Here is a 57,671-nt window from a genome sequence, read left to right as displayed (position 1 = left end):
GCCCTATGGTCCACAAGAGCAAGCGCTGCGCGGCAATATCGATCTCATGGTCGCTACCCCGGGTCGTTTGCTGGACTACATGGATAAAGGGCTATTCAGTGCTACCGAAGTGGAAATACTGATCATCGATGAAGCTGACCGTATGCTCGACATGGGCTTTGCTCAGGTAGTGAAATCGATTGTCATTGAAGCGCAGAAACGCCAGCAAACCATGCTGTTTTCAGCCACGCTGGAAGGGAATGGCGTGCGTAATTTTGCCAAGGAATTGCTACACGATCCGGCCGTTGTCGAAGCCGAGCCACCTCGCAGTGAGAAAGCTAAAATCCATCAGTGGGTGCATCTGGCGGATGACACAACACATAAATTTGCCCTGTTGTGCCATATTCTTAAACAGGAAGAGGTCACCCGTGCCATCGTCTTTGCGAAAACCCGCGAAGTAGTCGCCAGTCTGGAAGGACAGCTGCTGCAAGCCGGTATTCCTGCCGCATTTATGCGGGGGGATATGGAGCAGAAAAAACGCTTTCAGGCGCTGGGCCGGTTTACTAAGGGTGAAGTTAATGTGCTGCTTGCCACCGATGTGGCCGCCCGAGGCATTGATGTGGATGACATTACCCATGTGATCAACTATGACATGCCACGGACCGCTGACATCTATGTGCATCGTATCGGTCGAACCGGCCGCGCTGGTAAGAAAGGCACGGCTATTTCGCTAGTGGAAGCGCACGATATGCTGATCCTCAGCAAAATCGAACGCTATACTGAGCAAAAGCTGAAACGCCGGGTGATTGAAGCACTACGGCCGAAACATAAAGAAGCGCGGGTGCCGGTGAAAAAGAAACCGAGCAAGGCTACTACGAAAAAAATGAGCAAAAACAAAGCTAAAAATTAGTAATAAATGATATATCGGTAAACAAGGAACCTCAGGGTTCCTTTTTTCCAGGATGGCGATTGCCCCGCCACCACACCGTTAGTTTTTGATACATTTGTTTTACAAAAACTCGTTTATCGGTAGTGGTGTCTCTGGTAATTTAGGCCGCAGATTTCGCTGCCAGTATGGACAGAAAAAAGCGTATGAATATCTTTTTGAGACGAGTACTTCCTCCCGTTGCAATCATTCTAGTTGCTATTGTCGTGGTCGGTGTGTTGTTCGCCACCAAGAAAACGCCGCCGCAGAAACCAGAAGAGGTTCCGGTACCAGTAGTCGATGTACTAACAGTGAAGCCGCAAACGATATCGCTGGCGCTGCCCTCCTATGGCACCGTCAATCCTAAATACAAAACCCAACTGGTAAGCGAAGTGAAAGGCCGTATTGTCACCATCGCCCCAAGTTTTGTTGCTGGCGGAATGGTCAAAGCCGGTGATGAACTAGCCGTTATCGAACCATTTGATTATCAAGCCGACTTGCGCCAAGCAGAAGCGACCTTGGCACAAAATAAAGCCGCATTGGATGAAGAGATCGCCCGCGGCAAAGTCGCCAAAGTGGATTTTTCTGGCTTTAAAGGTGTCCCGCCAGAACTTGGTCTACGTGTGCCGCAGTTAAAAGAAGCACAGGCAAATGTCAAATACGCCGAAGCAGCGCTGGATCGTGCCAAACGTAATCTGGAACGCACGGTTATCCGTGCGCCTTTTGATGGCCTGGTTCGCAGCCGTAGCGTCGATTTAGGCCAATACGTCAGTGTGGGCAATCAGTTGGGCGAACTGTATGACACTGCCATTGCCGAAGTGCGTTTACCGTTAGCCAACAAAGATTTGGCTTATCTGGAATCCATCGACCATCCCTTTACTGAAGTGACCCTGAGCACCCAGCTCGGCGGTAAAACCATTAACTGGCGCGCCACAGTAGTACGCAGTGAAGGTGTCATCGACCCTGATAACCGCATGGTGTATCTGGTTGCCGAAGTAAAAGACCCATACCTGCGACAATACCGCGAGCCTGGTCAGCTGCCGCTGAAGTTTGGCAGCTTCGTGGATGCCTCTATTCAAGGGCGTTCAGTGGATGACGTCGTTAAACTGCCTAGTCATCTGGTACGTAACAATCAAGTCGCAGTGATTGGTACAGATAGCAAGGTGGAGATGCGCAAGGTCAATGTGGTGCGCACCGATCTGGATTCGGTATACATCAAAGACAGCCTCAAAGACGGCGAGCGGGTGTCGCTGACATCACTTAACCATATGAGTACCGGCCAGTTGGTAAAAGTTGCGGGTCAGGATAAAGGCTCATCTCATACACCACAGGACGCACAAGACGACCAGCGTCTGGCTAATGCCGGAGATCGCTGATGGAAAAGGAAACCGGAATTATTGCCTGGTTTGCGCGTAATAATGTTGCGGCAAACCTGCTGATGTGGATCTTGATTATTGGTGGGGTGGTGTCGGCATTTACCATCAATAAAGAGATATTTCCGACATTTGATCTCAACTATCTGCGGATCTCGGTGGCCTACCCAGGTGCTGCCCCGCAGGAGATCGAAGAAGGGATCACCATCAAGATTGAAGAAGCCTTACGAGATGTCCCTGGGATCAAGAAAATCACTTCAGTTGCCGGTGACGGCGTAGGCAATGTCACCATCGAAGTGCAGGATGGTTATGATCCTAAAGATGTTCTTGACGAGGCCAAGTTGCGGGTGGACGCTATCGCCACCTTCCCTGCGGCCATTGAAAAGCCCAACATCTACCGCATTCGGCCGGAAAACAACGTTATCTGGGTGTCGGTGTATGGCGATTTAGCACCCCATGAGATGAAAGAGCTGGCCAAGACCATTCGCGACGAACTCACCAGTTTGCCTGCGGTAACTCAGGCCAAAGTCTCCGGCGTACTCGATTACGAAATCGGCATCGAAGTTTCTGAAGACAAGATGCGCGAATACGGGCTGACATTCACGGAAGTGGCGCAAGCCGTACAGAACTCCTCACTGGACTTACCTGGCGGTGCTATCCGCGCAGAAGATGGTGATATTCTGCTGCGTACCAAGGGCCAAGCTTATACCGCCGATGATTTTGCTAAAATCGTGGTAAAAACCCAACCTGATGGTAGCCGTATCATGCTGCCGATGGTGGCAGATATTAAAGATGGTTTTGAAGAACGGATGGACTATACCCGTTTTGATCAAAAACCCGCAGCCATTATTGAAGTGACCAGCATTGACGACCAAAACGCGTTGGACATTGCCGATCAAGTCAAAGCCTATATCGCCAAACGCAAGGCAACGCTGCCGCCAGGCGCGCAGTTGGATTACTGGGGCGATCTGACCCATTACCTCAAAGGCCGTCTCAGTATGATGTTATCCAACATGGCCTATGGTGCGCTGTTGGTATTTATCATTTTGGCGTTGTTCTTGGATATCAAACTGGCCTTCTGGGTGATGATGGGGCTGCCGGTCTGTTTCCTCGGTTCACTGGCGCTGATGCCATTGGAACCGTTTAATCTGTCGATTAATATGCTGACGCTATTCGCCTTTATTCTAGTGCTAGGGATAGTGGTAGACGACGCCATTGTTATTGGTGAAAGCGCCCATACAGAAGTGGAAGAGAAAGGTTTCTCCGTTGACAACGTTATCCGTGGTGCCAAAAAAGTCGCCATGCCAGCAACTTTCGGGGTACTGACCACCATCGCGGCATTTATTCCGATGTTGATGGTGCCAGGGCCGATGGGCATTATCTGGATCTCTATCGGGTTGATTGTCACCTTGTGTCTTAGCTTCTCGCTGATTGAATCCAAGTTTATTCTGCCAGCGCATCTGGCGCACATGAAACAAAGCCACAGCAAACCCGGCTGGATAGGACGCTTCCGTCAAGCCTTCAACGCCCGGGTGCAGTACTTTATCAATCATAGCTACCGTAACTTCATGGAGCGAATGATCCCGCATCGCTACAGTGTCGTTGCAGTATTCATTGGCGTTTTGCTGATTTCCATTGCATTGGTGCAAACCGGACATGTGCGTTGGGTCTTTTTCCCAGATATTCCATCGGACTTTATCCAGGTGCAGCTAGAGATGGATGAAGGCAGCTCGGAAAGCAACACCCTGAAAGTCACTCAGCAGGTGGAAGATGCGCTGTATGCCATGAATGACAAAATGGAAAAAGAGCTCGGCTATCCTGTGGTCAAGCACAGTTTTATCAACATGGATAGCCGCACGTCTGCCTTTATCTTTGCCGAGCTCACTAAGGCTGAAGACCGGGCGGTAGACGGTGTGGCAATTGCAGATGCCTGGCGCGCCCAGTTACCGGAAATGGTGGCGGTGAAGAACCTCAATATCAATGCCAGCACTAACGGTGCCGGCGGCGATATCTCCTTCCGACTGATTTCAGCCAACCTGGAAGAACTGTCAGCCGCGGCGGCTGATCTGAAGCAGAAACTGGCAACCTACGATGGTGTTTATGATATTACTGACAACTTCTCTTCTGGTAGTCATGAAATCCGCCTGAAAATCCGCCCAGAAGCAGAAGCACTGGGGCTGACCTTGTCGGATCTAGCCCGCCAGGTGCGTTATGGTTTCTACGGTTATGAGGCGCAACGTATTCTGCGCAACAAGGAAGAAGTGAAAGTGATGGTGCGCTATCCACAGGATCAGCGCCGTACCATAGGTTATCTGGAAAATATGCTGATCCGCACAGCCGATGGTAAATCAGTGCCTTTCAGTAGCGTTGCGGCCATTGAAATCGGCGATTCCTATAACTCTATTACCCGTGTTAATGGGCGTCGTGCCATTACAATTACAGCCAATGCCAATAAGCAGAAAGCCGAACCTGCTAAGGTGGTCAGTGAGATCCAGGAAAAATTTATTCCTGAATTACAGAAAAAGTACCCAGATATCGCCACGACTCTCGATGGTGCCAGTCAGGATGAACAGGATGCCGTAGTTGGCCTAGTCAAAGGCTTTATCTTCGCCATCTTTACCATTTATGCACTGATGGCAGTACCACTGCGCTCTTACAGTCAGCCGTTGATCATCATGTCGGTGATCCCATTTGGTATGATTGGTGCGCTGTTTGGTCACCTGCTACTGGGGCTGTCAATGAGCGTCTTGAGTCTATGTGGTATCGTGGCGCTGGCCGGGGTGGTGGTGAACGATTCACTTATTCTGGTGGACTTCGTTAACCGCGCCAGAGAAGAAGGCCACTCAACGCTTAAAGCCGCGATTAATTCAGGTTGCGAGCGTTTCCGGGCAATTATCCTGACCTCACTGACCACCTTTGTCGGACTAGTTCCCATTATTATGGAAAAGAGTCTACAGGCCAAAATTGTCATCCCCATGGCGGTATCCTTAGCCTTTGGTATTCTGTTTTCCACCGTGGTGACACTGATCCTGGTGCCCATGCTCTATATTATCTTAGAGGACTTTAAACGCGTGTTCCGGCGCTTTTTTATGTGGTGGTGGAAACCTGCGGCCAATGTCAGTCCCACAGTGACTGAAGACAAATCCTAGTGATAATGCCGGTCCTTTGACCGGCATTTTTATTCCTATCTGGAGGTAACTGATGCCTGCGCACGAAAAACTTAACTATCTGGAATTTCCTGCAGTTGCGCCAGAGGCTACCAAAGCATTCTTTGCCGCAGTCTTTGGCTGGCGTTTCGTCGATTATGGGCCAGACTATAGCGCCTTTGATGGTGCAGGTATTGATGGCGGTATCTATCGCGCGCCGATAGCGACTACCACCAGTAATGGCAGTATGCTGTTGGTGTTCTATAGCCGGGATATTCTGGCCACCCAGGCGAAAATTGAACAACATGGTGGTCACATCATCAAACCACTATTCAGTTTTCCTGGTGGCTGTCGCTTTCATTTTCTGGAGCCCAGCGGCAATGAGTTTGCCGTATGGTCGGAAAAGGCTGGAGAGAATTCAGAGTACTGATTTTCTGATCCGGGTGACATTTACTCAGGAGCAAAAACGCTATGCTGCTTTCATGCATTTTTGTTGCCTGAAACTATGAACACTGCCGCACCCAGTACCTTGGTTTACGACATTCGCCAAAGCCGCTATCTGAATATCACAGGCCGCTGCACTCTAGCTTGCAGCTTCTGCCCGAAAAACAACGGCAGCAAGCAGTTACATCAGTACCAATTAGCGTTAGATCACCAGCCACAAGCAACCGAAATTATCCCGCTGCTGGGTGATATCGGCCAATTCAGTGAATATGTTTTCTGTGGCTATGGCGAACCAACGCTCAATTTGCCAACCTTGTTGGCGGTCGCCAAGGAGATCAAACAACGCGGCGGTAGAGTGCGCGTCAACACCGATGGTTTGGGCAATCTGTTCCATCGTCGCAATATTCTGCCGGAACTGAGCGAATGTGTGGATGCGCTATCGGTATCGCTCAATGCCCAGAATGAGACCTTGTATCAACAGCATTGCCGACCAAAACTGAAAGGCAGTTGGCAAGCAGTGAATGCTTTCATACAAGACGCGCCACATTATATTGCCGAGGTTCAGGTGTCAGCGATTGATGGATTGGACGGGGTGGATATTCACGCTTGTCAGGCATTGGTGGAAGCGGCGGGTTGCCAATTTAAATACCGCAAGTTAGGTGCGCTCGGTTGAGAATATAAGCAGCGCTGGCTGTTCGCCTTTTTCGTGTTAACATAACTGCCATCACTGGTCGCCGTCCAAGCAGTTTGATGTTGAAAAAGAATCCCGCTTCAGCGGACACGCGGTTATTGCACCACCTTCGCGGTGTTCACTGGTCCCGTCAACGGTTACTGGCAATCGCCAGCCAACTGAGCATGCTAGTAATCACGATTTTTCTGATCACTAACGTGCTTATTACGCTGGGTGAGCGGCGACTGCAGGAAGAATGGGCGGTCCAGCGTTATAGTGAACTGCAGACCATTGGCACACTGCTGGCTGACAAAATCTCCTTCCAACAGTTTCGCACCCAGATGTTCTCCCGGGCGGAACCGCTCAGGCACTATCTTGATACCCCCGGTCATCAGGAAGAACAACGACTGCAACAAAGCTGGCAAAGTCTCAAAAACAATATTCCAGAATTAATGGACATTGCCGTTTACGATGCCAGCGGGAAATTTCGACTGGCCAGTAGTGGTAATTTCGGTAACACGCCGCTATCAAAAACGCTTCTAGACAGCATCCGCAGTATAGGTGGCACCGACATTTACACCTCAAATGTGGAATTTGCCCCGGTTGAAGACCGGCTGGAACCCTATCAGTTACAAATGACAGCACTGGAAAACGCCGACCAGAGCATCCGCGGTTACTTGGTGACCTATAACTCTGTCAGCCAGATGCTGCAATCTATCAAACCCGCATTTTCCAGCAACGACTCACCACTGTTACTGCTGGATGACCAAGGGCAACTTTATGCTGGCGCAACCAATCTCGATCCGTTGGCGGGGATCCCAGATACCTTAGGCAGCAGTCTGCGTCAAAGCTATCCCGAGTTGTGGCGTGATTTGGCTACCAACAATTTTGGTGAATTCCACGGCGAGCAAGCTACTTTTGTCTATCTGAAAATTCCACTAGCCTCGGCAAGTCAAAAAGACAGTGAGTATATGCTGCTGTCTTATATTCGTAACGAAGACATCAGTGTCCGCTTTGCCCAGTGGCGCAATATTTTGCTGGTGACGGCGGTGATAGTGACGCTGCTGGCGGCGCTGGCAATGATCTTTGCGCACTTGTTTCGGCTAGAACAACGGGCACGTCTTAGCAGCATTTTGCTGGCTGATGGGCTGTTCCGTGCTGATTTCGGCTGCCTGTTGGTCAATGAAAGTGGCCGGATTATCTGCGCTAACGACCGAGCGGCGGACATCCTCAAACAACGACAGCATGAGATCGAAAATCGCAGCTTGCAGAAATTACTGGAGCAGGATCAGCAGTGGTACGAATCGGTGCGGCAGCAGTTGCAGCAAAACAAAGTCTGGCATGGCGAAGTACAACTACAGGCGCTGGATAACATAGTGCTGCGCTTTAATATTCGGGTGGTAGGTGAAGGTCGTGATGGCTATGCGTTGATCTCTTTTGAAGATATCAGTGAACTCAAACAAGTACGTCAAGACGCTTTTCTTAATCAACTGCTCAGTGATTCGGCCGTCGCCACCGCCCTACTCGCCCCCAATGGTAAACTGGTGCGTGTTAATGAAACCTTTGATCAGCTGCTGCAACTGGATGGCAGCCTGGATCATACCCTCAGTGAATTACTGCAGAATGATCTTGATAATCAATGGCCACGCATCATGCAACTGGTGTCAACTCATGGCGTGTGGCAAGGGCAGATCCTCTGCCAGGACAAGCGTCCAGGTTGTATCCAGGCCACGCTGAAAAGTTATCAGGACAGCGAAGGTGAGCTCAGTTATCTGGTGTGTACCCTAGAGCGCGCCGCGAATGTACGGGAACTACCGGGGCCGAGGGTTCCACACCGCACCAAGGTGATGCCGGAACTGGAAGATCTGGAAAATTTCTTCAATGCCATGTCACCCGATGAGCAGCAACGTAGCTGTCTGATGTTATTGGATATCAGTCCTGAAGCACTGCTGAGCCATATGAGTGAAATAGAATCACTAGAAAGTCGTCAGCAGCAGGTAGAAACTCAGGTGCTCAACGATTTACCACGAGGCTATCAGATGGCTACCTGGCAGCTAGGCAAAATTGCGATACTGGTGCCGAATAGCGATGCCATCAACTGCCATGACTTTGCCGCAAAAACTTTGGAAAATCTTGGACAGCACGGGTTGGCTGATGGCATCTGTATTGGTATTGCGGCCTATGCTACCGGGCAGACAATAGAGCAATTTCTCAACAACGCCGAAGTGGCGCTAAAACGGGCCAAACAAAGTGGTGAACGTAATATCTGCCAGGCGTTTACCCGCCAACAATCCTCTTAACCCGGCGTCCTAGCCTTGAAGCAGGAACGCCTTCAGCAATGTTCACTCTTCAAGGTGATGGCGACGCCGTGTCAGCTGTTTTTTTGATAAGTTGTCCAAATACACCTGCAGTCCCAACAACAGGAAACCACCAGCAAAACAAACACCTCCGAAATCCAGATAACGGAAATTATGGTGCAGTTCATATTGTTGGTTAAAATCCGCCCCTTTCAAGGTCGGGATCAGAATATCGACAATCCAGAGTCCGAAAAATATGCTGGCCGCAATAAACGCCACCAACCAAGCATACTTGCAGATAAGGCTGAAAGTCAGCACTTCGATTGGCTGGGCGACTTGCAAGTCATCAGGGCTGATCTGATAAACGGCCGCCAAGGCTCGCGTGGTTTCCAATGATGCCTGACCGGTTTTTTCAATCCGTTGAATAGTTCTGACACTGATGCCACAGGCGACTGCCAGTTGCTCCTGACTCCAGCACCTCATCGTTCGCAATTGTTGTAGTTTGCGCTTGTTTAATTTCATGACCGTACTCATGTTGTGACCTCTTCGCTGAAAAACGACGCTGGTCATCATAAAACATCACACAACCGGATCCCTGACAACAGGGCGACAGTCACCCGCCAATCCCATGACATTAACATTACACATGGACGCCAACCCGCGGCGATAGCCCATAATGAACCAGCTATAGTGTTTTCGGCGTTGCCTCTGGGCTGGCGCGGGTATCATCCAATACCGGCGTTGTATTGCGATCCAAACGGGTGGTCGCTGCTGGCAAAGTAGTCTCATCCACCAACTCATCAATCAGTGGCAATGTGTCCGGGATATCACTGAGGCTTAAATCCACAATCTGCGACCAATTCATGGTAATTTTGAAACGGGCATATTGTGGCGGCTGTTTCTCTTTATGGCAGACAACCACCAAATTCACTTGGTAACGCCGCTCTACCGCCTCAGAGCTAATAACCCCGTTTTCTTCCGAATAAATTTTATCTTTTCCCCGCTCCAGATAGCGCGCAAACGGCACTAGACTGAATACCACCTGTTCTTGGATAGTGTTATATCCCGAGAGAAAGTCAGTATCTTCTACCTTAGTGCTGATACCATAATGCAGGATTTCGGCTTCAACCTTGTTCTGACTGTGACGCCGCCGCAGAATCTCTTGTACCGCTTCAGGCAGATCCTTTTGCCGCATAAACTCGAGCCACACCAGTTGTTTAGCGATAAGATTCTGCGTAGTAGTATCGCGCAGCATTCGACTCCAGCGCGGACGCCCGCGTTGCACATAACGCCACATGGCGTTGCGCACATCGTCCTTAAAGATTTCGCGGGCACCGTAAATCAGCGCCAATACCAGCACCATCACCATGGTGACGCCATTAAAAACCCCCTGCGCTTTGATGATCAGTGACGACACCACTAGCATCACCAATGCCGTTGCCAGCCCGGTGGTCAGTTTTTTAAGGCCAACGCCGAGGGGTTTCAGTTCTTCTTTAAGCACAACCCCTTGTTGGATTAACCGCCGGAGCAGCAACATCTTGTTGGCAATGCGGTTAGGCTCGGTCATTGTTTGGGAAGAGTTGTATTGGTGATGTTCCCGATGATGATGCTCCATATGACACAGCGACAAGACTTTGTCATACACATGCTGGTATTGCTCAACCTGTGATGCCCCTGCTAGCAGTTTCAGCAGTTGTTGCTCACAAAACCAAGAAAGGTAGTTATCGGCGTTCTCAAAGTAATGCTTCCACTTAGCATCGGCAGGCGCATTGCGGCGAAAACGACGTAATAACGTGGCACAGTGTACTGTCAGCTCATTGAGATCCTGATAAAACTGTTGCGGGTCACTCTGCCGTGCCAGCTCCTTGGCGTCATTTTCCATTGCTACCACAAACTGGTAGGCAAACAGATTCATATACAGGCGATATTCTTCCAGAGTACGTTTCTTCTGGCTGATGAACCGCGACTGCACCAGCGGCAGATGCAACCCTTCAGAATAATAAGAACGGCGTCCCATGACGGCACTGAAGTAATACTCTTCTTCATTCAGACTTTGCGGGCCGATCCCCATCTCTTTGGGTAACGAAAAGTACAGATCAAGCTTACGCCGCTCGCCAACCCCCAAAAGATGACTGAATTTAATGGAAAGCTGTTCTTCCTGCTTGATACGAAGTTTTGACACGCTGGCTGACGTCTCCCACAAAATACTTATGAATCATCAAAATAGTTTAATAATGATGGGAGAGAATAACGGGTTTACCAGAGTAGTTAAAGGCCTATTGCTGTAAGCGACAACCGTATACACCATTGCCAGGCTGCACCCGCACCACTGCGTACTGTTGCTTGTCGTCAGCATCCAGCACTTCCAGCGTCATGGGATGGACAGCATGGTTATTGAGGTTTAGATCGCTGATATATGACAGGTACTGCATATGCTCCGGTATCTGACCATCGCCCAGTTGCTCCTGCTTATCGCTGATGGCGATCTGATAGTTAACACCTGCTGCACCGCGGGTGATCTGACCGTGCATCATGACGCTGCCAGCCGGAGCACCATCGGTATGGAAATAACGGTAATTCACCAGCGCATCATGACCTGAGGCTTGCAAATCTAACAACAGAAAATACTGAGACTGCTGTTGATCATGGTGGTCATATAGTTCAGAGCTGCAATTAAGCAATAGCTGACGCGGTTGACGCTGACCGCCATAATAGATATTGACTACTGCCACTAATGCCAACAACGCCAGCAGCAGCCAAGGCCAGGCCTTAGTCACAGAGATGAACCCCCTGGAGCCATTGTTGATTGATGAAACCCATCTGCCGATCGCTATCGTCAGCTTTGATATTACGCAATGCCAAATGGCCATTACGCTCGCCTTTAAGGCTGATATTCAATATCTGTTTTTCATGGGAAATTGACAGATATACCTGTTGCCACGGGGATTTACTGCATTGCATCAAGGCAGCAGATACCGTGTCGGCAGTCGCTTGCAACAAGTGATTATTAACCCGAGAGTTAGCAAACAGCAGCAACTGTACCGATTGCCCAGATTGCAAGGTGACGGTCTGCTGTGCCAGTGGCAATATCGCATCGCTGACCGGAAATTTTTTGATGAAATAAACACTAACGCCGAGCATCAGCAGCAATAGCATAATCACCGCCACCATCCGAGGTGCGGGATTGATTTGCTCACCCAGCAAATACTTGGGTGGTTGAGGCTGAGATAATGAGTTAAGCATAAATTTCTGAATCATTTCCGTTATCAACACAAGGTTCTGGCAGCAGCCGTCAATACCACTTTCTGCCATTAGCGCTCAGTATAGGCAGCGAAAACTACTGGTACTGTGATCCTGGTAACCGGAAATCATGTCTTTCTTAGAGCAACTTACGAAATAGTGATCCACACCAAAGCTTGGCAATTTATGTTTGTGAGTTCTGGATTTAACTGAAGTTGTGAGCCCTATGGCATACACCGGCGGGTCTCAGAATAACATTAGCAACGGCACACAATGCGCATCACTACCATCAAACAATGGCAATATGTCGTCTTGTAATTCACCGGGTCTAAGCTCAACGCAGTAGGTTGATAAGGCCACAAATCGGGGAGTTCCACCGGTAAATGGTGCCACAGTAGCATCATCACCAGCAGCGTTGTCGCGATAATGGCACAATAATGCCGCCATGAGATCCGCAGGCCACCAAATCGCCCCACACTCAGGCGCCGCGGCACACGCTCATGCAGCATATATCCCTCAGTGGCTACTCGCTCTAGCAACTGTCCATGAGGATCGTCTAGTTTTTGCTGCAACCGAGTGATCCCCCGCGCCAGTAACCGCTCATTGGTTGACCCCAGGCTCTGCAACAGCTGATAGCGAGATACCACTTGTTCTCGATGTTGCAGCAATACATTCAATAAGCGTCGTTCAACCACCCGCAAACGCTGGCATTCATCTCCGTCCAGAGCGCGCAGTTCTCCTTGCTGTGCGGTATACCAATAGTTCCCGAGTTGCATAGTTCACCTGTCATCGTCAATGATGTGATTATAAAAACAAACGGCGCCGAAACTGAGCGATTCAGCACGGCGCCGTGATTTTTATCCGAGAAGCGTGATCCTCTTCTCAGGCTGTCGGCAACAGATAAAATGCCGACAACTTATTGAAACAACTACTTAACTAAAACAAACTATGATTCAGCAACAGGTGCACCAAAATACTGGCAATGTAACCAAGTGCAATCACTGGAGTCCAGCGCAAATGGGAACCAAAGGTGTAAATACCCCGCGCTTGCCCCATCAACGCTACTCCGGCGGCACTACCAATAGACAACAAGCTACCACCAACACCGGCGGTCATGGTCACCAGCAACCACTGGCCTGTAGACATATCAGGGTTCATCGTCAATACCGCGAACATCACCGGAATGTTGTCCACCACAGAAGACAACACCCCAATAGCAACGTTGGCATAGGTTGGGTTCCAATGACCATACATGGCCTCTGAAACGCTGGCCAGATAACCGATAAAACCTAGGCCACCGACACACATGATCACGCCATAGAAAAACAGCAGCGTGTCCCATTCAGCACGGGCAATACGGGAGAACACATCAAATGGCACCAGTTCGCCGACATTCGCCAGACGCTTCTCGTCGTGCTCATTTTCAGCTTCTTGGCGAATACGCGCTACTGCTTTGTTAAAGTTACGACGCAGATAGAAACCAAAGCACTGCAGCAGCCCCAGCCCGGTCATCATCCCCAGCACAGGAGGCATTCCCATAAATGAGTGAGCGCACACCGCTAAACAGATGGTGAACAGGAACAGCGCCACAATGCGGCGTGCACCGGGTTTCATATGGACTTTCTCAACCATGGCAGAGCTGCCGTGGTTGGAGATAAAGAAACTCATGATAGCCGCAGGCACCACGAAATTCACCAGCGCCGGAATAAACAGATCAAAGAACTGTGCGAACTGAACTACACCTTTTTGCCACACCATGAGCGTGGTGATATCACCAAAGGGGCTGAAGGCACCACCAGCGTTGGCACCGACCACGATATTGATACAGGCAACCGTAATAAAGCGTTTATCATCGCCCGCCATTTTCATAACGACAGCACACATCAACAACGCTGTGGTCAGGTTATCGGCGATAGGTGAAATAAAGAATGCCAGAAAACCGGTAATCCAAAACACCTGTCGCAGTGTAAAGCCTTTGCCTACCATCCAAGCACGCAAGGCATCAAACAATCTTCGCTCTTCCATTGCGTTGATATAGGTCATAGCCGCCAGCAGGAACAGGAATAACTCGGCATACTCCAGCAAATCGTCTTTGAATGCAGTTTCCGCGATATGCGGCATACCGTGCTGAGTATAAATAAAGCCAATAACACCCCAGATTAATCCGGCTGCCACAATCACTGGCTTGGATTTTCTGATGTGTAATTTTTCCTCCATCATGACCATCAGATAGGCCAGGACAAACATCGCGATTGCGAAATAGCCTACGCCGGAGTGGGTCAGTGACAACTGTGCCTCAGCTTCAGTACCTGCCATTACGGCGGGAGAAACCATGGCCAGCAAGCACGCCAGAACGACTGCAGGTCCTCGGTACATATGCTTCAACTTCATTTTTATCTCTCATTATGGGAAGGGATTTTTTATTAGAAACTACCATAGCCCCGGAGCAATCGTGATGGATGATCAGTAAACTTCTGGTGACTCGGCAAAGCAGATAATCAGTCATCCAGCGACGCGATCAACTGTTTTTTTACGTCATAATTCCATGCTGGGACAGAGATCACAAAGGCACCCTAAGGTGCCTTTTTGGTTGATCACAGAATAAGCGCCCAAAACTCAGAAAGAGTACAGCAACGTCATGTTGGTTTCTGTGTCAGTGCTTTTCTTGTCATCCAGTGGATCACTGTTATAACGAACAATCACTGCAAACTTCATCGCCAGTGCACCGATGATATTCGCCGTGACGGAAGTTTCGGAACGGGCGTCCAGTTTATCACCATAGTCAGCAACAAACATCTGCTTGAACTTGGAAGTTTCACTGATTTCCAATTCATAGTTCAACACACCATGTGCGACCCAGCTGGCTTCAGAGGTATAGCCCAGCTCCTGCTGCTGTTCGCTGTCTAGGCGCTGATACTGATAACCAGGACCAATTTCGCCATCTAGGAAACTGCTGTTCCCCTGATAGAGGCGGTAACCATAACCGGCCGCAGTATTGAATTTGTAGTCATAGCCTGTGAACGGGTCAACTTCATATCCGCCGGTGGCAAACATATAACTGCGGCCATCAAAGCGATAGTTGCCCTGAATACTGCCAAGATAGCGTTTGGCAGTCACTTCATCGGTGTCTTCCTTGTACAACCCTTCAATAAGATACTGATTTTCCCATTTGCCAAGTTCCTGCTTCATGGCCAGTCGTCCCTTAACTGAGGTAGTTTCAGTGTTACCTGTGGTCACTGTGGCACCTAACTCAGCTTCGCCGGCAAAGGTTGCATCGCCTTTCACAAAGTCGGACGCCGCGTGGGTACAGGGGGCAATGGCTAACAACGCGGCCATCCCGAGCAGTGATTTCATATCATTCTCCAATTGTAAAACAGATGTTTATCCCACTAAAAATCTGCTGGATCTTAACATTCAACGGCAAAAATTGTGAAATAAACCGCATTTATCCACAGCAAGCCATACAAAAACGTAACTTAACGCTAACGCTCTAGTCTTTTTTACCGCAGCCAGGTGGATTTCTTCGCCGAAGCGTTACAATAGTCGCGTCGTACCGCACGCCATCGACACCTGTGCCCACAGGCTGTCAGGAGCGGTATGAGCCAATTTTACTGCCGGGTTCCCGGTTATTCTGTGTTGGAATTTTTAATGCGCAACCCACATCGTCAAGGGCCAGGCTCACTGTTTATGCTGAGCTGGCCATTGTTTATTGATCTGTCATTGCACTTTCTCACTGGTGCCATCAACACCTTCATGGTCAGCCACATCTCTTACCGGGAAGTGGCGGCACTGGCTGTAGGCAACCAAGTGTTCAGTCTGGCAATTACCCTATTCAGCTTTGTCAGTATTGGTACCAGCGTGGTGATCACTCAGTATCTTGGGGCTGGTGACAACGCCAAAGCCCGCACGGTCATCCACACAGCAATCAGCTTCAATCTAGTAGTGGGACTGTTGGCCGCAGTGGGAGTTATCAGCAGTGCCACACCGATTCTGACGTTGATGAATCTACCGCAGGACCTACTGGCGGATGGTCAGCTATATCTGATGATTGTTGGTCTGTGTCTGTTACCAGAGGCCGCCGCACTCTGTCTGGCGGCCACCTTGCGCGCCCACGGATATACCCGCGAAGCGATGTATGCCACTGCAGTAGTGAACCTGATAACCTTTGGCAGCAATCTGTTGCTGCTTTACGGCTGGTTTGGACTGCCGCAGATGGGGGTTGCTGGGGTTGCTATCAGTACCGTTGCCGGACGCCTGTTTGGTCTGGTGTTATTAGTCTGGTTACTGCAACGCAATACCGGTATTCGTTTATTGCCCACAGAGCTGCTGCGCCCACAGCGCGAGATGCTTGCGAAGGTATTGAAAATCGGTTTGCCCGCCGCCGGAGAGAATCTTTCCTGGTTGCTGCAATTCATGGTGGTAACTTCATTTGTTGGGCTGATGGGTGATCAGGCACTGGCGACTCACGCTTACTATTTTCAGATCTGTACCTTTATTATGCTATTTGGGCTGTCCATCGGCATGGGCAATGAAATCATCATCGGCCATCTGGCCGGTGGCAGGCTGTTTGAACTGGCTTATACCCGGCTACTGAAAACCCTCAAGATAGGACTGTTGGCCACCATTATTATTGCTACAGGCTTTGCATTGAGCGGCCGCAGTATCGTCGGATTATTTACGGGTGATGAAGGAGTACTGTCACTGATCGCACCGCTGTTTTTTATCAGTGTCTTCATGGAGCCCGGTCGAACGTTTAACTTGATTGTGATCAACGCGCTTCGAGCAACCGGAGATGCCCGTTTTCCGTTGATGATGGCACTATTTTCCATGTGGGGTATTGCAGTGCCGCTGGCCTGGTTATTAGGGATCCACTTTGGCTATGGCTTGGTAGGCATTTGGTTGGCACTGGCGTGTGATGAATGGGTTCGCGGTTTAGCAATGTATTGGCGCTGGTGCAGTCGCCGCTGGCAAGGCAAAGTGTTGGTAGAGCCACTACAAGCGGCAACTCATTAACCAAAAATGAAGCCCCGAGGTATATCGCTGTCGGGGCTTCATCTCATCAGAGCTAACCTTCAGTATTAACCTGAGAATTAGTGAGTAATCACCATTTCATCCAACAGATTGTCGGCATGGTCAAGATACTTCATCACCCACAACATATAACGACTGTCGACATGGATTGAGCGATTGATGTCATCGTCATAGTTCCAGTCACCGATGATGCTCTCATACACCCCGTCAAACAGGAGTCCCACCAGTTCCGCACGGCCATTCAGCGTGGGTGAACCAGAGTTACCGCCAGTGGTATCAACTGTCGACAGGAAGTTAACTGGCACCGAATCTAGTGCTTTCACGTAATAGTCGCCATAGGCTTTATCTTTGATGAGCTTCAACTCAGCCTTAGGGGCATCGAACGGTTCAACGCCGGTATCTTTCTGGGCGATCCCCTGCAAACGCGTAAATGGCACAGCGTACAGGCCATCTTTAGGGGAGTAGCCTTTGACATTACCATAAGTGACACGCAAGCTGGAGTTAGCATCGGCATACACAGGTTTACCTAAACTGTGGTAATAGGCGATGATAGCAGCCATATATTGCGGCCGTACTTTCATCAGCTCACCATCCAGTTGTTTCTCAGCATCGCGCAGTTGTTTATTGGTGTCATACATGGCAACCGCAAAACGGATCATCGGATCTTTAGACTGTTCAAACTCCGCGACGGACTTATCCATCCAGCCCAGTCTGACACTTTTATCTGCCAATGTTGTTGCCGCGTACATTTTATCCAGTTGCTGCTGCAATTGTTGCAGATTGAGTTTGTCTTTAATACCAAAGAATTGGTCCAGCGCCGGTAAACGTTCGGTCTTAGGTAAGGCGGCATAGCGTTTCAACAACTCCAGTGTCATCGCCTTATCCACTGAAGCAGCATAGCGCCGATCAATGCGTTCCAGCCCAGAGGTAAAACGATTCATATCACGCTGCTGGAATCCCGGTTCCCGTTGCATATCGGGCAGTTGTTTCTCATGGGCTAAACGCAACAGACGTTCGGCAGTTGGCATCATGGTGGTGTAACCAAGATAACCGAGGATCAGATCTCGCTGCTGGTGTTGCTGCCCTTGCTGCACCAGTGTATCGAGCTGATGAAGCACCTTGCCATACTGTTGTTCACGCTGTTTATCTGCCGCTAACCATTGGTTCAGTTGCTGCTCCTGCGCCTTTTTGTCACTCAGCATCGACGACTTGCCATAAAACTCTATCATGGAGGTAAAGTTTTTAGCGTAGTTTGCCAATCCTGCCAGCATGCTTTCGTATTTGATCCGCGCTTCACTGCCTTCTGGCGCAGTATCACGGATGATGTTGATCAGTGTTTCTCGCAGTTCTTTTGCTGCTGGGTAGTAGTGCTCAAACTGGTTTTGCACTTCTTCAGCAGTGCGATAACGGTTGGTACGTCCTGGGTAACCGGCCACCATGACAAAGTCACCTTCAGCCACACCTTTAGCCGAAACTTTCAAGAAGCTCTTTGGCTGATACGGCACATTATCTTGGCTGTAATCTGCAGGCTTGCCATCTTTACCAACGTAGGCGCGGTAGAAAGAAAAATCGCCGGTGTGACGTGGCCACATCCAGTTATCGACATCTCCACCGTATTTACCCACGCTGAGCGCTGGGTTGTACACCAAACGCACATCGCGAATTTCCAGCTGTTTCACTAGATAGTATTCCAGCCCACCGTGAAAACTGTACACCTGACAGCGATAACCTGCCGCTTGTTCACAATCGGCCACCAGACTCTTTTCAGCCATCTCAACCGCGGTGTAAAAGTCAGCGCCAGTTAACTTGGCAGTATGCTGATTCACTTTATCAGTCACATTGGTGACGGCTTCCGTAACATACACACGGGAACCCGGGGCTGCTGGCAGTTCCTCTTTCAGCGAATGTGCCAGAAAACCGTTCTGCAACAAGTTGTTTTCTGGAGTGGAATTATATTGTACCGAGCCGTAGGCACAGTGATGGTTAGTCACAACCAGTCCCTTGGGTGATACAAAAGATGCCGTGCAACCACCGAGGCTAATCACCGCATTCATGGGAAATTCAGTCAACTTGGAGATGGATTTTGGGTCAATCTCCAGCCCTTTCGCTTTCAATTGCTGCGCCATAGCTGGCAACTGATCGGGCTGCCACATTCCCTCATCAGCAAGCGCAGCAAAACTGGCTATCATGGTGCCAGCGAGAATTAGTTTTCGCATTAGTTTCAGTTCCTCTGGATAAATTTAATCGCTGCCCTAACAATTTAGCAGACAATAAAAAAGTCGGGCTAGACCCGACTTTAACACAGATATAACAACGCAGAAGCTGTCTGAAAAACTCGCTTACAAGACAGTGGCTATGGACAAACTCGCTTACAAAGCGCTTTAAGTTGCGGCATACAACTGCGCCACAATAATCACGCTCCCCATCAGCATCAGCAGCCATAGGGCCGCATTGCCACCGCTAACCTGATAACCCACAGACGCCTGAGCACGCTGTTTCATGGCGATAATGGCTGGCAAAAATACGGTTATCACCACCAACGGGATCGCAGCAAATCCCAGCAAGGCGATAAAACCTTCCGGCACAAACAGCGCACAAGCCAGTGGTGGCAGAAACGTCAGCAACCAGGTTTGTGTACGCCCCCCCCAAGAATTCTGAGCACGGATTAGTTCGGCGTTAAAGTCAAACAGACTCATGGTGACACCGAGGAACGAGGTGATCAGCGCCAGATCGGCAAACAAGCCAATAAACTTACTGATCAACGGTTGAGCGGAGATTTCCTGCAACGTACTGATAAGTTTAGACAGCGAACCATTAAACCCGGCGATAGCCTCGCCACCGACAGTACCAAGCGTCACCAGCAGCCACAATACATAACAGAACAATGGGATAGTAGAACCAATGAGCAATACTTTGCGCAGCGAAGGTACATCACCATCCAGATAGCGCACGAGGGTGGCAATGCAGACATGGAAGCCAAAAGATGTCACCACCACCGGGATAGCACTGAGCCAAACCGCTGTTAGCGAATTGGTTGCCGCCCGCTGCGCCAGTGCGCTGTAGCTCACCTCTGGCAACAAAAACACCAATACCAGCGCTAACAAGACCACCATGGTAGAAAACAGTGCTCGCGACAGCTTATCAATCCAGTGCACGCCCAGCGCCGCGAAGCCACCCAGAATAAAGGTAAACAACAACACTGCGGTTTGATTGTCCAATACTATATCAAACCAAGTTTTGGCTTTTAGCATCAATAAATCCGCACCGCCGGTGAGATAAGCTGCGGTTAGCGCAAACAACAAACTCAGAAACGACAGACTCTGAACGATCTGCCCTTTACGCCCTAACGACTTACCGGTGATGACATGCAGATTATCACCGATTCCCGAGCGCAAATTCACTTCCAGCATCAGCAACGAGGTATAAGCGGAAATCGCCCAGACGACGATCATCAGCATCAACGCGGGCACCAAACCCATGGCGGCAGTAGCTAATGGCAAGGCCAACATGCCAGCACCAATAGCGGTACCAGCCACGATCGCAATCGATCCAACTATTTTAAGGTTCACGAACTAGATCCTGTTTGTCATTGTTATTTTTGGGGTGGCCGGGTTTTCCACAGTGGAAAGCAGTGACAATACGCGATTAGGCAGCAAATTGCGCTGATGCAGTTCCGAAAAATCGACACAGATTTGACATTATCAGAGCCATTTGCTGCGGGCAAGAATAGATTTATCTTTAAAATCGGAAAAAATATCGTTGATTATACGAACAATCTGCAATTGACGATTGCCGCAGATAAATATCTGGATATAATGAGCGCCTCTCTAGTTCTTGGGGGAGTAGCCGACCCGCAACGTGTGGGTGCATTCATCAACAAACTTGGCCACATGCCATGGTGAATGCAGCAAGTCTGACTTGCCTGGCAAGACCTGAGCACAGCGCACCATTTAACAGGGGTGAATGGCGTGTTGTGCCCGGTTAAAAGTCACCCCTGAGGATTGCATTTTGGAAGCGCTGTTCACTTCTGCTCTCTCTGTTGCGATTGCTGAAATCGGCGATAAGACCCAACTGCTGGCACTGTTATTGGCGGCCAGATTCAAAAATAAAACGGCAATTATTAGCGGGATCTTGCTATCGACCTTGGCCAACCATTTGTTGGCGGCTTGGTTTGGTCATTGGGCTATTACCTGGCTGACACCAGAACTTGCCCGTTATCTAATAGCCTTCAGCTTTTTTGCCATAGCACTGTGGATACTCGTACCAGACAAAGCGGATGATGAAGATAACCGCTTCTACCGCTATGGCCCGTTTCTGGCGACCTTTGTATTGTTCTTCCTGGCCGAAATGGGCGACAAAACCCAAGTTGCTACTGTGGTGTTGGCGGCTAAGTACCAATCCTTAGCTTGGGTGATTGCCGGAACAACCTTAGGCATATTGCTGGCCAATGTGCCAGTGGTGATAGCCGGCAGCATGGGCGCGGGTAAATTGCCAGTAACCCTTATTCATCGGATCTGTGCCGTACTGTTTTTCCTGTTGGGTGTAGCAACGCTGGTGTGGGCGTAAGTGAGCCTTACGGCCTGATTAGTTTTTCAAAAGGCTTTCGAGCCTAATGCCAGTCCGTGAAGAGCTGACTGGCATTAGGGACTGAGCTAGTGATCGACAAAGGTTTTTACTTGTAGTCATTGCATTGATTACTTGGGCTTTTTAAAGCTGATGGCTAGTGCCATTGCAACCTGCGGTTGCGAGAGTCGTGGAACTGCTCGTTCCACACCTGAGCCAAGGGGCGATGCTCGTCCCTCGCCCCTTGGAACCCCGACGACGCCCCACGGCGCAAAGCGCTACGGCACTCTGGTTTGCCATTTTCACAAATCGCCGCCAACTCGGAATCCATTCCTCGGCGCGGCTTCTTCGGCATCCATGCCTCGATTGCTCAATGGCTGCCCAACGCACCTGCGCTGCGCCGAAGGGGTTATCGGAGTTGCCTGATAACTCGCCACTCTTATCACTGGGACTGATTACTTCCAAGTGCTATTGAACGTATAACTAGTTTTAGAACCATCCACCAAGCGTAAATAGAGCCCACTGAGCGTGCGAAATTATCATCCAACAAGCCATGGGCAACTTCATTACGTAAATTAAAGCCAAGAGAATCTGTGAAAATACTTTTTAATCTAAAGGTTAAATCTTCACCAAACAACTCATGAGCTTCCGGTAACTCCATCAGAGTGCTTAAGCCGCACTCACTCTCTATTCCATCGTTATCTAGGTTACTTGTAATGGCTCCTACATCCTTTAGTTGTAAGCGCACCATATGTTCTAGTTGTGGGCAGAGTAAATGAATTGCAGCACCAAATTCATACTCAAAACCAAGCCATAAAGCATATCCCAATAGTTGTTCTCTACTTTGAGGTACTATCGGTGAGTAGTGACAAGCAGTAGCCATCAGGTCTTTGGTGAACCGATGTTCCACCAGCATTTGTCTCAGCGCTGGAAGTATTCGACCTTCAACTACAAGTTGTATTTCAATGGCAAATTGCTGCTGAATTTGCCGATGCAGAACAGCTTGATTGTTGGGATCATCTTCACCTCCATCAAAATTGATGGTTGGAGTTTTGGCAACATAAATCCCTTTTTCATCGTTCTAGCAATATTAATGCTCCAGAAATTTTTTCACTTTGTTAAATTGCAAAAATTTGGTCAATGTTGTTGAAAATGATACTCAAAGGTAACGCCAATTCCCCATCGACGCGGTCAAGGTGCCTTTGGCAGACATCGAGCGCTCAAGGCACAGATGTCTCAAGGTGGTGCAGAGCAAGGGAATATTAGTCGTCCTTGAGTTCCTGAATGTGAAGAGAAGGCTACCATTGGGTAGCCTTTCTCATACCTTTTAATCACTTAGATGATTTACTAGGTTTTAAATCCGGGGTGTTTCCTGGAGTGTTTTTATTATCGCGTCTTCTTTGATCTGGTTTACCAGTAGATTGGGCAATCGGTTTTGGGCCTGGTTTTAGTACCATGACTTTATCCTTATTTTTACTGAGGTTATTTCCTCATAATTCACATAAGGACTAAAAGGAATCTTTCAATGGCTGCATGAAAAATAAACTGAAACGCGTATCCATGGAGAACGTTAACAAGGATTAGGTTTAGAAAGTCATCAACGATTTGCACCAAGCTCATCAGGCAACACCAATTCCCCTTGGCGCGGCGAAGGTGCGTTGGGCAGCCATTGAGCAATCGAGTCAAGGACGACGAGAAGCGATGGTGAGTCATGGATGACAAATCAGCGCGATTTGCAAAAATGGCAAACCATAAGCCCGTAGCGTTTCGTGACATCGGGGCAGCAAGGGGATTTATAAGGGCAAATGCTCATCAATGATGAGTGTGCTCATGAGCGCGAGCCATGGATGGCGAGCTGGCCGTTTAACATAGATGTTATTCGAGGCTGATCAGCCCCCTTGTCTCGTAGTGTGAGCGCGAAAGCTCACGACTTTCGCAAACGCAGTTTGCAATCACTTAGTGATCGCTTCTGCCAAGCGCAGCTTGGTATGGCAAAGCCATCAAACTTTCACAACCGTAGGTTGCAATCGCGCAGCGATAACTCCCTTTGACGCCAGCCAAAAGAAGGCCGCGGATTCCCCCTCCACATCGGCAGATGCAAAAAAGCCCAACGTTACCATTGAGCTTTCTAATCCACCTTAGGCAGAGCTAAGTTACTTAGCTAATGCCGCCATCACACGAGCCCCATAGTCGGCATCAGCTTTAGTGAAATGCGCCACCATCTGCAATTGCACATCACGACTTGCTTGGCTCAAGGTGCCACAGATATTGCTGACCAACCGCGCTTTTTCCGCTTCACTGAACAAACGGTAGAGATTTCCTGCCTGGGTATAGTCATCCTGATCATAGCGGCTATAACGCGCCGCTTCCCCCTCTAGGCGTAATGGCGGTTCACGGAACTCGGTAGCATCCTGCAAACTGTTGGCGCTGGAGTTCGGGCCGTAGTTAGCGCTGCTATCTGCGCCAGTCTGACTGTGATGGTATGGGCACTGCGTTCCAGCCATTGCTCCGGCACGTTGATGATGATTAGCCGTGGTCGCATGTGGGCAGTTCACCGGCAGTTGGTTGTAATTAGCACCGACGCGATAACGCTGGGCATCGGCATAAGCAAACAGGCGTGCCTGCAGCATTTTATCCGGTGATGCGCCGACCCCGGGCACCATATTGCTCGGCGCGAAGGCGGCCTGCTCCACTTCAGCAAAATAGTTTTGCGGCAAACGGTTCAGCTCCATCACCCCCACTTCAATCAATGGATAATCTTGGTGCGGCCACACTTTGGTCAGGTCAAAGGGATTGATGTGGTAATGGTTGGCATCGGCTTCGGGCATGATCTGCACCTGCAATTTCCAGCGAGGGAAATGACCATCGGTAATGGCGGCAACCATGTCGCGCTGAGCATGATCGGGATCGATACCTTTCATTTTAGCGGCTTGTTCTTCGGTCAGATTGGCAATGCCCTGCTCGCTCTTAAAGTGAAATTTCACCCAGAAGCGCTCACCGTTGGCATTCCAGAAGGAGTAGGTATGCGAACCGTAGCCATGCATCTGCCGATAATTTGCCGGGATACCACGATCAGACATCAGTACGGTCACTTGATGCATCGCTTCTGGATTCAGCGCCCAGAAATCCCACATTGCCTGCGGATCTTTAAGATTGGTGTGCGGATTACGCTTTTGCGTATGAATAAAATCGGGAAATTTAATGCCATCCCGTAGAAAAAACGTAGGGGTGTTATTGCCGACAATATCGTGATTACCGCGGTTGGTGTAAAAGCGTACGGCAAAACCGCGGGGGTCACGCTCGGCATCAGCAGAGCCCATCTCACCACCCACAGTAGAAAAACGTACAAACACTTCCGTCTGCTTACCCACGCCGTTGAAATGGTCGGCAATGGTGTAACGGCTGATATCGTTGGTCAGGGTAAAAGTGCCGTAAACACCGGTGCCTTTGGCATGCACAACCCGCTCTGGGATCCGCTCACGGTTAAAGTGTGCTAATTTTTCAATCAGATGAAAATCTTGTAATAACAATGGGCCACGCTCACCGGCAGACAGGGAATTCTGATCATCGGCAACGGGGGCACCGTTCTGGCTGGTAATATAATGCTGGGTCATGTTGTGCTCCTTACGATTTTTTCTGGTTTAACCAAAGTTCGATCAAATCAACGATTGTGGCCATATGGCCTCCTGCAACAGCGAGCTAAGGCATCAGACGTTAAGAGCATGGTAGGTGATGCAAGAAAATCAATAAAACGATTAAAAGTGATTATCACAATCCAATAATTGAATTGATAATAAAACTGCTTCTGCACTAGACAGTGGATAGCAAGCGGGGTTAGCAGTACGCTCAGTGAACATGCCCGCAACAACAATAAAAGCAGCCGTAGCTGCTTTTATTGGACACAAATAGAGGCTGTCAGCCCGCGTGTTTACTGTCAGGACGGCGCACAACGGCGGCAGTCATACGTGACACACAAGTCAGTTCACCCGCACTATTGTAAATTTGGATATCCCATACCGAAGTGCGCTTTCCCAGATGAATGGGGCGAGCCACCGCTTTGAGTTCTCCATTGCGAGCCGCGCGGATATGGTTAGCGTTGATCTCCTGCCCGACACAGTAGTACTGTTCAAAATCCACCGCAAAGTTAGCCGCGTAGCTGGCAACGGTTTCAGCCAGAACCACATTAGCACCACCGTGTACCATACCGATGGGGTTGTGAATCGCCGGTGTGGCGGGCATGGTCGCCACCAGATAATCGTCACCTATCTCAGTAACTTTGATGCCTAAGGTCTGCATCAAGCTGCCTTTACCACCCTGCCCCAAATCTAGGCGGGCACAATCCTCAAGCGTGACTTCTCTGAACCAGATACTCATAGTGTGTCGTTTCCTTATAATAATATCCCACGCCAGTTTATCGCCGCCTCAGCGCTGCGGTATCACCAATTTCGCTAATTGACGGTCATGCGTCGCCGACAACGTCAATACCGCACAGATAGCCCCAATCAAGGCGAATAACATGTCAGATTGGGTATCCCAGACATAACCTTGGGTGCCAAGAAATGCTTCAGCACCATCGTTGGTCAGCACCGCAACCCACCATTCCACCAGTTCATAAAATGCCGAAAGCGCCAGAGCAAAACAGCAACAGAGAAAACTGCACCAAGCGCCGCGTTGCAGCACTTGTTTGCGCAGCAACACTTCTCGCGCAATCATGGCCGGGATAAATCCCTGAGCAAAATGCCCTAATTTGTCATAGTTATTGCGGCCCCAGCCGAACCAGTCTGACAACCAGTCAAACAGCGGTACCTGGGCATAGGTGTAATGGGCACCGACAAACAGTACGCAACAGTGCAACAGAATTAACAGCGACAGCAAAGGCGTTAATGGAAATACCCGCCGACACCATAACAATAACGGCACCGCGATTAATGCGGGTGTCGCTTCCATCCACCAAGTAAAACCATCATGCGGCTGCCATACTGACCACAGCAGTACCACACCATAAAATGCCAGCCAAATCAGCGGATTCTTCAATATCAGCCCCAATTTGCAGATTGTTCATGATCTAAAATAAACACTTTAGCCATCCAGACCTCCACAGCAGCAAAAAAAGGTGCTAACGTGAGCTGACAGCTTGGGGAAGCTTAACACACTACACTTTGTTCACTAGCAGATTCATAAATTGAGGGGTACCGATATCATGGCGAAACACTCGCTGGACAAGGATAAAATCAAGATCCTGTTGTTGGAAGGCGTTCATCAGTCAGCCCTAGATGTGCTGAAAAATTCCGGTTATAACAATATTGAGTACCACAAAGGCTCGTTATCCGGTGATGAATTGGCTGAAGCCATCAAGGATGCGCATTTTGTCGGTATCCGCTCTCGCACCCATCTCACCAAGGAAGTGCTGGAGCAGGCTGAAAAACTGGTGGGTATCGGTTGCTTTTGTATCGGCACTAACCAGGTGGATCTGAAAGCCGCTGAATTACTGGGTATCCCGGTGTTCAACGCTCCGTTTTCCAATACCCGCAGTGTTGCCGAACTGGTGATTGGCGAAATTATCATGCTGATGCGCGGCATTCCGCAACGTAACGCCTCCGCGCACAAAGGCGGTTGGATCAAGAGTGCGAAAGGCAGCTATGAAGTTCGCGGCAAAACCCTCGGCGTCATCGGCTATGGTCATATCGGTACTCAGCTTGGCATTCTGGCAGAAACCTTAGGGATGCGCGTAGTGTTCTACGACATTGAAGACAAACTGCCGCTGGGCAATGCCCACCAGTTGCGCTTTATGAACGAATTGCTGGCGCAGGCGGATGTGGTCAGTCTGCACGTACCGGAAACCCCACAAACCAAGCTGATGTTTGGTGCAGCGCAGATTGAAGCCATGCGGCCTGGCAGCTTCCTAATCAACGCCTCCCGTGGCACGGTGGTGGATATTGACGCACTCGCCGCGGCACTGGAATCCAAACATTTAGCAGGGGCAGCGATTGATGTGTTCCCAATTGAGCCCAAGTCTAACGACGACGAATTCCAGACTCCACTGCGCGGTTTTGATAATGTCATCCTGACACCACACGTGGGCGGTAGCACCGAAGAAGCTCAGGAAAATATTGGCATTGAAGTGGCCGGGAAACTCGCCAAATATTCCGACAACGGTTCAACAGTAACCGCCGTGAACTTCCCCGAAGTATCGCTGCCACAACAACACGGCACCTCACGCCTGTTGCATATCCATCGTAACCGTCCTGGCATACTGCTGAAGATCAACCAGGCGTTTTCCGAAAAAGGCATCAACATCGGCGGTCAATACCTGCAAACCACAGCAGACATCGGTTATGTGGTGATGGAAGTCCATACGGATCAGGCCACAGAAGCCTTGGAAGAACTGAAAAACATCGAAGGGACTATCCGCACCCGCTTACTGTACTAAGTTGTCGGTGAATGTTTTGACGGGGCGCCATTCGGCGCCCTGTTTATTTACGCCAGATCCGTTACAATCGAAGCACTTTTGCTGTTGTTAATATCAGGATGATCCTATGAGTCTCACCGCTCCTCAACTTTTCTGGGCACCCGATTCCCAGTTACCGGAACTGCTGATCTCTCCCCTGTCTCATCTCGGCCTGATCCAGGTGACCGGTGAACAGAATCGTAGTTTTATTCACGGACAAATTACCGCCGATGTTAATGCCCTCACAGCCAACGACTGGTGCTGGGGCGCGCATTGCGATCCCAAAGGTAAGATGCTTTCTGCCTTCCGCCTGTTCGCAGTCGCCGATAGCTTAATGCTGCTGATGCCTAAAGACACCGTTGTCAGCGACCTGCCAGAGTTCCGTAAATATGCGGTATTCAGCAAAGCTGAACTCAATGATGTCTCGGACGCGTGGACGGTACTTGGTGTTACCGGAAACGACGCCGAATCATGGATTAAAAACCATTTCCCAACCTTTAGCACAGACCACCCATTGTGTCCATTGCAACAGGGAGTTGTGCTGAATGATAACGGGCGTTTTCTGTTAGTGTTGCCGACAGCCATTGCAGCCGAGCTGGTGCAAGCGCAGTCACTATATCATCACAGTGCCTGGCAAGCGTTGGAGATGCTAGCGGGCTATCCGGGATTATCAGCCGTGCATCGAGCGCAATTTGTACCACAAATGTGCAACTTGCAGGCGCTCAATGGTATCAGTTTTAATAAAGGCTGCTACATGGGGCAGGAAACCGTGGCGCGCATGAAATACCGTGGTGGTAACAAACGGGCGCTGTATATTCTGCAAGGCCAAGCAACCGTTGCTGTCACCCCGGAGTCCACGCTGGAACTGGCGCTAGAAGAAAGTTTTCGGCCACAAGGCACTATTTTGGAAGCGGTACAGATTGACGGTCAGCTACTGCTAACAGCCGTGCTGCCAAATGATACTGCCGATGATGCCGTATTCAGAATTGCCGAAGATCCGCAAAGCCAACTAACACTGGTAGCAAGACCTTACTCGCTGGAAGAGTAACCAACGTAAAGGGCGTCACATGACGCCCTTGTTGTTTGCAAGATGTACACTTTGCAAGAACCACTCTGTATCAACCTTCGCTATGCAAAGCCGTCTCTGGATATTGCTCACGGACGTCGTTGATCTGCGGCAAAATCTGCAGAAACTGACGCACCAGCTCAGGATCGAAATGTTTGCCTGCCTGCTCTTCAATATAGGCCATAGCGTCGGCAGTGCTCCATGCCTGTTTGTAAGGTCGAACCGATGTCAGTGCATCAAATACATCCGCCACAGCCACAATCCGGCCTTCGATAGGGATAGCCTCGCCCGCCAGTCCCTTAGGATAACCACTGCCGTCCCATTTTTCGTGATGCGTCAGCGCGATACTGCGCGACAGTTGCAGTAAGGGATCTGGGTGTTCACCAATAATTTCCGCGCCAAATTCAGCGTGCCGCTGCATCAGCGCCCACTCCTCTGCATCCAGCTTTCCCGGTTTACGTAGCACCGCATCAGGGATGCCGATTTTACCAATGTCATGCATGGGCGCAGCATTGTAAACCAGTTCACAAAACCGTTCCGGCAACCCTAACTGCACGGCCAATAACCGGGCATAATTGCTCATGCGAATTACATGTAAGCCGGTTTCGTTATCCTTGTACTCGGCTGCACGGCCTAAACGGCGGATAATCTCCAGCCGGGTTTCACGCAACTCATGGGTACGTTCCCGCACTTGCTGTTCCAGTAAACGTTTTTGATCATAGAGTGCCAGATGATTTTTCACTCGCGCCTGCACAATCGGTGCGCTGACTGGCTTAGTGATGTAATCCACGGCACCAAGCTTAAACCCCTGGGTCTCGTCGGCAGCTTCCGATAGTGCCGTCACAAAAATCACTGGAATATGGGCGGTGAGCGGATCTTTTTTCAATTCGCTGCACACTTCATAGCCGTTCATACCTGGCATCATCACATCCAGCAAAATAAGATCTGGGGGATTACGTTTGGCCACAGTCAGCGCTTTAGGGCCATCGATGGCAACTCTGAGCTTGTATTCGCTGCCGAGTATTCCCACCAGAATATCGATGTTTTCCGGCGTGTCATCCACCACTAAGATGCTTGCCTGTTCCATTTCAATATCTCCCTTATGCGCTTGTCGGGCTCACCGGCAAAACTCAGGTTCAAAGTATAGTCCTACAGTTGCTGTAACAACGACTGCACCAGCGTCTGCGCCTCGTCAAAACGATAATTAGCCACCATAGTGTTGACTTGCTGTAACTGTTGCCAAAGTTGCGTTTCCACTCGTCCCCGAAGTTTTTGCAACTGCGGAACAGCGGCAGCGTCGGCATCTTCCAGCAGCAATAGCAACTGTTGTAATTCCTGTTTTAACACCTCTGGTGCGAGTAGTTCTGCTGCATCCGAGTCGGTAGTGCTGGCGAGCTGCTGCCAACGTCCGATAGCTTCAACCAGTTCATCTACCAGCACCTGAGTCTGTTGTAGTGTCTCCTCACAATCCTGTTGCTGCTGCAGTTGCGCTTCCAGGGTACGTGCCAGCGCAACTAGCGGCTCGCAGACCAGATTACCGGCAACGCCTTTAAGGGTATGAGCCAAACGCACGGCCGTTTCTTGGTCATCATGCGCTAGCGCTTTACGAATTTTATCAACGACCTGTGCCTGCCCCTGACTGAAACGTTCAAAGATTCGACGATAGAGTCGTTCCGAGTTCTGGACCAACTGTAGACCACGATCAACATCCAACAAGGGATGTTCCGGCCAAGCAATCACTACGGTTTCGCCAGCCGACACGGAAACACCTGACGGCGAACCATCGCCGAGATACTGCAACAGTACGTTGTACAGCAAATTCACTTCGATGGGTTTGGAGATATGGTCATTCATGCCTGCGGCCAAGCATTTTTCCCGGTCACCAGCCATGGCGTTGGCGGTCATGGCTACCACAGGAAGCTGCTGTAACCCATCAATTTTTCGCAGTTCACGGGTTGCCTGATAGCCATCCATAACGGGCATTTGACAATCCATCAGTACCAAATCAAAGGGCTGTTGCTGTAATTGCTGCAACGCTTGCTGACCGTTTTCTGCCAAGGTCAAGACTATCCCGACCTGTGCCAGAAACTCGCTGGCAACTTCTTGATTCATTTCATTATCTTCAACCAGCAATACCCGTTTACCACGCAATTGCTGTAATAATTGGCTATCAAGAGTGCTGGGGCGACGCTTCACTGGCAAACTGCCGCCCTTGCCCAATGCCAGCATGATGCTGTCCAGCAACCTCGAGGCGCTCACTGGTTTCGCCACATAACCACTGATGCCATAACTAGACAATTGGCCGATGAAATCACTGCTAGCATGAGCCGAAATCATAATGATCAACGTACTGTTATCCAGCTTGCTCAGCTGCTGCGAGGTTTCAATGCCATCCATTCCCGGCATTTTCCAATCCACCAGCGCTAGGCCATAGCGTTTCTCGGAAAATTTCTTTAAGGCTTCCGCCCCGCTACGTGCAGTGTCGACATGAAATCCCATGCTTTCTAGCGTGGTACGCATAATATCGCGGGCGGTAGCGTTATCATCCACCACCAGCAGTTGCATCCCTTCTAGCTCCTGCGCCACTTTAATACTGCAGTTATCAGCAACTTTCAGTCTCGCGGTAAAAAAGAAGGTGCTACCGTTGCCATACAGGCTCTCGACCCCAATTTCGCCGCCCATCAATTCCACCAACTGCCGACTTATCGCCAGTCCGAGGCCAGTTCCGCCATATTTACGGGTCGTGGAGCTGTCGGCCTGACTGAAAGAGCGGAACAGTTTCTGTTGCTGTTCACGGGTCAACCCTATCCCGGTATCACGCACAGCAAAACGCAGCACTACTTCATCGTCTTGCTGCTGCAACTGATTGATTGACAGTTCCACTTCGCCCTGTTCGGTGAATTTGATGGCGTTGCCGATGAGATTTATCAGGATCTGATTCAGTCGTAACGGGTCGCCCTCCAACTGTGTGGGCACATTAGGCGCGACTGAAAACAGCAATTCCAATTGTTTATCTAGCGCCCGCACTGCAAACATATCGGCCAGATCTTCGAGAATAGTATCCAATTGGAACGGCACCGATTCCATTTGCAGTTTCCCGGCTTCTATCTTGGAGAAATCGAGAATGTCGTTAATGATCCCCAGGAGCGACTGTGACGCCCGCTCAATTTTCTCAACATAGTCACGCTGCTTACTGTCCAGCGTGGTCTGCAGACACAGTTGTGACATGCCGATAATGGCGTTCATTGGGGTGCGGATCTCATGCGACATGTTTGCCAGAAAATCACTCTTGGCACGGCTGGCAGCATCTGCGGCATCTTTGGCAGTAAGTAGCTCTTCTGACAGCTGTTTCAAGTTAGTGATATTAGCCACTGCCAGCACCACCGAATTATTGCCATTCAGTTGTTTTTGCAACAAGGTGGCATTAACCGCCGCCCACATAGTGTTACCGTTGGCATCCAGCAATCGCCACTCAACTGCGATGCTCTGCTGCTGCCCATTGACCAGCGACTCGAATGCCGCGATTGCCTCCTGCCGCTGTTCCGGTAGCAGCAAATCCCCGATGAGTTTACGTTTTAGCACTTCTGGAGTGCTGGCCATGTAATGGCAGAAACAGTCATTACAATCAACAATCATGCCCTGTTCATCGAGATTGACGATACCGATGGCCGCGTTATCAAACAGCGCCCGGAAATGCGCTTCGCGCTGCGCCATCTCGCGTTCCATCTGTTTACGATCACTGATATCCATCAGATAACCGTTCCACAGAATACCTTCGGGTTGCGCCAAACCTCTGGCCCCGGCTTCTAACCAGCGCACGCCACCGGACGGATACTGATAACGGAAGGTGGCGCTCCATTGCAAACCGCGACTGCCACTTAGCAATTCCAGTAACTCGCGGCGTTCCTCGTCTGGAATACGCTCGGCAGCGATATTAAAGTTGTCCATCACTTCCTGCCGAGGCAACCCGAGCGTTATCACCGCCGCTGTAGACAAGAAGGTAAAGCGGCTGGTTTGACCATCACGCCACAGCAACTGATATACCGTGCTGGGCACCGATTCGGTAATGGTTTCCAGCTGTTCCTGTGATTGGCGCAGTCGCTCCTGAGCCAGTTTGCTGTCGGTGATGTCGTTGAGACTGCCATCAAACCATTTCGCTTCGCCTTGGTCGTCGTAAGCCGCTTTAGCTTTCTCGTGGATCCAGCGAATACTGCCATCTCGGTGACGGATCCGATATTCCACATCAATCGGACGTTGCTCAACCAAGGCGGCATTGATGGCATCGGCGCGCTTAGGCATGTCCTCGTCGAGAATAATGGTGCGATAGGCACGACGCTCGTTTTCAATAAAGGTCGCCGCCGGATAGCCACTGATATCGGCAATATGATCACTGATATATTCGAGGACCCAATCGTCCTCAATACGGATCCGATAAATCGCACCGGGAACATTGGATACCAGCCCACGGAAACGGCTTTCGCTGTCGCGAATTTTTTTCTCCACCGCCAGTTGCTCAGTCATATCACGAATAGATGCGGCCGTTTGATGCTTCCCATCCATGGCTAATGGCAGATGACTCAAAGCAACTTGTGCCGGAAATGTCTTACCGTCTGCCCGTAACGCCGGGAAGGTGTGTTCACTGCCCATAGTGCGGTTACTGTCGCCCACAACAAAGTTTTTACTGAAGCGTTGGTGCGCTTCTCGAAATTGCTCGGGGATGAGGTTTTCCACCGCCAGTTGCAACATTTCAGCGGCACTGTATCCAAACAGCTCCTGGCAGCGACTGTTGCTATAAATAATATGGCTGTCTTCATCGACGATAAGCATGGCCTCTGGCGCCGCTTCCAACACTGCTTTAGACCAGGCTGCCGCCGAAAACTGTTCGGTGACATCGTTGAACAGCATCTCCACTGACACAACCAACCCGTGTTCATCGATGAAAGGCTGCATAAATACGTCCAAGCGCCGCAATTGTCCGCTGGCAGACTGCATTTCCACCTGATGTGGCGGTACCGTTTGCCCCTGCAACGCCAGCTCCATGTAATGCCAGTTCTGCTCATTGATAGCACTGCTGGAAAACAAACGTTGGTATTTCCGCTTGAGCGTATCGGGGTTGATGCCCAGCACCTTTTCCACCCCATCGCTCACATGCACTAATTGGCCATCAGGTGCCATTGAACAGTAAAACGACTTGTCACTCATGCCATCAATAAGACTGGCAAATCGGTTGCCGCGGGAATCCAGCAATGCCTGTTCTCGCTGTTGCAGCGCGTCGGCGAGCTCATTGAATTTTCTGCTAAGGCTAGCAACCTCCAACACGGTTTTGGGTGTAGGCGGTGCCAATCGCAGCAACTTTCCTTGACTGAAAGCTTCAATGCCCTGTGCCAAATTCTCCAATGGTTGGGTCAGTCGTCTGGCGGTATACACGCTGTTTATCAGTAGCAGCAGGATCACCCCCAACAAAACAAATGTCAGGTAGGCGGAATCCCCCAGCACGGCGGTTAATAGATGCTGTTCCGGTGTCAGCACCACCACATGCCATCCCAGGGGTTCAACCGACACAATACTGGCAAGATAAACAACATTATCTTTGTCAGTCAGTTGTACTTCATGACTCTGTGCGCTTGTCAGTGCTTTTAGGTCGGTATTGCTGTTTGGGCTCAGCCAGTCTTTCAGAGATATCTGTTCCGTAAGACTGGCACCAGGGCGGTAGATCAACATACTGTTGTCGTCCACAACCAATAACTGATCTGCCGCAACGCCAAGACGCTCAGGTAAGGATGATAACGCCAAATCCGTCGTAACCACGCCAAACCAGTTAGCCTCACTGCCAAAGGGCTGTGAAAAGGTAATCATCAGCGTATTGCCAGCCCCGGTGTCAAAGTAAGGGGCGGTCCATACGCCTTTGGGATGCTTCAGCGCCTCGCTCCACCACGCCCAGTTGCCATCGGTGTAGTCATAGGCCTCCATACCAATATCCATGGTGACAATACTGTTGTCGCGGCGGTAGGCATAAGGCGCAAACCGTTTGCCATCGCCAAAAAAGCCCTGACGAAACGCAATGGCAGAGCCATAAAACTGCTGATACCGCTCCAACCGCTCTGTCAACATGGCATAGAGATAATTTGGCGGAAATGCACGGTCTTTATCATCAAAATTATCGAGACTGGATGCCAGCGTCTGGGTATCGGACTGCGCTAGCTTTAAGGAAAACTGCAATTTTTGGGCAGCATTGTGGGCAGTAGTCCGGAGCTCTGCAAAATAGGCTTGCTGTTTTTCCTGATAATTTATCCAGCCAGCGATGCCACATAACAGCGTCATCATCACAATAAGTGGCAACGCCAGATTGGAAATAATACGGTGACGAAAGGTTTGAAAGGTGGCTAACTCAGGCATATGGCAATTCCCTGTCCTGGCTGGGTCGCATTACCGCGGGATGATGTGTTTTTATGAATAGCAACAGACGGCACATCGCATCTGCGACAAACTGAATTTATTTAATCACTAGGTCAGCCCTTGCGCAAGCGACTTAACAGCTAATAAACTTAATAACTCAATGACAAAAAAGCGTTTTCTTATATTAGCCAAGATAACGAACATTGAGTAAACCTACCCTAAAGCGCCATTCGAACAGAAGGGTTTTCAGCAACAGCAGATAAACTCGCTACCGAGAGTGCTGCATCCACGGTTGCAGTGACAAGGAAAGAAAATGCCAGATTCCCAGCCAGCGCCGCTGGTGCAACTTTCACAGATCCGCAAGGGATTTAACGATGGTGATCAGTACCATCTGGTGCTTGACAGCCTGGAGCTGCTGATCCACCGAGCCGAGACGGTAGCCCTCACCGGCCCCAGCGGCAGTGGTAAAAGTACGCTGCTCAACATCATTGGCGGCTTTGAATATCCCGATAGTGGTCAATTATTATTACAAGGCGCCGATTGTCGCCAGTGGCATGATCCGCAGTGGAGCCGTTTTCGTCGTCAGCATTTGGGGGTGATATTTCAGCAATTCAATCTGCTGACGCCCCTGAACGTGCGAGACAATGTGCTGTTTCCGTTGTCACTGCTTGGGCAAAAATGGAACGACTGGTGTGATTATCTATTACAAAAACTGGCCATCAGTGAACTGGCACGGCGCCCAGTAGAACAGTTATCCGGCGGTCAGCAACAACGGGTTGCTATTGCTCGGGCGCTGGCGCATCGCCCGGCGCTGCTGCTGGCGGATGAACCCACAGGGAACCTGGATGCTGACGCCGCCGAAGAAGTGATGCAACTGTTGTGCAAGCTCGCCGCCGATGCCGGCAGCGCTATATTGATGGTAACCCACAGTGATGGTGCCGCCGCCCACATGCAACGGCGCTGGCATCTGCAGCAGGGGAAAGTCCATGAATGATTGGCACCTTGGCTGGCGAGCGTTACGGGTCTATCTGGCACACTATCGTCAGGCACCGCTACAGGCGGGTGCTATTCTGCTGGGGATCGTGCTGGCGGTAACCCTGCTGATAGGGGTTAAAGCGACCAACAATAATGCCATCAACAGTTATCAGCATGCCGGTGAAGCACTGGCGCAACAGGCGAGCCTATTTATCAGTGCCAGCGGACGCGACGCCACGCTGGACGAATCGCTGTACTTTGCCTTGAAACGCCACGGAATGACTGCATTACCCGTGGTCAGCGGCACCATGGAGGACACAGAGGGCCGTAAATGGCAGATTGATGGCAGTGATATCGTCGCGGCTTTACGTAGTTTTCAACACCAAAGGCCAGCAATTGATGCTGAACTACCGCTGGCGGCATTGCTCAGCGGCCACCCCTTAATACTGGTCAGTCGCAGCCAGTATCGAGCAATGGGCTTTACCGATAATGCCCCAGCGCAACTTTCCCTTGGGGGACTGTTATTGCAGGTAGAGTCACTCCCCGACAGCGTAAATTTGGGAAATCGCTTATATCTGGATATTTCAGTCGCGCAACCGCTGCTGCAGCTTTCCGGGCGTTTAAGTTATATCGCCCTGTTTGGTGATGCTGCCCAATTAAAGCAGCAGTTGGCCCAAAGCGAACTACCGCTGGCCGGATTGCAGATCACTGAACAAGATCAGGGCAAAGCGCTGACCGACCTTACCCACAGTTTTCACCTAAATCTGAATGCTATGGGGATGTTGGCGTTTTTAGTGGGGCTGTTCATTGCTTATAACGGCGTGCGCTACAGCCTGATGAAGCGCCAACGGTTGATGTTACAACTGCTGCAACAGGGGCTTAGTCGTCGGGCATTGATGCTGTCACTGTTACTGGAGCTGTTATTACTGGTTGGCATCGGCTCATTTATGGGCTTTTTGTTAGCATTGCAGCTCAGCCACTGGTTGCAACCCATGGTAGCGGTGACCCTGGAACAGCTTTACGGTGCCACCCTGTTACCCGGCAACTGGCAATGGTCCTGGCTGACGCAAGGTGCAGGACTAACATTGATTGCAGCCTTATTGGCCTGCGTACCGCTTTACTGGCAACTGTGTCAGCGTAGCATTGCCCAAGGCACTCAACGTTTTGCACAACAGCAACTGCATCGGCGCATTCATCAGCGTCTGTTTATAGCGGGCGTTATGTTGCTATTGCTGACTGCCGTACTGTATCCATTCAGCCGTGAACATGCGCAGAGCCTAGCATTGATGGGGCTGCTTACGGTTGCCATGCCACTGCTGCTACCACAGATATTGCAAACCAGTCTCAGTTTGTTGACGCCATTAGCCCCCGCAGGTCTGCCACGTTATGCGATTGCGGAAACCCGAGAGCTGACCGCGCCACTGGCGCTGGCAATGATGGCGTTACTACTGGCGCTATGTGCCAATATTGCCATGAATACGTTGGTGGGCAGTTTTGATCAAACGTTGCGCAACTGGCTGAATACTCGATTGCATGCCGACCTGTATATTCGGCCAGGTAGCGGCGAAATGAGCGCATTACAGCAATATCTTGATGCCAATGCGCCTGAGCTGCCGCGTTACTACCAGTGGCAGTCACCGTATTATGTGGCAAACGGTGATACGGTGCAGGCAGTTAATCTGCTAAGCCGCGATGAAACATCCATTGCCGAAACCACTGTGTTTAAACAGCCTGACGGGCAGACCAAACAACACCAAGCGGTGCAACAGGTATTAGCAGGGAATGGCATTTTTATCAGCGAGCCGTTGGCGCTGAAATTGGCGGTGCACGTTGGGGATAACCTCCGGCTGTGCCAAGACAGTCGTTGCCAACATCCTCACAACACCGTCATAGCAGGCGTGTATTTCGATTATGGTAATCCCAAGGGCGAAGCGCTGATTGCACAGCACTTATGGCAGCAACTATCACTGCCAGTGCCGCCTTACAGTCTGGCGCTGGGCGGCATTACGGGGGGACAAGCGGCCATCGATAACCTTGGTCAGCAAATTGCTCAAGCGTTAGGACTGAACCCGGCACAGATCTACAGCCAGCAGAAAATCCGCACCCAAGCCCTCAAGGTATTTAATAAAACCTTTAGCATCACCCTCGTACTGAACAGCCTGACACTGCTGGTGGCTGCCGTGGGGTTATTCAGTGCCGTATTAATGCTGACCCAATCAAGACAAGCGCCACTGGCAATCTTACGCAGTCTCGGTGTCCCGCAGCAGCAGCTGTGGCTGATGCTACTCGGGCAAATCCTGTTAGCAGTGCTAATCACTTGCCTATTGGCACTGCCGTTAGGTGCCGTTCTTGGCTATCTATTAATCCATAAGGTGACCTTGCAGGCGTTTGGCTGGACCATCATGCAGCATTGGGACTGGTTGGCTTACTGGCGGGTGGTCGGTCTGTCATTGGGCTGTTGCCTGCTGGCCGTTATCTTGCCGCTCTACTGGCAAAGCCGCCGTTCAATGGTGTCGGCGCTGCAGCAGGAGGTCCTATGAAGCTACACCCAAGGTTATGGCTGTTACCGCTGCTGTTATTGACCGGCTGTAGCCCAGCAGCAAAAACCACCTCGATGGGGCAGCTTTTAGGCCGCGCTGAGAACGGCTTCGCTCAGGTATTGCCGGGTAAGGCGCTTACCTTTCCAACCGATCACTTGGCGCACCCAAAGTTTCGTCAGGAATGGTGGTATCTCACCGCCAATCTGCACACTGATGACGGCACCCAGCTGGGACTGCAATGGACTCAGTTCCGCATTGCGCTGTCGGCAGATGCGCCTGAAAATCCATCGCCTTGGGCCGGTAATCAATTGTATATGGCCCATGCCGCGCTAACGTTTAAGGCACAGCATTTTACCGCCGAACGTTGGGGGCGAGGCATGCAAACTGATCAAGCCCCAGCACAGGTTTCGGGGCCGCCGTTGTTGGTACAACTGGATGACTGGCAATGGCAGACACAGACGGCCCCCAATAACCCTAATCACGGACTGCTGCCAGCCACCCTCACGGTAACAGACAGGCAATTTGCTTATAAACTGCGGCTTTCAGCCGACGCGCCATTAATTTTACAGGGCGATAATGGCTATAGCCGCAAAAGTGCCGATGGCAAGGTGGCATCCTACTATTACAGCCAGCCGTTTATTCAGGTGGACGGTGAAGTACAACATCAGGGACACAGTCAACATGTAAGTGGTGTTGCCTGGTTAGATCGGGAATGGAGTTCTGAATTTCTCAGTCGGCAACAGCAGGGCTGGGACTGGTTTGCGCTGCATCTTAACGATGGCTCATGCCTGATGCTGTTCCAGCTAAGAGGAAGTGACACAAACGATAAACCCTTTTATAGCGGCAAACGGATGTTCCCTGATGGCCGCAGTCACTCACTGAGTGCTAAGGATATTCACATGCGCCCCACTGACTGGCAGCAGACCGCAAGTGGCCGTTACCCGGTAAGCTGGCAGCTGTCACTGCCAACCGAACAACTGCAGCTTGATATTACCCCACTCAACCGCAACGCGGTCATGCCGTTGTCGGTGGCGTATTGGGAAGGCCCCATCAGTATCAGCGGTAGCCAGCAAGGCGTCGGCTACTTGGAACTTACCGGCTACTGATTCAGCCGCCGCGCCAATTATATTGGACGGCGGCTTTCGGTACATTCGCGCGGGTGATAGTAACATTGGGCTAGACTCATTATTGAGCCATTCCGAGTTAGCAACTTTAACGATTGAGAGAGTGTGCGAATAAGTCATAAGCTGAAAAGTAAAAATAGATTTTTAAATTTTTTCAATGGATTATATTTACCTGCACGGCTTGGCGAGGACTTAATCTGTATTAGTTCAGATCTAGTCTGAACTAATACATTTAAACCTATCATTATTCTAGAATGGATAATCTTTCCATAGCATTCGTACATCATGCTCGGGGTCATCAACTTGAGCTGATTCCGTATCAAATTTCATTGTCGCTCGGTGTGTTAACTCATATTCTGACCAAGAGACCGTTCCAGTTTTAGCAAATCTAACCCAGTTTTGATGCATCACTTGAGCGAGTTGCTGAGGAGGCTGCTTGCCAACAAAACTTTTCGCCTCATCACTGGCGATAGTATTAAAAGTAAAGGGAACATCAACGAAATGCGCCGCGCCTAACTTGCCGCCAAAAGCTGGGGAGTGCCAAGAAAAGTTATAGTGCCAGACCCTGTTTCCGTTTTTGACCAAGTTTTTGGCAATATGCAGCGCTGGCATGCGGAACGTGTAATCAGACTGAATATCGACAAAACTGTCTCCAATGGACTTTTTGCTTTTTGCGGGCGCATATACTTTCAGAGGGTTACCCTGCAAAGACAAATCCGCAAGTAACTGTGTCCGTTGCGCAGCAGAAATACGGTCAATTGCCCCTCCTGGGACATTATACAACCGAGCTTCTTGATCGGTACTTCCGACAATAACCGCGATAGATGGGTCGGCAAACTTGGCCAGATCCTTCATTGGTGATGCTTTGATAATATTGCCATCAACAACTGGTAAAAAAGCGGTGCCGCCCCAAGACAGCATGCCCCATTGTGATCTGTTTTTTAAGCTATCTCCCATGTCGATAACCGCAGATACCAGTTTTTCAAACGGCACCTGAGAGACATCATGAATGGTTGCTTTAATACCAAGCTTTTCAGCAAAAGTGTTAGCAATGCGTTGTGCTTGCTCTTGAGTAACATACTGCATCGGCGGGCTTTGCATAATCGCCTTTTGAAACAATCCTTTGGTTTTATCTGTTCCTAAAAGAATCGCGACACTTTCAGCCCCTGCCGATTGACCAAATAGAGTGACTTTGTGTGGATTGCCACCAAAATCAGCGATATTCTTTTGTACCCATTGGAGAGCAACAATCTGATCCATAATGCCGCGATTATCAGGTGCACCATCAAGATGCATAAATCCATCAACGCCAACGCGATAATTGACCGTGACGACAATCGTACCACTCTTGGCAAAACTGGTACCGTCATAAACCTGCTCGCCAGCATCTTCGCGAATAAATGCGCCTCCGGGTAGCCACACCATCACAGGCAATTTTTTATTCGATTTTAATGCATCATTGGGAGCCCATATGTTTAATGTCAGCTCACTAGGAGCTCCGACTAGCTCAACCGTTTTTCCTCTGCCCGGTTGAGGTACAGGCGGCTTCAAGGTTGTTGCATCCAACACACCTCGCCAATTTTCATAGGGCTTTGGCGCTTTAAATCTGAGTTCCGGCGTAAAAGGATTGTGAGCGTAAGGGACACCAAAAAAGGTGGCAATGTTATTCACAACCCTTCCTTTCATCTCTCCCTGATGAATCGTAATCGTCGTCGTTTCGGCTTGCACTTGAGCGATAGATGCCCCCAAAAATACCAATGACATTGCCAGTATTATAGTCTTTTTCATTTGTGCGACCTCTGGATATAAAGCGACACAATCATAACAAATTGTCCAATATCTATATATGCTATCAATAGACACATTGTTGCGTAAATCGGACATAAAATGGATCGACTTATTTCTATAAAAGTATTTGTTTACGTCGTTGAGTTAGGAAGCCTTGCCTCTGCAGCTAAGGCATTAGAGATATCTCGCTCAATGGCAACGCGACACATTATGGCTCTGGAAGAATCATTGCAAACTAGATTATTGCATAGAACAACCAGAAATTTAGGTATCACAAACGCAGGTCTAGAGCTGTTACCATGCTGTCGAAGTATCCTTGAACAGGAAGAAAAGCTGTACCATATGGCTCGGATTCAGCAATCAGAAATGGAAGGCACGATATCGATCGCTACGAGTATTTCTTTCGGGCAACTGTATTTGGCCGGTGCGATTGAACGTTTTATGGCGGAGTTTCCAAAGATTTCCGTTGATCTACGCCTATCAGATAACTTGATTGATTTGGTGAAAGAAAAAGTTGATATTGCTATAGAACTAAATAATCAGTTACCAGAACACCTAATAGGGAAAAAGTTGGGTAATTGTTCATCAGTAATATGTGCGACCCCCGATTATCTTGCAAAACATGGTTCACCACAGTCGATTGCAGAATTACAGAAACATAACTGCCTGATACATAAGAAACTTGGACATGTTTGGAACATGGTCGATAAAACTATGGAACAATCATTTCAAGTTGAAGTTGATAGTAATTATTCTGTGAATGACAGTTCCATTTTGCTCAATACCGTACTAGCAGGAAGGGGGATTGCTTGTTTACCACTCCCCTTTGTTAAAAATTACATTAATGACGGCATACTGGAGATCATCCTTCCCAAATATGAAGTCAATCTAATCGGAATTTGGGCGCTGTATGCCTCTCGTAATTACCAACCTAGACAACATCGTGTGTTGCTTGATTTTATTGAAACGGATTTGAAGTTAAATTGAATCAACACCGATTTCTTAGACACACTGTAGCATTACTAAAATCTGGTTTGTAATTAGTGGCAATGATATCGCTGATATCTGCCTGAGTGTATGAAACATTAATCCCCAACAAGAAGAGACTTCATTCCTCGCCCATAATAAATTTCCACTGCGTTGGCGTAGCTGCCTTGCTCAGTCACGGGTATGTTTTAACAGCAGCCAGATTTTCTTGCGGATATTGTTGACCCGTACGCCCCAACGCTGCCGTCCATCGTCCTTTTGTAGCGGATAACGTAATTTTAGTTCATTGATTTTAGTGCAAATTGATTCAAGCAATGCGGCAGTATCTTTGCCGGCCCAGTATTGTAAGTCGGTGCCGGTCAGCGAGGGATCCGCAATAATAATCTCTCTTTTCAGCTGATTAAAATCGAAGCCCTCTTTTGCCAGCCGCTGGAATTCCTTTAGCGACAGTTTGTCGATCACCGCTGCCAGAGGCACCCCATCGCGGCCCACCATCTCCAGATATATCAGATTGTCTTTGAGTTCACCCAGTAACGCACGGGTATCACCACGGGACTTTTTCCACCAATCGGTGATGGATTTGATGGCGTTACCAGCACTGGATAATGACGATAATAGCGATGGGATAGAGAACGTCATGGCAGTGAAATCCTTATTCTTTTGCCAGTTACGGCAATAGCTTACCGTTGCTGACAATAACACAACCGTCAAGGATTTCGATATCAACCAGAATTTTTATTACCGGGGAAATACGGTGCGCAACCATCGCCGGTAACCTGCTTGTCATAAATCTTGCCTACCATCGCCCGTTAGCAACATCCATTTGATAAAGGTGAACTCAGTGAAATACCCTCTGTTAACGGCATTATTACTGCCGATGCTGGCTGCTGCGGCCGACAACTCAGACTGGTTGAATCGTACCGCTAGCGGTGATTTAACCCAAACCGGTGGCGCTCGCCGTTTGCATCAGGATATTACTGCCAACCTTAAGGCATCGCTCAGTGACGGCAAGGTAAAAAATGTCATCTTGTTGATTGGCGATGGCATGGGCGATTCTGAAATCACCATCGCCCGTAATTATGCAGAAGGTGCTGGTGGTTTTTTCAAAGGCATTGATGCGCTGCCAATCACCGGTCAGTACACCCACTACTCGCTTGATCGTAAGACACATAAACCCAACTATGTGACAGACTCTGCCGCCTCCGCCAGTGCCTGGAGTACCGGCACTAAAACTTACAACGGCGCACTGAGCGTTGATGTAACAGGCGAAACCAAGGTCACTTTACTGGAACTCGCCAAAATGGCCGGGTTGGCAACCGGAGATGTGTCGACGGCGGAAATCCAAGATGCCACACCAGCAGCCCAGTATGCGCACATCTCCTATCGCAAATGTTATGGTCCACAAGAGACCGCTGAAAAATGTCCAGAAGCATTGGCAGCCAATGGTGGTCTGGGCTCTATCACCGAACAACTGCTAAATACGCGACCAGATGTCACGCTTGGCGGTGGTCGCACTAGCTTTGATGAGCAAGCCACCAGCGGTGACTGGCAGGGCAAAACGCTGCTGCAACAGGCAAATGCCCGCGGTTTTACGCTGGTCGAGAACCTCAATGCGTTACAACAGGTGACCCAAGCCAATCAGCAGCACCCGCTGCTGGGGCTCTTCAGCCCAGGCAACATGCCGGTACGTTGGCAAGGGCCGAAAGCCTCGTATCACGGAAATATTGAGCAACCACCTGTAACCTGCAAAGCGAATCCACAGCGCACCCCGCAAATCCCCACGTTGGCGCAGATGACGCAAAAAGCCATTGAACTGCTGCGAGTAAACCCCAAAGGGTTCTTGCTGCAAGTGGAAGGTGCCTCTATTGATAAACAGGATCATGCCGCCAATCCATGTGGGCAAATCGGTGAAACAGTTGATCTGGACGAAGCGGTACAACAGGCACTGGCGTTTGCCAAAGCCGATGGTCATACGTTGGTGATTGTAACAGCCGACCATGCACATTCGTCACAAATCATCTACCCGGATGCCAAGGCTCCTGGTCTTACCGAAGCTTTACTCACCAAAGATGGCGCAGTGATGAGTGTCAGTTATGGGAATTCAGAAGAAAAGACGATGGGCCACACCGGCACCCAACTGCGCATTGCCGCCTATGGGCCACAAGCGGCCAACGTCAGCGGGCTGACCGATCAAACTGACTTGCATTTCACCATTGCCAGGGCATTGGGACTCAGACCGTAATCATCGCTTTAGCATACAGCAACGGGGTCACAGACCCCGTTTTTGCCCGCGATAACCGCTTTTATGGCTAACAATGTTGCTGTAAGTAAGTCATGAACTGCGATGCCGACATCGGCCGTGCCAAATAGTATCCTTGTACCTCGTCACACTGATATTGCTGCAGCAACCCCATAATTTCAGCAGTTTCCACGCCTTCAGCAATGGTTTTCAGTCCCAAGCCTTTGGCAATCTGTACAATGGCTCGCACAATAGCTGCATCATCTTCATCATCGATAATATCGCGCACAAACGATTGATCTATTTTTAGTTTATCGACTTCGAATCGCTTCAAATACTGCAGACTGGAATAACCGGTACCAAAATCATCAATAGTAAATACAAAGCCTTTTTGCTTGAGCCGCTTCACCGTTGCCAACACCCGTTCGGTGTTGCGGATCATGATGGACTCCGTCAATTCAAGCTCTAGCATCTGCGGCAAAATGCCCGCATCCGCTACGGCATTACTCACCGTCTGTTCAATATTGCCGCGAGCAAACTGTAACGCTGACAGATTAACCGCTACCACTGGATTAGACATTCCGGCATCTCGCCAACGCGCGACCTCCCGGCAAGCTTCCTGTAGCACCCAGTCACCAATCGCCACGATCAAACCCGATGCTTCAGCCACCGGAATGAAATGCGCTGGTGACACCATGCCAAACTCTGGATGAAACCAGCGGATTAACGCTTCGGCACCCACAAGCTTGCCGCTTTTAATGTCTAACTGTGGCTGATAAAACAGTTGAAACTGGTTCAACTCCAAGGCTTTGCGCAGCCCTACTCGGATATTGAGCTGTTCGGTCGCTTCATAGCTCATCTCTGCGTTGAAAAACCGGTAAGTGTCACGCCCTTCCGATTTGGCGCGATACATTGCCATATCGGCTTTTTTCAGCAATATCTCAAATTCATCACCATCATCTGGGCTGAGGGCAATACCTACCGACACCGACAACCGCAACTCAGTATCTGCCACAAAATAAGGCTCGGCTAACTTCGCCATTAATCGACTAATAATTGGCAGACGCTCATCAGCCAGGGACTCGGCGGGTAACAACAGTAAGAACTCATCCCCGCCCTGCCGGCTCACAGTATCAACATCGCTGATTTCATTGAGAATACGTTCCGCCACTTGCACCAACACCTGATTACCGACACCATACCCGAGCGAATCATTGATGGTTTTAAAGCGATCGACATCTATCACCACCAATGCCACTTGCTTGCCACTGAGACTGGCGAGGGAAATGGCCTGCGATAGCCGATCTTTAAGCAACTGGTAATTAGGTAGCTTGGTCAGCGCATCATGATGGGAAAGAAACAAGGCTTTATCTTCTGCCAGTTTGAGTTCGTTGACATCATTAAACATCCAGATGCTGCCGAGCTCTGGATGTGAGGGATCGTTAAGCTGGCCGGTTATTTCACAGAGGAACTCGGAGTCATCAGCACGCCTTAACATCACTCTGGCGGTATATTTTTGGCCATGCTTCATACTGCGGTAGGCGGCATCGCCAAGTGCCGTATAGGTGTCATCCTCCTGATACATAATACGCGTGCTTTGCCCCTGCAACTTCCCCGGCGGATACCCCAGCATCTCCTCAAAACGGCGGTTACAGGACTCAAAAAACCGGTTGCGAACACTCGCGATTCCGACTAATGCGTTATCCAGCAGTGCCGCCTTTTCAGACAACAGTTTATTCATCAGCGCTTCATTACGCTTGCGTTCAGTGACATCGCGCCCAACCAACACGCCATAGCAGTGACGATCCACGCTGGCAATTTTAAAGCTCAGTTCCAGCCATTTCGGACGGCTATCATCCCCACTTTGCGAAATTAGCGAATGGTTGCGGTTGCTGAAATGTTTATGACTAACAACCATGTCGCGGTGCAGCAAATCAATCACTTGTTGGCAGTCTTTACAAAATGACTGGGCATTAAAAGGTTGGCCAATAATGTCATCGACGTTAATGCCCAATAACTGCGCAAATGCTGCATTAGCATCAGAAATCAGGCCATCTGGCATGCTAATAAGCACCACAAAATCAGAGGTATAGTCCAGTAAGGTATGAAATCGCTGTAAACGCTCCATGTTTTGTCGCAACTGCGGGTAGTAATTCTTGCGAACCGAGCGTTCACCGAGGCCGACAATACTGGCTTTGCGCAGTTCCCAATCCAATTCTTCTTCAGAGCGCTTCGCCATAAATCACCTTAAGATCGTCAACTGAGGCATAACGCGGATTGGTCACCAGACAAGCATCGCGCACGGCATGATATGCCAGATCTGCAATGTCACCATACTTTACGCCCTTATTACTCATCTTTTCGGTAAGGCCTAATACTCGGCGTTTCTCTGCCAGCGCGTCAGCGATTAGTGATGCGCGCTGCCGTTCATTAAGTCCTTTGGTATGCAAGCCCATAGCAACCGCAATACGTTGATAACGTTCGGGTGCGGCACTGATGTTAAAGCGGATAACATGATTGAGCAGCAAGGCATTACATTCACCGTGTGGCAGATCCAAATATCCCCCCAGCGAATGCGCCATTGCATGTACCGCCCCTAGGCTGGCATTGGAAAAGGCTAGCCCGGCTTGCAGACTGCCCAGCAGCATATTTTCCCGGGCGTTCAGATCGGTCGGCGACATTACCGCTGTGTCTATATTTCGCCACAGCAGCTCGATGGCTGCCAGGGCATGCACATCCACCACCGGGGAATTGGCAGTAGAAGCATATGCCTCTATCGCATGCGTCAGCGCGTCTATTCCGGTACAGGCCGTCAGGTAAGGCGCAAGCGTCAGCGTAGTTTCAGCATCAACCAGTGCCACATCTGGCACCACACTTTTGCTGATAATCGCCATTTTGTAGCGTTCAGCGGAATTCACAATAATGCTGAACTGCGAGATGTCCGCCGATGTACCGGCGGTCGTGGGAATGCAGATGAGTGGCGGGCCTGGAATATCTACATTATCAACCCCTTCAAAGACATGCACATCGCAGTTATTGGCGTAGACAATGCCAATGGCCTTGGCGCAATCAATAACACTGCCACCACCTAATGCCACAATGACATCGCAGGCTTGTTCGTCATAAAACCTCGCGCCCGCCATAACTTCAAAGTCTTTGGGATTTGCCGTCAGATGGCTGAATACCGCATACTCGATCCCAGCTTCCTGTAAGTCTTGCTCAACATCCTGCAACCACCCGGCCGCCATAACCCCGGCATCTGTGACAATAAGGACTCTGCGAGCCTGCATATTCCGTGCGTAAAAACCAACTCGGTGGCGCGCGCCCACACCAAAAATAAATTCAGGTGCTACAAACTTTCGCATCTCATACAACGGCATATCATCCTCACCTTTCAGCTACAGCACGCGCATACAATGAGTGTAGACTAGCGAACCCATGTCAAAATCAAAAAAGCACATGGACCATACTACATGAGCAAATTGTAAAAATAATGGAAAATAAGTAACTAAAATGAAAGAGTTGAACTCTAAACTTGAGATTCTCGTCCACGAAGACACCACAGGCGCGCGTTGCGCCAATGCCAGCAATAGTGGAGAGGGCCGTCAATACAAAAAACGGGGCAGTAAAGCCCCGTTTTTACTATTCTTTGAGCCGTTGTCGATCACGCACTTGTGGGAACATCAGCATCCAAGCCGCCACAACCACTAGCGTGCCAACGCCACCAATCACCGTGGCACTAACCGCGCCAACCATTGCCGCCAGTATACCGGACTCGAATTCGCCTAACTGATTAGAGGTATTGATAAATATTGAGTTAACAGCAGTCACCCGGCCACGCATGGCGTCCGGCGTTTCCAGTTGCACCAACGCGCCGCGGATCACCATACTCACCATATCAAACGCGCCTAATGCCGCCAATGCCGCCAGCGACAGCCATAGATTCGTTGACAAGGCAAACACCAAGGTTGCCACGCCAAACCCGGCGACTGCGCCAAACATTGTCATGCCGACCCGCCGTTGCAAGGTGTAACGTGCCAACCAGAACGACATGATGAGAGCGCCCACAGCAGGTGCCGCACGCAACAAGCCTAATCCCCAAGGGCCAGTATGCAGTATGTCGCGCGCAAATACCGGCAACAGCGCCGTTGCGCCCCCCAATAATACGGCAAACAGATCCAGCGAAATCACCCCTAGGATGACTGGCCGCGCCCGGATAAAACTCACGCCGGCAAATAGCGTGTTCAGCGTCATCGGCTGGCGCACGGCAGGCACATAGTGATATTGCAGTTTCAGCAACACTGACAGCGATGTCAGATACAGCAGTGCCGACAGCCCGTAGGTCAACACCGGACCGCCAATATACAACAATCCCCCCAAGGCGGGGCCAGCAATGCTCGCCATCTGCATACCAGAAGCATCCAGCGCCAGCGCTCTAGGCAGCAAACTCTCAGGCACCAATGATGGCACCATAGATTTCAGCGCTGGAAATTCGAATGCCTTAAAAGCACCAATGACAAACACTAACGTTAGGATCAGCCCCTCATTGAGGAATCCCTGCCAACTGCCCATCACCAGTATCAGCAGCGCTAGCCATTGACAACTTTGTGTCACCAGCACAATTTTACGCCGCGGAAATTGATCAGCGACATGGCCGGCAGGCAGTGCCAACAATACTGACGGCACAAACTGCGCTAGGCCAATCAGTCCAAGATCCAAAGGATCACGGGTGATGTCATATACCTGCCAGCCCACTGCGACCGACAGAACCTGAAAAGCAAAAGATGATGCCAGTCGCGCACACCAATAACGCATAAACGCCGGATACGCACGTAGCGACTGCAAGGCATCGGCCGTGGAGGGAACACTCATAATAGGAAGTTGATGAAAGTCTTATAGAAGCTTGATGCTACCACAAGCGGAATTTGCGGTGCCAGCAGCCAACACTGATTAATTTTTCGCTGATGATGGTTACGACCAACGCAAACTCGTGCAGCCACCAAGATGGTAAAGCCATATCTCCAGCTCCAAGCATCCATTAAAAATGGGAAGATTACCTTCGTAATTGCCCACAATAGAAACACTCTGTCACAAAGGCAGAAGTAATATCGTCACACTAACCCTTATAATGAGCGACGAACTTATACCGATTGGAGTTGCCATGCGTTTTCGTTTTTTATGCCTCTGTATGCTCGGGCTCAGCCTTAATGCCCATGCCACCTTTTCCATTCCCGGTTTTGAACTGGTGCAAACTGCGCCGGTGGAAACCTCACTGAATAATCCCGACTTGGCAGATCCCGTTACCGTCTGGTGTCAACAGTTCGATGCAGCTAAAGCCACTATCGACATTGCCCAGTTTTACGTGACTGGCGAACCCGGAGAACCATTAGAGCCAGTGCTTGAGCACTTGCGCAAAGCGGGTGAGCGTGGGGTGAAAATTCGTTTTCTGATGGATCAACACGGCCTGCGGATGTCCAATGAAGCAACCCTAACTGCCATCAAGAGCATCCCCAATCTGAGCTTTCAGATGATTGATTTTGGTAAAATTGGCGGCGGCATTATCCATGCGAAATATATCGTGGTTGATGGTAAAAGCGCTTTCGTCGGCAGCCAGAACTTCGACTGGCGCGCACTGAAGCATATTCACGAAACGGGACTGCTGATCAGCGACAGCAAAGTCGCGGCGCAAGTACAGGCCATCTTTGATGTGGATTGGCAAGCGCAGCAACTGCTGGCTGAAGGGAAACCCGTACCGGTGTTGAATCAGCAAGTGGTGGCTGCCGATGAGTCCCAGAGTGCCTATCTGGTGGCCAGCCCTAACGCCTACAATCCGGCGGGGGTCGGTGACTCTGAAACTGAGTTACCAAAACTATTGGCGAAGGCGCAACAGGAAGTCTATATCACCGTCATGACCTATGCGCCGCTATCCTATAGTGTTAAAAAGCCTGCGCCCTATTATGCGGTCATCGATGATGCACTACGCGCCGCCGCCCAACGTGGAGTGAAAATCCACCTGATGATCTCCGCTTGGAATACTGGCAAACCTTATATTGATTACCTGAAGAGTTTGCAGGTGCTGCCTAACATTGACGTGAAAGTGGTGACCATACCAGAAGCCAAACAAGGTTTTATTCCGTTTGCCCGCACCTTGCACAGCAAAACCATGGAGATTGACGGCAAGATAGCCTGGATTGGCACCAGCAACTGGGAAGGCGGTTACATGAACACCTCTCGGAATCTGGAATTAGTGATCCAAAATCCGGCAATGGCCAAACGTCTGGGAGAGTTGCAGCGGCAGTTGTGGAACAGCCCTTACGCCGCGGCATTGGATATCAACAAAGCGTATCCAAAGCCACATCCGGCAACTGCAAAATAGACAAGCAATGACAAAAAAGCCGCTGCAATCCAGCGGCTTTTTCTTTGTTACTCTACTTACTTGGCGATCGGTAGTTCAACGTTAGAGCTGTGAAATACGCTCATGGTTGCTTTCTTATAATCCGCTGGCTTAGCAAAGAAGATATTATCGACAAACGTCTGCGGGTTACGGTCATACAAGGGGAACAAGGTTGACTGCACCTGCACCATAATCTTATGCCCCGGCAGGAATACATGGTCCACATTCGGCAAACCGAAACGGTAGTGTTCCACTTTGCCTGGTGTCAATGCGGCGGGTTTATCAAAACCATGGACATAGCGACCACGGAAAATCTCAATGCCTATCGGCAGCTCAAAGCCAGTCATTTCTGGGCCGACAGCCCCTTGTGCGGCACCTTCAGTCGTGGTGTTGGGATACACATCCACCAGCTTCACCACCCAATCGGCATCGGTGCCAGAGGTAGCCGCAAACAGGTTAACCATCGGCGCGCCCATGATATGCACCGGCTTGTCTAACACATCACTGCTATACACCAGCACATCTGGACGGCTGGAGGCAAAACGCTGATCGTGCACCAACCAAGGCTTCCACTGGAATGGGTCTTCCATATTGATCGGCCGAGGAATAAAAGGCACAGGCTTTGCCGGGTCGGAAACATAATCATCGTGCGCGTTAGTATCAGCAGCGGGATTAAACGACAGTCCCATATTGCCTGTCATATAGAGTTTTTTAGGGGTTCCCATCGGCCATTTAGGTGACACATTCCAATGGTTTTCACCTGTGGCATAGGTTAGCACTGGTGGCGTTTGCGGATCTGGCGCCCCTTTCAGATAGTGATCAAAAAACGGCTTCATGTACTTCACCCGGAACTCGCGGGCGGTATCGCCAGTAAAGGTCAAAGCCCCAAGATTATAACCGTAATGATTCACGCCAGAGTGGCGCCATGGGCCAATCACCAGCGACACCATATTGTTGTGTTTATCTTTAGGCTCCATCGCCTGGTATACCGCTGGCGCACCATACGAATCTTCCTGATCCCACTGCCCCACCACTAACATGGTCGGTACTTTCAGCGGCTGTTTAGCCATGATTTTGTCAACCGCCTGCAACGACCAGAAATCGCTATACGCCGGGTTCTGCACCATTTTTTGAATAAAGGGATAGTGTTCAAATCCCCACTTTTTCAGATAGTCACCGGTGGATCCCGCTTCCAGGAAACGGCTGTAATCATCACCGGCACCGACCGCAATACCGCTACTTTCTGCTTTGGCAGTGCCCTGCTCTACGGTATAACCAATGTTAATGTTACGAAAAGCCCCGTTATGGAACCAATCATCGCCGATCCAACCATCCACCATCGGGCTCTGAGGGACGGCGGCTTTCAGTGCCGGATGCGGGTTAATTTCGGCCATCAGGGTCGTAAATCCCAGATAGGACGAACCGACAATGCCGACATTACCATTCGACTCAGGCACATGCTTTACCAACCAGTCGATGGTGTCATAGGCGTCGGTAGATTCATCAATGCCAGTGTTATTCAGCGGGCCAACCAGGGGGCGGTTAGTCACATAATCACCTTCGGAATTGTGCAGACCTCGGATGTCCTGATACACCCGAATATAGTTATCTTCCACAAACTCAACATCCATGACATCCACAACTTCACGCATAGACTGACTACCCGTACGCTCAAAAGCGTCTTTGGCATCATACGGCGTACGGCTCAGTAAAATAGGCGCGTTCTTGGTGCCTTTTTTCATCAGGATCACGGTATACAACTTGGTGCCGTCACGCATCGGTACCATTTCTACCCGCTTGATAAAATCGGCTTGCGGACGGATTTTGTCATAACTGGCAACGCCGTCTGGCGTCATCGGTGTGACTGTTGCGGCAGCATAAGTGACAGGCAGCACTGCGCTTGCGGCGAGTGCCAGCATCAGGGGATGTAGCTTCATTAATGACCTCATTATTTTTATTAGAGTAAGCGTAGGGAATAACGCATGTGTCTACAGTAGCGCGATAATTTAACAGTCGCAAAAGCCAAAAATGTTACATGACGTGAACTCAGGCACATCAATGCCCAGAGAGCCGCAGTTCTGGGCATCAGCCAAAGTCATCGTTAACTTGCGATTACGCCTCACAGCACCCAGGCGCGGAAGGACTTACCTTTAAGTTTACCTTTTGACAATTTTGTTGCCGCAGCGTTGCCCAACTTACGAGTCACCGCCACATAGGACCAGATATCATGCACCTGGATTTTTCCCACATCATTGCCACTAATGTCGTTACCAGCAGTCAGCGCGCCAAGAATATCGCCGGGTCGCAATTTGTGTTTCTTGCCGCCTTCGATACGGATACAACTCATATTGGCCGTTAACGGTGTGCGATTGCTGACCTCAGGTAATTCGGCAAACGTCAGCTGACCGTATCGGTCTTCTAGTAATGCCAGACGCATATCGTCATTGGCAGCCACCAAACTCAGTGCGATACCTTTAGCTCCGGCGCGTCCTGTGCGACCAATACGGTGTACATGAGCTTCCGCTTCAAACGCCAGTTGATAATTGAGCACCAGATCCAAAGCATCGATATCCAACCCCCGCGCCGCCACATCGGTTGCCACCATTACCACCGCGCTTTTCAGCGCAAAGGCCACTAATGCCTGATCGCGCTGACGCTGATCCAAATCACCATGCAGCGCTACCGCATCAAAGCCTTTATCACGCAGCAGATCGGCAACTTCCTGAGTCTCCTGCTTGGTATTACAGAATACCACCGCGCTTTGGGGCCGATATTGCAACAGTAATTGATACACTGCCTGACGGCGGCTTTCGGCATTAGTAATGTGGTAAAAACGCTGCTGAATATGGCTATGTTCATCCGCATCCTCCACCTTAACTTCCACCGGTTGCTGCAGGGTTTGTTTGGCTAACGCCAAAATAGCCTCTGGGAAAGTGGCACTAAACAGCAGGTTTTGCCGCTGTTTTGGTAGGTAACTGCGGATCTGCTCTAAGGCGTCAGTAAAACCCATCTCCAGCATGCGGTCCGCTTCATCCAGCACCCACTGCTGCAACTCATCAAGATTTAACCGGCCTTGTTGCAGGTGCTCCAGCACCCGCCCAGGTGTGCCCACAATAATGTGCGCACCATGTTCCAATGAGCCAATTTGCGGGCCGACCGGTGTACCACCACATAAGGTTAGAATTTTGATGTTATGGATACCTCGGGCAAATTTACGCAGCTCGCTCGCCACTTGATCCGCCAGTTCACGGGTAGGACACAACACCAAGGATTGCACCCGAAAACGGCTCACTTGTAGCTGCTGTAAAATCCCCAAGCCAAAGGCACAGGTTTTACCAGAACCGGTTTTTGCCTGCGCCAGCACATCGCGCCCCTGTAAAATGGCGGGCAGACTGCGCGCTTGAATGGGGGTCATCTGGGTAAATCCCAGCTCCGCCATCGTCGCAATAAGTGAAGCATTAAGTGGCAAAGCGTCAAAATTGGTGGCAATAGTTGTCAAAGTAAATCCTGATAAATGATGGTGGGATGAGATATTGAAAGTGCTATTGTAACAGGCACAGCCAGCGATGCCGTCAAAGTTGCAAAATTTCTGCGTTCAATTCACGAAGCGAAAGGATCATCGAAACCCACGACCACATAATGCCGCAAGCTCGCCCGCAGATTTAGCTTCTGCAAGATGTTCTCCGACCAGCTTTTCATCAAATACAACGGGAAATTCGCTCATAGTTAGTAAACGCTGACTTCAATTAAGTTTGAATCTGGGTCCAAGAAGTAAACAGACTGAATAGGTCCATTCGCTCCCGATTTCTGAACCGGGCCTTCAATTACTGTTATTCTCTCTGCTGACAAGTGCTGTAATATTTCGTCTAACGACCAATGGGATATCAAACATAAATCGCCAGAACCGACTCGTGCGAAATTTCTGGGCTCCTGTCCTAGTAACTGAAAGTTGATCTTTTGATTTCCAAACTTGACGGCTTTACGGCCGTTGGCAAATGTGACTTCTTCCATCTTCAGCACGCGGTTATAGAAGCGCACCGAACGTTCTATATCCGCCACCGTCAACACGATATGGTCAATATGGCTAATCAAAATCCACCTCTTTGTGTCCTAGCTTGCGGCTCTGCATCTGGCAAAACCGCTGCGGTTACGAATCTGGCACTAACGGCTGGGCGTTGATTCCTGATTTACTTCGGGAAATAAAGCCAACATTACCCATAAAACTTGTGCGGAAGATAAACACTATTCATAGTGACGCTGGCACTCACGTTAAATTGCCAACACCACTGGCTTTGACGTGAAAAAGGTCATCACCCCCCCGAAGAGGCGACGGCAGCTGTTTACCCAGCAGTTGTACGCTGCCAAAAATGGAAAAGACCGGCAATGTCAGACGAACACAAAAGAGGCATTGCTTCTTTAATTTGCGCTAACGGCCAATCCCACCATTTCATCTCCAGCAACATTGAAATTTCCTGTTCAGAGAAGCGCTTTCTTATCACCTTGGCGGGATTACCGCCGACAATTGTGTATGGCTCAACATCTTTGGTTACTAATGCCCGGCTACCAATTACCGCACCATGCCCCACCGTTACACCAGGCATAATCATTGCTTCAGAGCCAATCCACACGTCGCTTCCTATCACGGTATCGCCTGCACTCTCGTATGCATTAACGGCGCCCGAAAATGCAGGTTCTTCACTCATATAGAAAAATGGAAACGATGTAGCCCAATCATATCGGTGACCCTGATTTCCGGCCATGATAAAGGCAGCACCAGTTCCTATGGAACAAAAACTTCCAATGATCAATTTATCAACATCATCGCGATCTGGCAGAAGGTAGCGAGCACAATCATCAAAGGAATGTCCATGATAATAACCTGAATAGTAGCTATAACGGCCCACCTTGATATTGGGGTTTGTGACCTGCTCTGTGAGAGGTTTTCCCTTAAATGGGCTGTCAAAATAATTGTTCATATACGTTCACACCAAAATTATCTCAGACGACACAGCAGCCTAGATGCCGCGCACAAGGAATCCCCCGCATAGGATTGATCCCGTTCAATAAAACAAACACGTAAGTTTCGAATTACAGCTTTTCTCTCAGCGTGTGACAACAGTTTATGTTGTTAGCAAAGAATGCCGCCCAACAAATAGTGTAAGTTGTTCATCCCCTGACTTAGCCAGGACTAGGCTGTATCCAATTTCACTTCTCTCTGGGAACTCCGCCGCGCAGAAATAAACCACGATGCGCTTACGCATCGCTTTTGCCTAAAGCCACGTTGCCGCTGTATGTATGCTGGAATGCTATGTCACATGTCGCTTGCTTGTTGAAGTGCAGCAAGATCACAACCAACTATCGCGTGAAGGTTTTCTGTAATTTTCTCAGCACACCAGTCCCACCAAGCAATAGCTTGAAGTTGACTGATTGTACTATCGTCAAATCGATATTTAATCACTTTGGCAGGATTGCCACCCACAACGCTATACGCTGGAACATCTGAGACCACAACAGATTTACTTGCTATTATTGCACCATTGCCAATTTTCACTCCCGGCATAATCGTCGCTTCATAGCCAATCCAAACGTCATTCCCAATGTCTGTATCACCTTTGTAGGGAAGATCGCCCTCTTTAGGCATTACTTTTTCCCAACCATTACCGAATATTTGGAATGGATATGTAGAAAAACCAGAAATTTTATGATTAGCGCCGTTCATAATGAATTTTACATTTTTAGCAATAGCACAAAATTTCCCAATTAAGAGCTTGTCGCCAATAAATGGAAAATGATACAGCACATTGCTTTCAAATCGCTCAGGACCTTCAGGATCATCGTAGTAGGTATAATCGCCAACGATGATATTCTTAGAAGTAATGTAATTCTTTAAATATCCTACTTGGGGAAACCCCTTCATGGGTAGGGTCGGAGCACACTTTGAGCAATTTCTAACCAAAGAACACTTTTTCACGGTAGTCATCGCTCCAGCTAGCTTGTTTTAGTTTGTTCCGCTGGCTCGGTGAGCCGCAATCACACTGCCGCAGTA

At 49.8% G+C, this 57,671-nt stretch carries 42 protein-coding genes and 1 riboswitch (1 of these 43 running past the window's edge); of the genes, 16 read left to right on the top strand and 26 right to left on the bottom strand.

Annotated features, from left to right (window positions below; translation table 11 throughout):
• From srmB to IE064_RS10565, 6 genes are all read left to right on the top strand, one after another.
• On the top strand, positions 1–889 hold the 3' portion of the coding sequence (gene srmB / locus IE064_RS10590) for an ATP-dependent RNA helicase SrmB (protein WP_189617792.1). It extends 332 nt beyond the left edge of the window; 889 of the gene's 1,221 nt are visible here — the last part of the coding sequence; the start codon falls outside the window, past its left edge; it ends in the stop codon at positions 887–889.
• Positions 890–1,071: 182 nt separating this feature from the next.
• Positions 1,072–2,280, top strand: coding sequence for an efflux RND transporter periplasmic adaptor subunit (locus IE064_RS10585; protein WP_229799969.1), 1,209 nt, complete (start codon positions 1,072–1,074; stop codon positions 2,278–2,280).
• Positions 2,280–5,426, top strand: a complete 3,147-nt coding sequence (locus IE064_RS10580) for an efflux RND transporter permease subunit (protein ID WP_189617790.1) — start codon at positions 2,280–2,282, stop codon at positions 5,424–5,426. Before IE064_RS10585 ends, IE064_RS10580 begins: the two co-directional genes overlap by 1 nt.
• 52 nt (positions 5,427–5,478) lie before the next feature.
• A complete protein-coding gene (locus tag IE064_RS10575) occupies positions 5,479–5,853 on the top strand; it encodes a VOC family protein (protein ID WP_189617789.1) in 375 nt (124 codons plus the stop codon).
• Positions 5,854–5,928: 75 nt separating this feature from the next.
• Positions 5,929–6,540 (top strand): TatD family nuclease-associated radical SAM protein, encoded by a 612-nt coding sequence (locus tag IE064_RS10570; protein ID WP_189617788.1) that lies wholly within the window; start codon positions 5,929–5,931, stop codon positions 6,538–6,540.
• Between the two features lie 77 nt (positions 6,541–6,617).
• Positions 6,618–8,837, top strand: coding sequence for a PAS domain-containing protein (locus tag IE064_RS10565; protein WP_189617787.1), 2,220 nt, complete (start codon positions 6,618–6,620; stop codon positions 8,835–8,837).
• A 42-nt stretch (positions 8,838–8,879) separates the two neighbouring features.
• On the opposite strand, the gene IE064_RS10560 is transcribed toward IE064_RS10565, so the two are convergent.
• From IE064_RS10560 to IE064_RS10530, 7 genes are all read right to left on the bottom strand, one after another.
• Positions 8,880–9,356 (bottom strand): helix-turn-helix domain-containing protein, encoded by a 477-nt coding sequence (locus IE064_RS10560; RefSeq protein WP_229799968.1) that lies wholly within the window; start codon positions 9,354–9,356, stop codon positions 8,880–8,882.
• A gap of 163 nt (positions 9,357–9,519) precedes the next feature.
• Entirely contained in the window at positions 9,520–11,016 is a 1,497-nt protein-coding gene (locus IE064_RS10555; RefSeq protein WP_229799965.1) for a hypothetical protein, read from the bottom strand.
• Between the two features lie 94 nt (positions 11,017–11,110).
• Positions 11,111–11,611, bottom strand: coding sequence for a hypothetical protein (locus tag IE064_RS10550; protein ID WP_133040208.1), 501 nt, complete (start codon positions 11,609–11,611; stop codon positions 11,111–11,113).
• Positions 11,604–12,092 (bottom strand): hypothetical protein, encoded by a 489-nt coding sequence (locus IE064_RS10545; protein ID WP_189617785.1) that lies wholly within the window; start codon positions 12,090–12,092, stop codon positions 11,604–11,606. The genes IE064_RS10550 and IE064_RS10545 overlap by 8 nt, the downstream gene beginning before the upstream one ends.
• Before the next feature lie 239 nt (positions 12,093–12,331).
• A complete protein-coding gene (locus tag IE064_RS10540) occupies positions 12,332–12,850 on the bottom strand; it encodes a winged helix-turn-helix domain-containing protein (RefSeq protein WP_189617784.1) in 519 nt (172 codons plus the stop codon).
• Positions 12,851–13,010: 160 nt separating this feature from the next.
• Positions 13,011–14,465: a sodium:proton antiporter NhaD gene (gene nhaD, locus IE064_RS10535; protein WP_189617783.1), complete on the bottom strand. Its 1,455-nt coding sequence runs from the start codon at positions 14,463–14,465 to the stop codon at positions 13,011–13,013.
• 225 nt (positions 14,466–14,690) lie between these two features.
• A complete protein-coding gene (locus IE064_RS10530; protein WP_133040212.1) occupies positions 14,691–15,428 on the bottom strand; it encodes a DUF481 domain-containing protein in 738 nt (245 codons plus the stop codon).
• A 243-nt stretch (positions 15,429–15,671) separates the two neighbouring features.
• On the opposite strand from IE064_RS10530, the gene IE064_RS10525 reads away from it, so the two are divergent.
• Complete coding sequence (locus tag IE064_RS10525) at positions 15,672–17,087, top strand: MATE family efflux transporter (protein WP_229799963.1); 1,416 nt, start codon at positions 15,672–15,674, stop codon at positions 17,085–17,087.
• A gap of 77 nt (positions 17,088–17,164) precedes the next feature.
• On the opposite strand, the gene IE064_RS10520 is transcribed toward IE064_RS10525, so the two are convergent.
• Positions 17,165–19,321 carry a S46 family peptidase gene (locus IE064_RS10520; RefSeq protein ID WP_189617782.1) on the bottom strand — a complete coding sequence of 719 codons (2,157 nt, stop codon included), beginning with the start codon at positions 19,319–19,321 and terminating at the stop codon, positions 17,165–17,167.
• A gap of 165 nt (positions 19,322–19,486) precedes the next feature.
• The gene (locus IE064_RS10515) at positions 19,487–20,674 is read right to left on the bottom strand and encodes an amino acid permease (RefSeq protein WP_189617781.1); all 1,188 of its coding nucleotides are present in this window, start codon (positions 20,672–20,674) and stop codon (positions 19,487–19,489) included.
• A 256-nt stretch (positions 20,675–20,930) separates the two neighbouring features.
• A riboswitch (yybP-ykoY riboswitch) is annotated at positions 20,931–21,029 on the top strand.
• An 84-nt stretch (positions 21,030–21,113) separates the two neighbouring features.
• Here IE064_RS10515 and IE064_RS10505 point away from each other — a divergent pair.
• The gene (locus IE064_RS10505; protein WP_133040216.1) at positions 21,114–21,671 is read left to right on the top strand and encodes a TMEM165/GDT1 family protein; all 558 of its coding nucleotides are present in this window, start codon (positions 21,114–21,116) and stop codon (positions 21,669–21,671) included.
• Between the two features lie 154 nt (positions 21,672–21,825).
• Here the strand turns inward: IE064_RS10505 and IE064_RS10500 are convergent, their stop codons facing one another.
• The 5 genes from IE064_RS10500 to IE064_RS10480 form a co-directional block, all read right to left on the bottom strand.
• Entirely contained in the window at positions 21,826–22,023 is a 198-nt protein-coding gene (locus IE064_RS10500) for a hypothetical protein (protein ID WP_189617779.1), read from the bottom strand.
• Positions 22,024–22,110: 87 nt separating this feature from the next.
• Positions 22,111–22,584, bottom strand: a complete 474-nt coding sequence (locus IE064_RS10495) for a DUF4209 domain-containing protein (protein ID WP_229799962.1) — start codon at positions 22,582–22,584, stop codon at positions 22,111–22,113.
• A gap of 1,237 nt (positions 22,585–23,821) precedes the next feature.
• Positions 23,822–25,282, bottom strand: a complete 1,461-nt coding sequence (gene katB, locus IE064_RS10490; protein WP_189617778.1) for a catalase KatB — start codon at positions 25,280–25,282, stop codon at positions 23,822–23,824.
• A 301-nt stretch (positions 25,283–25,583) separates the two neighbouring features.
• Positions 25,584–26,042, bottom strand: a complete 459-nt coding sequence (locus IE064_RS10485; RefSeq protein ID WP_133040619.1) for a PaaI family thioesterase — start codon at positions 26,040–26,042, stop codon at positions 25,584–25,586.
• Between the two features lie 48 nt (positions 26,043–26,090).
• Positions 26,091–26,702 (bottom strand): DUF2238 domain-containing protein, encoded by a 612-nt coding sequence (locus IE064_RS10480; RefSeq protein WP_189617777.1) that lies wholly within the window; start codon positions 26,700–26,702, stop codon positions 26,091–26,093.
• Between the two features lie 166 nt (positions 26,703–26,868).
• On the opposite strand from IE064_RS10480, the gene serA reads away from it, so the two are divergent.
• Positions 26,869–28,098: a phosphoglycerate dehydrogenase gene (gene serA / locus IE064_RS10475; protein ID WP_189617776.1), complete on the top strand. Its 1,230-nt coding sequence runs from the start codon at positions 26,869–26,871 to the stop codon at positions 28,096–28,098.
• 106 nt (positions 28,099–28,204) lie between these two features.
• Complete coding sequence (gene ygfZ / locus IE064_RS10470) at positions 28,205–29,164, top strand: tRNA-modifying protein YgfZ (protein ID WP_189617775.1); 960 nt, start codon at positions 28,205–28,207, stop codon at positions 29,162–29,164.
• Positions 29,165–29,234: 70 nt separating this feature from the next.
• Here the strand turns inward: ygfZ and IE064_RS10465 are convergent, their stop codons facing one another.
• Together IE064_RS10465 and IE064_RS10460 are read right to left on the bottom strand one after the other, a co-directional pair.
• On the bottom strand, positions 29,235–30,269 hold the full coding sequence (locus IE064_RS10465; protein ID WP_189617774.1) for a response regulator: 1,035 nt from the start codon (positions 30,267–30,269) through the stop codon (positions 29,235–29,237).
• A gap of 62 nt (positions 30,270–30,331) precedes the next feature.
• Positions 30,332–35,578 carry a PAS domain S-box protein gene (locus tag IE064_RS10460; protein WP_189617773.1) on the bottom strand — a complete coding sequence of 1,749 codons (5,247 nt, stop codon included), beginning with the start codon at positions 35,576–35,578 and terminating at the stop codon, positions 30,332–30,334.
• 313 nt (positions 35,579–35,891) lie between these two features.
• Here IE064_RS10460 and IE064_RS10455 point away from each other — a divergent pair, with 313 nt between their 5' ends.
• The 3 genes from IE064_RS10455 to IE064_RS10445 are packed head-to-tail and all read left to right on the top strand — an operon-like array spanning position 35,892 to position 40,199.
• Positions 35,892–36,572, top strand: a complete 681-nt coding sequence (locus IE064_RS10455) for an ABC transporter ATP-binding protein (protein WP_189617772.1) — start codon at positions 35,892–35,894, stop codon at positions 36,570–36,572.
• Positions 36,565–39,093 (top strand): ABC transporter permease, encoded by a 2,529-nt coding sequence (locus tag IE064_RS10450; protein WP_189617771.1) that lies wholly within the window; start codon positions 36,565–36,567, stop codon positions 39,091–39,093. The genes IE064_RS10455 and IE064_RS10450 overlap by 8 nt, the downstream gene beginning before the upstream one ends.
• Positions 39,090–40,199 (top strand): lipocalin-like domain-containing protein, encoded by a 1,110-nt coding sequence (locus IE064_RS10445; protein ID WP_189617770.1) that lies wholly within the window; start codon positions 39,090–39,092, stop codon positions 40,197–40,199. The genes IE064_RS10450 and IE064_RS10445 overlap by 4 nt, the downstream gene beginning before the upstream one ends.
• 267 nt (positions 40,200–40,466) lie before the next feature.
• Here the strand turns inward: IE064_RS10445 and IE064_RS10440 are convergent, their stop codons facing one another.
• Positions 40,467–42,005, bottom strand: a complete 1,539-nt coding sequence (locus IE064_RS10440) for a carboxylesterase/lipase family protein (protein WP_189617769.1) — start codon at positions 42,003–42,005, stop codon at positions 40,467–40,469.
• Positions 42,006–42,104: 99 nt separating this feature from the next.
• On the opposite strand from IE064_RS10440, the gene IE064_RS10435 reads away from it, so the two are divergent.
• Entirely contained in the window at positions 42,105–42,992 is an 888-nt protein-coding gene (locus tag IE064_RS10435) for a LysR family transcriptional regulator (RefSeq protein ID WP_189617768.1), read from the top strand.
• 171 nt (positions 42,993–43,163) lie between these two features.
• Here IE064_RS10435 and IE064_RS10430 read toward each other — a convergent pair whose 3' ends face one another.
• Complete coding sequence (locus IE064_RS10430; RefSeq protein WP_189617767.1) at positions 43,164–43,631, bottom strand: hypothetical protein; 468 nt, start codon at positions 43,629–43,631, stop codon at positions 43,164–43,166.
• 202 nt (positions 43,632–43,833) lie between these two features.
• Here IE064_RS10430 and phoA point away from each other — a divergent pair, with 202 nt between their 5' ends.
• A complete protein-coding gene (gene phoA, locus IE064_RS10425; RefSeq protein WP_189617766.1) occupies positions 43,834–45,234 on the top strand; it encodes an alkaline phosphatase in 1,401 nt (466 codons plus the stop codon).
• Between the two features lie 67 nt (positions 45,235–45,301).
• Here phoA and IE064_RS10420 read toward each other — a convergent pair whose 3' ends face one another.
• The 3 genes from IE064_RS10420 to IE064_RS10410 all read right to left on the bottom strand — a co-directional run bounded on the left by IE064_RS10420 (position 45,302) and on the right by IE064_RS10410 (position 50,103).
• Positions 45,302–47,470, bottom strand: a complete 2,169-nt coding sequence (locus IE064_RS10420; RefSeq protein ID WP_189617765.1) for a bifunctional diguanylate cyclase/phosphodiesterase — start codon at positions 47,468–47,470, stop codon at positions 45,302–45,304.
• Entirely contained in the window at positions 47,454–48,611 is a 1,158-nt protein-coding gene (gene ercA / locus IE064_RS10415; RefSeq protein WP_189617764.1) for an alcohol dehydrogenase-like regulatory protein ErcA, read from the bottom strand. The genes IE064_RS10420 and ercA overlap by 17 nt, the downstream gene beginning before the upstream one ends.
• A 262-nt stretch (positions 48,612–48,873) precedes the next feature.
• Complete coding sequence (locus tag IE064_RS10410; protein WP_133040595.1) at positions 48,874–50,103, bottom strand: MFS transporter; 1,230 nt, start codon at positions 50,101–50,103, stop codon at positions 48,874–48,876.
• A 289-nt stretch (positions 50,104–50,392) separates the two neighbouring features.
• On the opposite strand from IE064_RS10410, the gene IE064_RS10405 reads away from it, so the two are divergent.
• On the top strand, positions 50,393–51,607 hold the full coding sequence (locus tag IE064_RS10405; RefSeq protein WP_189617763.1) for a phospholipase D-like domain-containing protein: 1,215 nt from the start codon (positions 50,393–50,395) through the stop codon (positions 51,605–51,607).
• Between the two features lie 56 nt (positions 51,608–51,663).
• On the opposite strand, the gene IE064_RS10400 is transcribed toward IE064_RS10405, so the two are convergent.
• From IE064_RS10400 to IE064_RS10380, 5 genes are all read right to left on the bottom strand, one after another.
• Complete coding sequence (locus tag IE064_RS10400) at positions 51,664–53,562, bottom strand: CocE/NonD family hydrolase (protein ID WP_189617762.1); 1,899 nt, start codon at positions 53,560–53,562, stop codon at positions 51,664–51,666.
• Positions 53,563–53,744: 182 nt separating this feature from the next.
• A complete protein-coding gene (gene dbpA, locus IE064_RS10395; protein WP_189617761.1) occupies positions 53,745–55,124 on the bottom strand; it encodes an ATP-dependent RNA helicase DbpA in 1,380 nt (459 codons plus the stop codon).
• Positions 55,125–55,351: 227 nt separating this feature from the next.
• Entirely contained in the window at positions 55,352–55,717 is a 366-nt protein-coding gene (locus IE064_RS10390; protein ID WP_189617760.1) for a VOC family protein, read from the bottom strand.
• A gap of 248 nt (positions 55,718–55,965) precedes the next feature.
• Entirely contained in the window at positions 55,966–56,601 is a 636-nt protein-coding gene (gene catB / locus IE064_RS10385; RefSeq protein WP_189617759.1) for a type B chloramphenicol O-acetyltransferase, read from the bottom strand.
• 335 nt (positions 56,602–56,936) lie between these two features.
• Positions 56,937–57,605, bottom strand: a complete 669-nt coding sequence (locus IE064_RS10380; RefSeq protein ID WP_373295261.1) for a Vat family streptogramin A O-acetyltransferase — start codon at positions 57,603–57,605, stop codon at positions 56,937–56,939.
• Positions 57,606–57,671: the final 66 nt, after the last annotated feature.

The organism is Shewanella fodinae (assembly GCF_014651955.1).
Classification (GTDB): domain Bacteria; phylum Pseudomonadota; class Gammaproteobacteria; order Enterobacterales; family Shewanellaceae; genus Shewanella; species Shewanella fodinae.
This window is presented reverse-complemented; position numbering and strand designations above follow the sequence as displayed.

Excerpts from the sequence above, each read along its gene's own strand:
- IE064_RS10585 (WP_229799969.1), top strand. The coding sequence starts at position 1,072 with ATGAATATCTTTTTGAGACGAGTACTTCCTCCCGTTGCAATCATTCTA.
- IE064_RS10580 (WP_189617790.1), top strand. The coding sequence starts at position 2,280 with ATGGAAAAGGAAACCGGAATTATTGCCTGGTTTGCGCGTAATAATGTT.
- IE064_RS10575 (WP_189617789.1), top strand. The coding sequence starts at position 5,479 with ATGCCTGCGCACGAAAAACTTAACTATCTGGAATTTCCTGCAGTTGCG.
- IE064_RS10570 (WP_189617788.1), top strand. The coding sequence starts at position 5,929 with ATGAACACTGCCGCACCCAGTACCTTGGTTTACGACATTCGCCAAAGC.
- IE064_RS10565 (WP_189617787.1), top strand. The coding sequence starts at position 6,618 with ATGTTGAAAAAGAATCCCGCTTCAGCGGACACGCGGTTATTGCACCAC.
- IE064_RS10560 (WP_229799968.1), bottom strand. The coding sequence starts at position 9,356 with ATGAAATTAAACAAGCGCAAACTACAACAATTGCGAACGATGAGGTGC.
- IE064_RS10545 (WP_189617785.1), bottom strand. The coding sequence starts at position 12,092 with ATGATTCAGAAATTTATGCTTAACTCATTATCTCAGCCTCAACCACCC.
- IE064_RS10540 (WP_189617784.1), bottom strand. The coding sequence starts at position 12,850 with ATGCAACTCGGGAACTATTGGTATACCGCACAGCAAGGAGAACTGCGC.
- nhaD (WP_189617783.1), bottom strand. The coding sequence starts at position 14,465 with ATGAAGTTGAAGCATATGTACCGAGGACCTGCAGTCGTTCTGGCGTGC.
- IE064_RS10530 (WP_133040212.1), bottom strand. The coding sequence starts at position 15,428 with ATGAAATCACTGCTCGGGATGGCCGCGTTGTTAGCCATTGCCCCCTGT.
- IE064_RS10525 (WP_229799963.1), top strand. The coding sequence starts at position 15,672 with ATGAGCCAATTTTACTGCCGGGTTCCCGGTTATTCTGTGTTGGAATTT.
- IE064_RS10520 (WP_189617782.1), bottom strand. The coding sequence starts at position 19,321 with ATGCGAAAACTAATTCTCGCTGGCACCATGATAGCCAGTTTTGCTGCG.
- IE064_RS10500 (WP_189617779.1), bottom strand. The coding sequence starts at position 22,023 with ATGCCGAAGAAGCCGCGCCGAGGAATGGATTCCGAGTTGGCGGCGATT.
- IE064_RS10495 (WP_229799962.1), bottom strand. The coding sequence starts at position 22,584 with ATGCTGGTGGAACATCGGTTCACCAAAGACCTGATGGCTACTGCTTGT.
- katB (WP_189617778.1), bottom strand. The coding sequence starts at position 25,282 with ATGACCCAGCATTATATTACCAGCCAGAACGGTGCCCCCGTTGCCGAT.
- IE064_RS10485 (WP_133040619.1), bottom strand. The coding sequence starts at position 26,042 with ATGAGTATCTGGTTCAGAGAAGTCACGCTTGAGGATTGTGCCCGCCTA.
- serA (WP_189617776.1), top strand. The coding sequence starts at position 26,869 with ATGGCGAAACACTCGCTGGACAAGGATAAAATCAAGATCCTGTTGTTG.
- ygfZ (WP_189617775.1), top strand. The coding sequence starts at position 28,205 with ATGAGTCTCACCGCTCCTCAACTTTTCTGGGCACCCGATTCCCAGTTA.
- IE064_RS10465 (WP_189617774.1), bottom strand. The coding sequence starts at position 30,269 with ATGGAACAGGCAAGCATCTTAGTGGTGGATGACACGCCGGAAAACATC.
- IE064_RS10460 (WP_189617773.1), bottom strand. The coding sequence starts at position 35,578 with ATGCCTGAGTTAGCCACCTTTCAAACCTTTCGTCACCGTATTATTTCC.
- IE064_RS10455 (WP_189617772.1), top strand. The coding sequence starts at position 35,892 with ATGCCAGATTCCCAGCCAGCGCCGCTGGTGCAACTTTCACAGATCCGC.
- IE064_RS10450 (WP_189617771.1), top strand. The coding sequence starts at position 36,565 with ATGAATGATTGGCACCTTGGCTGGCGAGCGTTACGGGTCTATCTGGCA.
- IE064_RS10445 (WP_189617770.1), top strand. The coding sequence starts at position 39,090 with ATGAAGCTACACCCAAGGTTATGGCTGTTACCGCTGCTGTTATTGACC.
- IE064_RS10440 (WP_189617769.1), bottom strand. The coding sequence starts at position 42,005 with ATGAAAAAGACTATAATACTGGCAATGTCATTGGTATTTTTGGGGGCA.
- IE064_RS10435 (WP_189617768.1), top strand. The coding sequence starts at position 42,105 with ATGGATCGACTTATTTCTATAAAAGTATTTGTTTACGTCGTTGAGTTA.
- IE064_RS10430 (WP_189617767.1), bottom strand. The coding sequence starts at position 43,631 with ATGACGTTCTCTATCCCATCGCTATTATCGTCATTATCCAGTGCTGGT.
- IE064_RS10420 (WP_189617765.1), bottom strand. The coding sequence starts at position 47,470 with ATGGCGAAGCGCTCTGAAGAAGAATTGGATTGGGAACTGCGCAAAGCC.
- ercA (WP_189617764.1), bottom strand. The coding sequence starts at position 48,611 with ATGCCGTTGTATGAGATGCGAAAGTTTGTAGCACCTGAATTTATTTTT.
- IE064_RS10410 (WP_133040595.1), bottom strand. The coding sequence starts at position 50,103 with ATGAGTGTTCCCTCCACGGCCGATGCCTTGCAGTCGCTACGTGCGTAT.
- IE064_RS10405 (WP_189617763.1), top strand. The coding sequence starts at position 50,393 with ATGCGTTTTCGTTTTTTATGCCTCTGTATGCTCGGGCTCAGCCTTAAT.
- IE064_RS10400 (WP_189617762.1), bottom strand. The coding sequence starts at position 53,562 with ATGAAGCTACATCCCCTGATGCTGGCACTCGCCGCAAGCGCAGTGCTG.
- catB (WP_189617759.1), bottom strand. The coding sequence starts at position 56,601 with ATGAACAATTATTTTGACAGCCCATTTAAGGGAAAACCTCTCACAGAG.
- IE064_RS10380 (WP_373295261.1), bottom strand. The coding sequence starts at position 57,605 with ATGACTACCGTGAAAAAGTGTTCTTTGGTTAGAAATTGCTCAAAGTGT.